The organism is Bacillus sp. FSL R9-9530, from assembly GCF_038008145.1.
Classification (GTDB): Bacteria; Bacillota; Bacilli; order Bacillales; family Bacillaceae_G; genus Bacillus_A; species Bacillus_A mycoides.
The window spans coordinates 57,672-111,540 of the sequence record NZ_JBBOYO010000003.1 but is presented as its reverse complement, the minus strand read 5'-3'; the positions used below and the strand labels follow the sequence as shown (position 1 = coordinate 111,540).

Here is a 53,869-nt window from a genome sequence, read left to right as displayed (position 1 = left end):
GGTGAACCTCCTTTCCACTGATTTTTTACAACAAAAAAAGGTGAGCAGTTATATCACTGCTCACCTAAATAAATAGACTTCCCGAATTGTATAAAAAGGTAGAAAAATCCATAATTAAATACGCTTATAGATGCACTTAAATAAGGGTTTCTATCTTTACAAATCTACTCTAATTAACTATACTAATAAGAGATATTTATATCTCAATAGCATAGTTAACTAGAACGGTTTGGGAAGTTTACTCACTGATACAGCAGTGACGTAAATCGAATACAAGATGTGTCCAGCAAATTGTATTCACCAAGAAGTAGAGATGTGTCCAAGCAAATCTACTTCCTCTGTCTGGTTGAGACGTCCAAATCTCAATTAGACAGCCGTTCTTTTTTTATTTGTTTTTTATGTTTTATGTGTCTTATATATTCTACAAATTCTTACGAATTTTTTATGTATATTATCAAATTGTGTTGAGAAACTTGTTGTCTATAACGTTACAACAAGTTTTTTTATTTGTAAATATCAAAAAAAGATACATATTAAGCATGTACCCCTAAAAAGAGAAAAGATACATGTATCTTTGTATCCTTGTATCCTTGTATCTTTGTATCTTTGTATCTTTGTATCCTTGTATCTTTGTATCCTTGTATTCTTGTATTCTTGAATAACTTATAAAACGTTGATTTAACAGCATTTATTATAAAACCATCTTTTGGTTTCCTATAAAAAAATAGTAAAATGTAAAAAAGGATACATTTATCCTTTTCATGTTCCCGCTCATATGTTATGATTGTTTTAGGATACAAAGATACATGTATCTTTTATTACAATTGTGTTACATTTAAAAAGGAGTGAATCTCTATGAAAAAAGGACACGTAATAATCAACGCCCAACAAAAAGGGGGCGTAGGAAAAACTACTGACTCTTGTATGGAATCTCTTGTAGCTTCTCTAGTATTTAATAAGAAAGTTTTATTTATTGATACAGACCTTCAAGGAAACGGAACTACATTCTTAGCAAAATCCTTCAAAATAGAAGAAATGCAAAAAACATTAATGAAATGTTTAGAAGATGGTAATCTATCAGATGGCATTATAAAGCTTCATGAAAACCTCGATATGATCCCATGCGGTTACGATATGAGAAAGTACACAGATTTTTTAATTGAAAATTTTAAGACTACTGAAGATCGAACTTTTTATTTTGCAAAGTTGCTAGATAAAATTAAATACGACTATGACTACATATTCATTGATATTCCACCTTCCACTGACCTTAAAGTGGATAATGCTATGGTAGCAAGTGACTTTGTTATAGTAGTACAAGAGACTCAACAATTTTCTTATGAGGGCAGTCAAAGGTTGATCTTTGATTATCTACAAACTTTAGTCGATGACTTTGGACATCTTGTTAAGATGAACGTAGTTGGAATTTTGCCTGTATTATTGCAAAAGAAGCGTTCATTACATAATGAGATCGTCAAAAATACTATTGAAACTTTTGGTGAGGAAAATGTCTTTAGCACAATAATAAATAATCATGCTCGCCTAGAATGGTATCCACGTATTGGGTTTCAATTCGAGGATCATCATGATAAGAGAATGTTAGCTCTATTCTGTGATGTATTCTGCGAGCTTGAAGAAAGAATTCATCTCTTTGAAACTAAAGGGGATATTGTAGACTATAAATATACTCCTAAATATTTCGTAGATAACAAACTTACTAAGTTAGGGAAAGGAATTGATATAGGTGAGTTTAATAAAGAGACAACAACCCAAAACTCCTAAGATTACTGAAGCTGCTGATGTCACAAGAGAAGTAAAAGATATTACACCCGCTTCTCAAACAATAGCGGAGGCAACAAACCAACATAAAAAACAAGTCGGTTCGCAAAATCGTAAAAATATAAAGGTTTCTCCTGATACATTTAGTTTGATTGAAAATATTTGTACTTTAAGAAGCTTAAAAAAATATGAAGTAATAGATGAACTACTTGAGAACTTCATAAAAAACGAATTAACCGAAAGAGAACAGAAGCTACTTCAAACTCTCAGTTCTAAAGAGGATATATAAAGATACGCATTATGCCGTATCTTTTTATTTTAAGATACAAAGATACATGTATCTTTGTATCTTTGTATCTTTGTATCTTTGTATCTTTGTATCTTTGTATCTTTGTATCTTTGTATCTTTGTATCTTTGTATCTTTGTATCTTTGTATCTTTGTATCTTTGTATCCTAAAATTAATTTACAAAAGGTGATGTGCCATGAGAACCCTTATTATTATTGCCTTAGTTGTCATAGGGTTAGTATTTTTTAACGTAATATCCTTACATACAATTGGAACATTAGCCCTCATAATCGGATTCATAATCGCAATTGCACTTGGTACTTATTTCTTATATCGGTTTGCTCTTGGATTTCTTGCACTATTTACAACTTTCATTGGCATTATTTTAGTGATTTGCTTAATTACATACGCTGCAACTAATTTAATTTAAAAGGAGAAGTGAATTATGAATGCCCTAAAAGAAAATAAAAGCCAAGTTTCTTTCTTTGAATTATTTTTCAAAAATCACCCGATCAAGAATGATGTGTTTGTTATAGAAGCAAATGAAAAATACTTCTTTTTCGAATACGAAACTGTCATAAGTATGATTGAAGATTTCTCTCCAAAACAACAAGAATATATAATGAGACAGCTGCGATTTTTCGATTACTTAAATCAGGATTTAACCGTTTGTTTGATACAAATTGCAGTTGATTATGTTAGAAGACTTATAGGAGAACATAAAAAAATAGAGTGCAGAATCCTACCTCTACACTCCATTTATAATCACAATTAAAGAATACGAAGATTCTTCAACGCAATATACCCAACTAAAATTATACTATATCTCAGCAGTACTTGTAACTAAAATGGAGTCCTTAATCGGACTCCATTTTTTACCTTTTACACCTCTATATTTCAAGATACAAAGATACATGTATCTTTGTATCTTTTATAAAAGAATCTATTATAAGGGTGTACTACCAGTAGTTTTACTCTCTTCTTCTACTAAAGTTCTTAATTCTTTAGCTAGTTCATATAGCTTCGTTCCATATTTATATAGCGGATCACTTTTTATAATATTATAATAGCTTGCTAAAAATGATATATTGTCCGAAAGTTTCATAATACTCCAATATAAGTTACCTTTCATTAAAATATTAAAATGCGAAGGCATTTGCTGACCAAATGTTTCAAAATCCATGTTTTCAATTAACCTTTGCGGATGAACCCAATTTGAAGGCTCATCATAACATTGATAATAACCTATCTCTTGAAGTTCAACACACAAACCTGTTAAAGTTTTCCCACTTGCTATCTCATACCACTGTTTATATTCTGGTCTTCTTACTTCTACGTCTTCTGATTTAATTTCTTTTAATGCAGCATCCTTGAGTTTAGAAAGTGTTTCGATTTCTTCAGGAGTAGCAATTTTTTTTATTTCTTCATTATCATTTTCGAAAAATTTATTCAACTTATTAGTAGTTTCGAAGTTGTATTTTTTATGAAAAAACTTAATATACTTCTTTTTATCTTCGTCCTCAGCACTTGTAAAAGCATCGAATGCTATTTGTAATTCAAACAATGTCCTTTGCAAAGGCAAGACTCCATCAGTAATATCATTCTCCAATAGATGAAAAATAGTATTTATTCTCAAATTGATATTTCCAACAAGGTAAAACATTAATATATCTACTTCGTCAATTTCTTTATGCCGTAAACAAGTTGTTTTCAGTGCTTTTAATCTTCTCTGAGTTGCTTCAAAAATTTCCGTATAGGTCGGTAATTTATTGTTCATATCTATAATATCTCCTATTCTTAAATAAGCTGACATTCCCTTTTCAAAATCACTCTATCAATTTAGGATACATGTATCTTTGTATCTTTGTATCTTTGTATCTTTGTATCTTTGTATCTTTGTATCTTTGTATCTTTGTATCTTTGTATCTTTGTATCTTTGTATCTTTGTATCTTTTTTATTATTTCTTAACTTCAGCCCACTTATAGTTGAATTCTCCACCGAAATCATTTGTCACAATACCTTTGACTGAAGCACGTTGCAAGTACGATCTACCTAGTTGGTAAAAAGGCGCTACCGCTCCATCTTCTAATAAGGTTTTTTCAGCCTGCTTCATCGCTTCCCAACGAGCTTTCTCATCATCAGCTAAGTTCGTTTTTACTTGATGAATTAGTTCATCATATTGTTTGTTTGAATACTTATCAAAGTTATATGTACTATCTGTCGTGAATAAATCTAAAAATGTAATAGGATCAGGAATATCAGGAGACCATACATCAACACCTAAATCATAATCACTGTTTAGAAGTAATTGGATTTGTTGTTTGCGTGGCTGCAGCTTAACATTGACCGTTAACCCTTCTAAATTCTTTTCTAGCTCACCTTTTAAGTACTCCGCATTTTTCTTAGCAAATACATTATCACTTGTTAGTAATTCTAGTGTTACTTGTTCTTTCCCAAGTTCTTGTTTTGCTTTCTTCCAGTCTCCCTTCGCTGCATCCACATCATCTTTTACTAATTCACCATTTTCTTTTCGGAAGTCTTTTCCGTCTGAACCTTTAGCAAAATCAGCTGGTATAAAACCATACGCAGGAAGAGAACCATTGTTTAACACTGTATCAACAAAGACTTTTTTATTCATTGCCTGACTAATCGCCAAACGAGCATTTTTATTTTTTAATACTTCATTCTTTTGATTCATACGCAGGAATTGCACCGTTACTTCAGAACGTTCCTTGAAGTCGGGATTCTTTCTATATTTATCTACAAACTCACCTGTTAGTCCTACACGTTCAATTTGACCTGATTCATATAGATTTATTTCTGTTGATTTATCTTTTACAATATCAAAGTTGATTTTGTCTAATTTAACTGTTTTAGCATCCCAATAATTCGGATTCTTTTTCAACTGAAAACCTTGTTCATGCTTCCAATTATCTAATGTGAATGCTCCGTTATAAACTAATTGATCTGCTTCTAAACCATACTGCTTCCCTTTTGATTCAAAATACTTCTCGTTTATTGGTAAGAACGTTGCAAACGTTGTCAAATCTATAAAGTAAGGAACAGGCTGTTCTAATTGTATTTCTAATGTTTTATCATCTATTGCTTTTACCCCTAGCTGATCTACAGGTAACTCTTTACTATTAATTTTCTCTGCATTCTTAATATCAAAGAATAAAAACGCATATTCTGCCGCTGTATCAGGGTTCACAGCTCTTTTCCAAGAAAATACGAAGTCTTCAGCTTTTACAGGTGTTCCATTTGACCATTTTGAATCCCTCAGATGGAATGTGTATGTTTTTTTATCTTCACTCACATCATACGATTTCGCTACTGCTGGTATCGGCTTATTTCCTTCCCCCAACGTATACAAACCCTCAAACACGTTTTTCATCACGTTCATAGATTCACCGTCAGTTGCCTTTGTAACATCCATCGTTGGGATTTCCGCTATATACGGTAAATGAATAGATTGGTTTGTTTTATTCTTGTCAGTTGCCTTTGCTGTATTTTCTTTCTTGTCACTGCTACAAGCTGTTAGTAAAAAGCTAGCTCCTAAAACAGCAGCCACAATAGGCGTTACTTTTTTTAACATGTTTCTTTTCTTCCTCTCTACGTACGGTCATAGCTTTAGATTATCTCGTTGTATATCGCCTAGAAGAAGAGGAATTCTTTACCCCCTAAGTAATAAACCTCACAAATCTGTCGCCAGTTAAAACGTAGCACCCAAAGATAGGCATGTCAATTGTACAAATTATAAATTTTAATATACAAATCACAAATTATAGAGATATTTACTATACATTCTTTTGTTTTGATATTTTTAAGTCCTCTTCTAAAAAACAGCTCTTTATTTTTGTTTTTAGCGATATTTACGACTACTATTAATGCAATACACCAAAAAGAGCAAAAATCACAAAATCGACTTAATAGATCCCTTAAATAAAATTCTCATAAAATCATTTTAAATCATTGTTTTCATCCTCTTTTTTAGTCTTGAATTACATTTACCTACCTTTACGGTATGTGAAATTATATATCAAATAAAATTACACCTATTAAAAGAGGAAAATCTCCCCTCCTTTACTTGTAACGTTGCTATCGGAGTTGGCATATGTGTAGCAATGGAACAAAATCACGCAACAAACGCTTTATCAAGACCTAATATAAAAAAACGTAAAAATAGGCTATTTAACTAATCTAATAAAAAATTGCTCTTTGGTTATTCCAAACGGAGCTTAAACATTTAACAAAATCCAACTATTATTTTATATGGGTTTTCAGTGCCTCATTCACTGCCCAACTTTGATGTTTGTGAAATAGTCTTTCTATCTCTTAAACTGGTTCAATCCATTTTAGAAAGTGATTTTTTTCTGTTGGTTCACTTAATTGCTTCCCAAAATCACAAAAATAGAAATAGCCCTCACTCAGATAGTATTTATATTCATTTGTAGAATAAAAATATCTTTGTGCACAGCCTATAAAATGTCCGATTTCAACTTCCATTCCCATTTCTTCAATAGCTTCAACCCTCGTGGGTTTCATTATTTTCTATACCTCCGCTTGGAAGAAAATACTTACCATCATTTGTCTGAATAAGAGTGATTTTTTCCCTTTCTGAATTAAATATCAAACCACAAACGGCAAGTCTTTAAATATATTCTTTATCTTTTTCTTTTTTCTCAAAAACAATCATTTGTGTATGTTCTCCTCTCTACCCACTTTTTCTTTCAGTCAGGAGTAGCGTCCCGAAAATGCGGATTTACAACGTTAAGATATTTGAGAAAAGTTATATGAGACGTTACGAAACCTTTATTCTCAATAATTTATTTTTATCTCAATAGGGTTACTCTATTGGAACGAACTAAGAACGTTGATATACAAGACTTCTTATCCTTAGCGTTATAAAAGCACAAAATCCTGACGCTATCTCATAAATATAACAAATCCGTCTGTTATACGAACAGACGGATTTGTTAACTATCCTTATGCTTTAAATCAATAAATACACTTGGAATTTATAAATTAATCAAAAACATTCATTACATTTTATTTCCATTGCGCTTAACAATAAACGTTCCAGTTGTATCATTAGCCATAGTTGCTCCTAATTGTTCACATAACTGCTCGATTCTTCCCATCAACTCATTTAAAGATAAATCTGTATTTAAAATCCCGCTTTTCTGCAAATTTAAAATAAGATCATTTCTTTTTTCATTTACCATATAGTTCACCTCCTTTTTATACTATGAAACGCATCTGTTCATTCAAACCTAATGGCATTTGACTCATTTCGACCAATGACCAAAGTACTTCAACAGTAAGACGTAATTTAATATGTTCTTCTTCTTCTGACTTACTACATAATCCCCATTCTCTTGCAAAAACACCAAAAGTTCCATCTGGTTCTTGTTGATCCAATAAATATGAATGAGAATCAGCCAATAATGAACTATCTAATTGAAGAATTGCAGCTATCCTTACCAACGCAGCAACAACAGGAACATCACCATGACGTGCATATGAAAGCGAAATCCCCCCAATAATCTGTGCCCACTCTTGCTTGCTAAACAGTTTAGACTCATATTTATACAAACTCATATTCATAGCTAACAATAAAATGTCATTCCGTTTCATTTGAAGCAATGAAAGCGGAAAATCTTCTGGATAATCATATAAAATTTCCGTACTCCTCAATGAATTCAACTTATCATTCTTCTCCATAAAAATTATTTCACAAAACATAAGTCCAATATCACGTAGATTCATCAATTCCGAGTCTGAACATTTAATATTTTGAAGCCATTGTTCAGCTTGTTTAGCTGCTTTTATTAATCGTGACATTTTCAGTTCCTCCTACAGATTGCATACGATTTAAAGCTGTTGCACAATAAAAAAGACCGACAAGAGTTGTATGATAGCAATTTTGAAACTCTTCTTCCCCATCCTTTTCATATTTAATATGTTGCAAAGTTTTCATACTAGGAAGTCCACCATTTTTTTGCCATACTTCATGGAAAGCATTTTTAGCACCTTCAAAAAGAAGACTATTTGTATGCCCTATAGTATTTAAATTAATTAGCAATTCTCCCACCAAATCCCAATGTCCAATTCTCCAAAAATGAAGTAAAAGCGACTCAACCAAATTAACTGATCTATCCAAATGAATTTTAGATATAGGAGCAGCACGATCTCCCATATCAGTCAGATAAAATATCGTATGTGTTATTGAATAAGCTGAATCTATATCTATACAAAATGAGCTGCGACAGCGCGCTAACACTGTTTCCATATATAATTTTTCCCAATCTGGTTCTTTATCAATCCAACCGGATTTCCAATATGTATAAACTAAATCAAACGCCCGATAAGGAACGACTTCAATAGAGTCAAAATATCCCCAACGTTCGATTATACGTAAAGTATCTTCATAATAATCATGACGATACCCACTAGACCGTAAATTAAGATAAGGAAATAAAAAAGGAAAAGAAGTTACTGGACGTTTCCGAGCCATTTGAGCAAATACTGGATTTTCTATATGAAAACGAAGAAATTTCTCCCACTTTGGCAATATATTTTTAAATAATGGATGTTTCCAGCGCTTTAAATAGGAATAAAGAAAACATAACTCAGAAAATGATTTAACATCCCACTCATCAAGATCACCACTTCTTACGGGAGAAAATCTATGCAAATTTTGATCAATCCAGTCCAAGCTACTAACCATTAAATTCGTAATAATTGCGTATTGCGGATTATCTAAGTACCCTTTCTCCATAAAATTCATCTATAAATCTCCTTTCAATAAAAAAAGGAGCAAGCTCCCTTTTTCCTCCATCATATTGCCTTATCTTTCGGGACGACTTATAATATCCTCTATTCGCGGCATACCTCTAAGAACAAAATCTCTAGTAACTAATTCCCATGCATCAACACCACCAGGATTAATAGCATGAATAGAAGAAGCTGCAATTACTTCTTCTAATGTTGCATTTGGATTTAAAATTCCACTCTCTCTAATTCGTGACAATATTTCATTATTATCAGGCATTAAATTGTCCTCCTTTTATTTATTGATAATGAAACTATTTTTAAGTTTTACATAATAATTAATTTAATACGTAAATTATTTTTAAAAATAATTTAGAATAATACAAAACAAAAAAGCTCACTTTTTTAAATAAACAAATGAACTTTTTTCTAATTTTCAAATCTTATTTTTTTAGTAAATAAACGTTTCCAAAATGATTTTCTCTGTTCTGACGTTGCTATTAGCGGATATTAGGAGCGTACTCTTTCCCAAAACTTCCACCAAAACTTTTTCTCTTTCGCCGCTGCCACTTCTTCCATTATTCGTTTCGCTTCTTGAATCTCCCTAATCATTCTCATAAGGTTTTCATCTCTATGATCTAATCTTTTTTCTATTCTTCCCTCACGTTCCTTACGCTCTCTCATATCTTCCTCGATTAATGTATTCCGTTGATCTATACGATTACTTAATCTCTTTTCCATTTCTAATAGATTTGCTTGCTGCACCCTATTAAGTTCCGCTACCATAGCGCTATATTGTTCGTGGAGCTGATATTGCACATGATACGGCATCGGATTTGCTTCTTCAGCTTCTTCTTTCTTATTAGCGATGCCATACTCCTTTACAATCAATTTAGCAGCCTTTTCTAAAGTCATCCCATTTTCTTTACTCTACTCTACTAGGTGCTGAAGAAGCACCACATCAAACTCTGTATATTCTCTTCTTCCCCGACTATTCTTTCGTACCTCATACCCTTCTCGTTCAAGAACATCCGAGTATTTTCTAAGGGTGCTGCCACTAACTCCTAGCCGACGATATACCTCATTTGCGGTGTACACTATTTCCATCCCTGCCATAGCGCTACCCCACCTCCTATAAGGAAAATTCAATACAAATTGCATAAAACCTTTAAGAATAAATCGACGAGACTCGTACTGTCTTTGCTGATTTTTGTCGGAATAGAGGGGGATAAATCACAGGAAAAACTTCCGTGAAATTATTTATTTCAAAAATATTATATATTTTTGAAAATCACACTTAGAATCTAGAAGAAGAATGATTATAATACGTTCTGTAAGAAATTCAGCTATTTTAAGGGAGGATATTATGACTATGAAAAAGACACAGGGAAGAAAGAAAAAATTAGATGTAGAGATTCGTTTTTGGGGATTCAAGCTTTTCGTTAAATACTCCGCTTAACAAAATATTTATATTCAAAATTTATTTGTAAAACTTCTTCATAAAAGAACGTGAGTTCGTGTATAATAAGAACAAACGTTCTTTTACTTTAGGAGGAATCACGATGTATGACTATTCAATCCTACCGAATAGAATCATCTTATGTGTTGATTTACGTAGCTTTTATGCTTCAGTGAGTTGCATCAAAATGGGACTCGATCCCATGCATACAAAGTTGGCTGTAGTCGGCGATGTAAATAGAAATGGTTCAATCGTTCTTGCTGCAACACCCCCATTAAAAGCGTTAGGCGTAAAGAAGATGGCAAGGCTCTACGAGATTCCTCGAAGAAAAGATATTCTTGTTGTGAATCCGATTATGAATACTTACATAAAATGCTCTAATTACATAACAAAGTTAGCTTTACAATACGTTCCTTATGAGGATTTTCACCAATATAGCATAGATGAATTTCTGTTGGACGTTACTGATAGCATTCATTTATTCGCTAACGATCCATATGAATTCGCATTGATATTCAAACGTGAAATATATAACCATACACGAATTGAAAGTACCATCGGAATTGCTTGTAACCCATTAATGAGTAAGGTCGCTTTAGATATTGAAGCAAAGAAGAACAAAGACGGGATTGCTTATTGGAAGTATGAAGATGTCCCTACGAAATTATGGAGCATACGACCACTAAATAAGTTTTGGGGCATTTCGCACAAAACAGAAGAAAAGTTGAATCGAAAAGGAATACATTCTATCGGGGATTTAGCAAATTACCCTCTTAAATATTTAAAACAGAGTTTTGGCAAGATCGGAGAGGAATTGCACTTACATAGCAACGGCATTGACTTCAGCCGTATTTCGGAGAAATACGTTCCTGCTACAACTTCAATCGGAAAAAGCCAAATTCTAATGCGTGACTATACAATAGAAGAATTCCCGATTGTTCTACTGGAACATATTGAAGAAGTCTGTTATCGCCTTAGAAGACAAAACAAACTTGCTCAAACCGTTCAATTTTCTGTTGGCTATAGCAAAAGTTATAACGGCGGGATTAGAAAAACACATACTTTAAGCCGTCCGACTAACCTAACAATGGATATTTATAAGATTTGTACATACTTTTTGCATCAACAATATACTGGAGAACCCATCCGCAGCATAAACATTTCTCTAACGAATCTAATTCGGGAAGGGGAGGAACAAATTTCTCTTTTCGATAATGTCACACAACGAGAAAAAGAAGTAAAACTAACAAAAGCAATGGATGAAATACGCACAAGGTTTGGGAAGAACAGCATTTTGCGGGGGATTTCCTACACGCATAGCGCCACAGCTAGATACCGAAACACACTGATAGGGGGGCATAAATCATGAACAACGCTAATATGCCAAAAGGAAGAGGAATGGTGAAATTCACACCGTTCGCAGCGTTAACACCTCAATTTGACGGAATACGTGAAATCATTAAGGAACAACACAAAGTAACCCGTCCAATCTTAACTACTGAAGAAAAAGAACGAATCGAAAACATGTTATTATGTTCCTTAGTATCTGAAGAAGAAATAATGGTTACATATTATGAAGATGGTTATTTACTCTCTAGTTATATGACTATTGTTGATATTGATCCGTCAAATAGCGCTGTCATATGTACAGATGCTTTTTATAACAAGTTAAAACTGCAATTCTCTAATATAATAGATGTTAAATAAAATAAATTGATATTATCAAGTTCAGATCATTTAAAGGGGTGTAAAAATGCAAGTGAATCAGATAAGAAAGAACGCAGCAGGAGCAGTTATTCATAATGATATTAATAACTATCCCTTTCTAAATATACCTATGATTATTAATGTGAAAAACGGAATGATTTACGAAGTTTTCAGCGCAGGTTTTCACGTTAATGATGCAGCAGCAATGATAACAACAGACGGTTTTGCTACAACTAGAGTAAATGCACCAATCGTATCCATATAAAACAATGGTTGATTATAAAAAAAGAAGCTATGTTGAAAAATATTCAACATGGCTTCTTTTTATTTCATTATTATCGACTAAATCTAAGAGCTGTTAGAGTATTTGGTCCTTGTACAAATAAATTAGGATTTCCTACAGTTACTCGAACTTGGTATCTAACATCAAAAAGTTGAGTTGTTGGAACATCTACATGTGAAAAAGGAGTTTGGATTTGATCATCATCACCCTCATTATCAATTTCAAATACTTGTGTATAAATGACCTGAGGTGTTCCTGATAATGGAGATGTTCTTGTAATGGTTAATGTAACTGTTGAAAATACATTGTTATTGTTATTTAGACTGATGATACCACTCAGCCATACACGGTCCCCTGTATTTATTTTATCAAAATCTACTGTTAAAATTGGAAGTGGTGCTGCTGGAGCAGGAGGAACGAGTATGGGAGCAGTAATTAATCTTTCATCATATTGAAATTCGATAGATTCTTTATTATGGCTATGGCAAGATGAACCTTTATAGTACTTGTCATCGCATTCACCACAAGATGAACTTTTATAATATTTGTATTTTCTATCATAATAGCTTCCTATTGTAACCACCCTTTCTAGATTAGAATATATAATTCTATATAATTTATTCATAAAGAAAAGAAAAGATTGTACTATATCCTATTGAATCTATAAAGGTTACAACATTTATAAAAAAGTTGCGATACTCTGTCACTTGCAATTAAAGACTTCTAAATGAGTTTTAATCAAACTTTATTTCAAATCAACATAAACAAGTAAATTTGGATTAAAGGAAAAAAGAGATAGCTTTATAAGCTTTCTCTTTTTATTTTGGTTATTAGTATCGAGTGATAATTCTTGTAGAACTGTTTGCGTGTTCTTTGCAATAATGAAAAGCTTTATCTAGTAAATCATTGAAATTTTGTATTCTTCTTTTTGAAAAAACTAATAGGTAATTTTCTTGATAATACTTATATACTTCTTGAATCTCTTCAATAGCATAGTAATAATGGTTTCCTTTGCTTACTCCATGAATTGGTTTTAAATTGAAGCGATTAAGCTTTAAAATTCGTAAGGCTTAACTTTTAGAAGATTCCTGGCACCGTACATATGAGTCGATTGCACGAATTGTTAAAATAACTGGATTTGCTTCTACGATCATAATGATTACCCTTCTCTTCCAGATGTTTACATCATTCAAAAAAACTTATTTTACAGATGAATATACATCCTATGATTGTTAATCAGTCATTATTAACTCCTCAATTACTTTAATATTATTAAGGGTCTCCTCATCAGTTAGTAAGAAACGAAGAACCATTTTATTATGATGATAAGTCTGTTTATAGTCTTTTAGCTGAAAGTAGCAAAATGCTAATTGTTTATGCGGTAACCAAGTTTTAAAGGGTTGTTGTTCAATGAAATGGGCAGAATTAGCTGAAGGTGCTTCTATAGCTTGATTATACCAATAGGCAGCTTGAGAAAACTGATTATTCTTAAGAAAGAATTCACCTAGGCAACAGCTAAATTCCGGTTGAGGAATATCGTATTCTAAAGACTGAAATGTGATTTCTATTTCTTTTTTAAAATTTCCGATTAGATGATAACAACTAGCTAATTTATGCATAACAAAAAGCCTGTGTTCTAATTGGATATCTTCGTAGTCTAAGAACTTGTTATAAAATTCAATGGCTTGTTTATATCTTTTATGTTTATGTAATTCTCTGGCATAATGAAATATATCGTGAGCTGTCATTTTACCTTTATTTTTTTTCAAAAATTGTTCATATAGTTTGAGATTTCGATTTGATTAATTATCGGCATAATTTTTTTTATGGGTGACTATGATGTCACTTTCGAGAGAATTATACTGATCATGAATACTTAGATCTTCATGAACAACGCCACGCCATTGAAAGTTTTTACTTCTTCTAACTAATCTATTGCGGCGAATGCTGGTTAAAACATTATTAAATTTATCAATTTCCGCATGATAAATCATGGAAACCGCATCAATTTTTTGAGTGAGTGATTGTTTTAAATTAAGTAGCTTTTTACGTTCTTCTGGTAAAAGTATATCATCAGCGTCTAACCATAAGATGTAATCCAATGAAGCTTGATGGAAAGAATAATTTCGAGCTGCTGAGAAATCATCTATCCATTTAAAATCTAAAATTTGTTTCGTCCATTTACTAGCTATTTGTTTCGTTTGATCTGTTGAGCCTGTATCTACAATAATAATCTCATCAGGGATGTCTTTAACTGATTCTAAACATCTATTAAGTGTTTCTACTTCATTTTTTACAATCATACATAAACTAATTGTAATCATCTAAGCACCTCTGTTATAAGATATCTTTATTTTATTTGAATTTAGATTTTTCACCTAAAACGTAATACCTAAACGAATCTCAATAGGTGGGGCTGTAAGTAGTTCACGTTGTAGTTCTCGAATTGATTTTATAGCTCGTGGTTCAACTATCATTTCAAGAACAATATTCCGGTACTTATTCACATCATCTAATATCTCTGCCCCAGTTTTCGAGAATGGTCCGGTCACAACCTAAATGTAGCTTTTTCTCTCCCATAAAATCACCTCATTTTAGTTTATTTTTATTTATGTTGTTCTTAAAAAATGCTAAATGTAATTTTTCACATGAGATATTAGCTTAATTTTTGGTACTTTATTTTTTATGGAATCGAAAATCCAACTGCATTAAACTCCATAAAATAAGAAGAATAAAAGAGAAATATGAGAATACATATACAATTGTGAGAAAAATGTGTTCTTTGTTTTTTGTTATGGATAAAAAGGGGGTATGTCTGATGAATATCATTCACATAGAAACAAAAAATCATTATAAAAGTGACAAAGAAAATGAAATGGAAACTATACCGATTATAAAACGGATATATTATGAAAATGGAGAGATTAAATTCGAAATATTAGAGGGAAAAAATGTTCCTACGACATGCTTGGATAAATAAGAAGAATGATCATTCTTTATGAGAAGGGATGATCCCTCTTTTTTTATTACCGCTAACGGAGTTTATGTGGACTAAATTTTAGAAAGAAGGCATTGAAAATGAATAAGATATGTTGTAATTGCGGTTCTAGAGAAATTAGACAAGGTTCATTAGATTCTCAAGTATATTTAAAATCTATTAATACAAATAATCTCTTTAATCAATTTTCTAGATTAATTATTGATGTTTGTACGGAGTGTTGTGCCGTTTTATCTATTAAATTAGAGCATTAGAAGTGTTTAAAAATAGAAAATAAACACCACTGATAAATATAAATTATGTGAAAGAAAAGTCCCTTCAGATCTTCCGAAAGGACTTTTTTTGAATTTTTTATATAGTTCGACTACTGATAAGTGGGGTATGGTAACTAAAATTATATAGGGTGAGTTTTTGTAAGTATTATTACCAGTAATGCGCCAAATTCCCATGAAAAAAAGTTTAAAAAGAAGCCCATATATGAAATCATATAGAAATTTTTAATAAGCTTTTTCTTTGTTGCAAAAAAGACAATCTACAGTTAGTTATTTTGAGAAATCAGCTCATTTTTTCTTTTTGAGGAACAATGAATTTCTTAGCTTGATGGGTAGGGGGCTCGCCAACTAATTGACATAAAACCCTCTTATCAGTAGCTAGTCTGCCTAAGTTCAAATGAGAATAAGCTCTTTTATTTTCTTTAAACATAGCATGTAAAAGAATATGAAATATTTATAAAAAGCAGGTGAAAACATGACATTAGATTCTCACCGTATATAGATTTCCCTGGAATGGGTATACCAGTTATCCATAATTTTTATTTTTAATACCTTTTATTATAATATATAATAAATAAGATAATATTAACCCTTGAATTACCCGTTAAAGTCATCCTATCTATTGTCATCTATTCACTTGTACCAACCTTCTTACTTAACATCACTTATTCATAGCAAACCAATAGGAACTAGAGCTATATCTTTTATTAATGTACATTTTAGTTAATTTAAAATAATAATAGAACTCATCATATTCTATGCTTAAAAACAGAAACAGCCTGTTTACTAATCTACATTCTGTTCATTGATTAGGATGATAAATTACTTTGAGTTTTGTTTCAAATTTATAATTACTAAAATCAATATTTAACAAACTGCATCTAATTATATAAGAAAGCTTATAGAACATCATAAAAAAAGGGCTGTAAGCCCCTCCTCTTACAATCCCTCATTAATCACCATTAAAAGGATAAAGAGTTCATCTAATACCATATACCCATATAAAATTATACTCTAACTCCACATTATTTATAACTAAAAAGAGTCGGATATCGACTCCTTTTTTACCTATTCCTTTTCTTCATCATATGTGAAATTTACCCACATACCTTTTAACTTTAGCCCATTTATAGTTAAATTCTCCACCAAAATCGTTGGTCACAATACCTTTGACAAAAGAACGTTATAAATATGATCTTCCTTGTTGGTAGATCAGCGCTACTGCTCCATCTTCTAATAATATTTTCTCAGCTTGTTTCATTGCTTCCCAACATGCCTTTTCATCATCAGCTAAATCGGTTTTCACTTTATAAATTAGTTCATCATATTGCTTATTTGAATACTTATCAAAGTTATATGTTGCATCTAAATAATAAACCTCTTATTAATTTACCATTAAAAAAGTAGCACTCTAGAGATTATTGTGTCAATCACAAAAAATTTTTTAATGCGGTATATGAAATTATAAACCGTAAAAAATCATTATTGTGATGTTCAGGTCTAAATACAAATTTATACTTTCTATCAATCCTCCATTTAAAATAATTATTCCTCCAACAAGATATTGACCCATACACAAAAAAACATTAAGAACATATAGGTAACTATAATGAAAAATTCAAACTCAGAAAAGAGGTTGTAAAATTATGTATTATAATCCTTATCCAACTCAACAGCCATACCAGTATCCATACAATCAACAATATCCATACAACCGACAACATCCATACAATCAACAATATCCCGATACATTTAGAACTAATTTCACCACTCTGATCGGTGATTTTTTTACTGTCCCCAACACAATACCTGATGTTGGTGGCGGAATATCAATATCTGGTGGAACTCGTGTATTCATTCATGACGTGTCCTCTAGTGGAGTTACCATAGTAGCTCCTAGCAAACAAGGTGCCACATGTAGAGCTATATCCGTTACTATTAGTCCTGAAACCTTAGATGGTGTGGCAAGTTTTAGATAAAATAAGAAGAAACCATTTTGTAAAAAAAATTAATCAAAGTGGTTTCTTCTTATTTGTAGTCATAATTCAAATTAAAATTCGGAGTACATCCATTGATGAATGTACTCATTTCCAAAACATCCACCAAGAATTTTTTTTTGACCTTGCTGCCGCTATTTCTTCCTGGGCTGATACAATAGTACGTTTAGCATCTTGAATCTCTCTGACCATCTTCATAAGATTATCATCTCTTAGCTCTAACCTTTTTTCTATCCTTTCTTCACGTTCCTTACGATCTTTCATATCTTCCTCTATCAATCTATTTCTTTCTTTTATATCCTCTTCTATCAATTTGTTCTTTTGATCTATACGATTATCTAGTCTCTTTTCCATTTCTAATAGGTTTGCTTGATGCACCTTATTAATTTCTTCTATCATAGCGCTATATTGTTGCTGGAATTGATACTGCATCTGATAAGGAACTGGATCTGTCCCCTGGGATTCCTCTTTCTTATTATCAATTCCAAACTGCTTCGCAATCATTTTCGCAGCTTTTTCTAAAGTCATACCATCTTGCTTACTCAACTCTACTAACTGTTCAATAAGCAAAACATCAAACTCTGTATATTCCCTTCTCCCTCGACTATTCTTTCTTACATCATACCCTTCACGTTCAAGAACATCCGAATACTTTCTAAGTGTACTTCCACTTACTCCCAAACGACTATAGACTTCATTGCTGGTATATACTATCTCCGCTTCTGACATAGCGCTACGTCACCTCCTATTAGAAAATTTCAATACATAATGGCTGATACCTTTAAGAATCTATCGACGAAGCTCGCACATTCTTTGCAATGTTTTGTCGGAATTATACACATCCACATAGCGCCATAGTCAAAGATGAAGCCCTTATAAATAAACCCATTACACAGCAAAAAAGAAAAACACCTCTTAACAAATCATGCAGCAGATTGGATTTAAATCTCACTTATCCTTAAAAAGGTGTTATATGCTATAAGAAAACCACAGTGAATACAGATTAGAAACCATCTCTTAATATGTAATTTACATATATATCTATAGCTTTACAATGAAAAAGAACGAAGAATCATATTATGTAACCTTTACGAACGCAAAATAAGCCCATAGAATTCAATGGGCTTATTTTTAAAGTAAGAAGGGAGTCGTATTTTAGATTCAACTGCATTTCAACTCCCAGATGTATTTTTATCGGTTTATCCAGGTATAAGCGGATACAGCCATACGGCTGGGGTAAAAATTCAACTTGAGTATAATTTGTTAAGGAGGCAGTTCCTACATATTCATACAGGTTCAGGTAAACAACGTAATCGTACGTACGGCTCTCTGTGTGTCTCAACTATGACAGCGAATGATTTATGTATCCAAGGCATGCAAATTAGCTGCGAATACATCGCCATACTATCTATCTCCTTAATCTAATCGGTCATATTCTTTTCTAGTAATCTGATTACATTGAACATGAAGAGAATTTTATTTAAGCCTATAAATTCACAGTATATTTCTTGATAGGTTCGGTAAATAATATAATGTGTATTTTTTCACAAAAAGGGATATGGAGGAGATATAATTGTCTAAAAAACTAAAATTAGCATTTTCTGGTGGTGGATTTAGAGCGTCTTTTTATGCATTAGGAGGATATAAGCGTTTAGTTGAGTGTAAGTTAGATCAATCTGTATCCAGTATTAGCTCTGTTTCTGGTGGAAGTATTACTGCTGCCGCTATCATGATTGCACTACATAAAGGTGGTTCCTTCCGAAATGTACATGATTTTGAAGAACGTGTAATTAACCCTTTAGTAAAATTAGGTCAAATCGACCTGCGAACAAAGTTACTTACAAATTCCTTTACAAAACAAGCATTATCTTTTAAATCCATTCGAGAAAAATGTAGTAATGCACTTCCAAATTTATTGGATGAGTATCTATGTGAGGGGATTCGAATGAAAGACTTGAAAAGTCTTCCTATAGACTGGTATTGCAATACAACATGCTTAGATACTATGAGGATGTTTTATTTTTCGACTGATCATATGTATGGAACTTATATTGGACAAACAACTAATATAGATGATATTACGGTTTCTTATGCTGCATCTACCTCAGCAGCTTTTCCAGTATTATTTTCCCCTATTTCTTTATCTCTAGAAGATAGGGTATTTAGTGATCCAGAAAACAGAATGCAAGGAAGTCCTTTATTACAATTTGGAAGAATTTGGTTTTCTGATGGAGGAGTATTCGATAACATCGGGACTGAACCATTAATCTTGCCAGATGGTGAGATTAAAACAAATAAATATCCGGCACTTGCAAAACATAGAAAAGAACCAATGAAATTTATTCCTAAAGCTAAAAATGAAATTTATATTGTTTTAGATGCCTCTGCATCTGAAAAAGTATGGAAAGAAAATGAGAAGCCTTCATATTTTGAATTGAATAAAAGGATTTTAGACACCTCTAATAGTCAAATTGTAGTATTAAGAAGGAAATTGTTACGTAATCTAGATCCCAAAATATACCCAGGATTACAACTCATTCTTAGTAAGCCTATCCAGACTTTATTAGATAAGAATAATAATCCTTTCTATACCGACCAAATCACTTTACCAGACTATCAATTGCCACCTCGCTCTACAGATAAAGAGGATATTGAGATGCTTTTAGCTGGGCTTCGTACAGATTTAGACGGATTCCATGACAGTGAAATTCATACCTTAATACGTGCAGGCGAAATCAGAATGGACATTGCATTAAGAATGTTACTACCAGAATATATGGAGGATATGACAGGAACCTCTAATCCTATATTTCCATCTGAAGATTTAGAACACCTTAAAGATATATTACATAAGGGAGGAAAGCATAGATTTACAGGTAGCTTTTTTCAGCACCTTCATGATACTGATAAGTATTAAAAACGCAAACAAAAAAATGTACATTTCCTCTGAAGATGTACATTTTTTTGTTTTGGATTGTATAACCATTTGTTGAAAGAATTTCTTCATAACTATTATGATACGTAAAATTTTTATTGGTTGAATTTGTTGGTGTCTATAATAATGTTATACATCCATATAGCTGTTGTATCTCTAAAAAATAAAATAATAGAACAACATCTAAATGGCTCAGAACCCCTAGAAAATGATAATAACTTACACTCAATTTCATATGAAATATTTGCTGAAGGATGTGAACCAGTTAAAGGCACCATTTCAGTTTCTCTAAAAGAAATCTTCAGTTTTTAAAACTGTGGCAAACTCATCATCTAAAGTTGCTAGTGATACATTATGTATTTGTCCAGACACAAAAATAGGCTGTAGAGAAGACTTTCTTCACAACCTGAGAAAACACTTCTCTTAAGATAGAGAAGTGTTTTCCCTTCATTATTGATTAGAGCTAGAAGATTGTGATTTTTTTGCAGCTGATTGTGCATTTTGTTTTTTCACTGCATGCACATCTGTTTCAGTTGCAAATTCTGTACCATAACTAGCATTTGCACTTTGTGCACCTGAAGCTTGGGCTTTCTGTGCCTCTGCTTTTGCATTCGCTTGTTTCACTGCATGCACATCTGTTTCAGTTGCAAATTCTGTACCATAACTAGCATTTGCACTTTGTGCACCTGAAGCTTGGGCTTTCTGTGCCTCTGCTTTTGCATTCGCTTGTTTTACTGCTTGTACATTTGTTTCAGTTGCGAATTCTGTACCATAGCTAGCATTTGTGCTTTGGATGCTAGCGCCAGAAGTTGCCTTATTGTAACCTTGTTGTTTTTTGTTCATCTTTCTCACCTCCACAATCAATAATATAACCACCCCATTTAAAAGCTATTCTTAATTATATTTTTTAAATTTCCGCATATTATTTCACTCTTCATTCAAACTACATATTATAGAGATGAAATTATGTATATAGGACGAGATATGGCTGAATTAACCATGCTTTTAAGAAATGAATGAAAGAAGAAGAAATATTAATTACATATTATAAAGATGGTTATTTACTATCTAGTTATATGACTGTTGTTGATATTGATCTCGATTCACTAAATACTGCTGTCATATGTACCGATGCTTTTTATAATAAGATGACTTTATAATCCTCTAACATAACAGACATAAAATAGAATAGATTTAAGTAGATTATTATAAAGGAGTGTATAAAATGCAAGGGAATCAGATAAGAAAGAATACAGCAAGAACTGTTATTCATAATGATGTAAATAACTATCCCTATTTAAGTATACCTATGATTATCAATGAGGAAGAAGAAAAGATATACGAAGTTTTGAGCGCCGGTTTTCATACTAATGATGCAGTAGCAATGATAAAAACGGACGGTTTTGCTACAACCAGGGCAAATACACCGATCGTAACAGTAAAAAACAATGATAGTAGCATTCAAGCATACCGCTTACCTTTAGAACTAGAATATTGGGTGCTTTCTTGTATGCGTGCTGCTTCAGCAGGAAAAAATCCGTTGCCATGTAAAGTTGCTTTCGGAATCATTGACACTAAATTTCATGTAGAATTTAAATAAAAAGAAGGGGCTACTCAATTTGGGCTCTTTCTTCAGTTATATAAACATCAATTCTCTATATTGTTTATAGGAACAAACACATTCATTGCTTCCACTGTTAGAATCTATTCTCCCCTTTGTTTATCTTCAGGTTTAGACATTTAGCGCACTCTAAGGGCAATATACGGCTTCATTCCCCAAGTGGTAGATACTGTATTACCACATAACATATTTCTACCAGAATATCTTATTGCCCCTGCTTTAAAGTCAAATGTATCAAATTGTTTGAAGGTTTCTAATGGACTTTTCCCTTGAATTGCTCGTCTAATAACATCTGCAGCTATTTCATTAGCTACTCTCCTCATCTCAGCCGTGAACTTGTGTTGTGCATCAGTTTGCAATGATGAAATAGTACGATTTACTAAGTTATTTATCCAGTACAAGAAGGCACTTGGATTAGCGCTAAATACAGATACTCCCTGTAATACATCTTTTTCTGCAATGTCATTTGCCCAAGCTGTAACCCAACCGCCATTTTCAATTTTGAGTTCTAAGTCAAACTTATTTGTCAGGTATCCAGTATGACCGTGACACACAGGAAGATGATGCACTGCATGATCTATTTCATGCCCTAAATGTTCTGATCCACTGCTCACCCAACTCATTCGTTCCGATTCAGAATTATGAATATCATGTATTGACGTTCCATTGTATTCATTATTCCATCCTCCATAATCCCAATTACCATAATAATTATAATGATACTCTGGATAATATAATGAATACAATGGAGTTAATCTAGATAAATATTGTGGAGAGTAATTACTAAATTGACCACATTGAATTATATATAAACCATATGGATTAATTAACATTATAATTCCTCCTATAATCCTTTATTTGAAAGCAATATATGGTAAATACGGTTTGTTAGGTACTTGTCTAAATTTAAATGGGTATAAATTGGAGGACTTACTAAAAGGAGAATTTGATAATAATGGAAAAAAATCGAATGTGAGACAGTTTTCTATTTTTTCACGTCAAAAATAGACTGGTTCATCCAGTTTCAGCATACACATTTCTCTAACGAATTTAATCCAGGAAGGGGAGGAACAAGTTTCTCTTTTGGATAACGTAACGCAGTAAGAACAAGAAATGAATTTAGGGATAGTAATGGATGGAATACGCAAAAAGTCTTGGAAAACCAGCATTTGACGAGGGATTTCCTACACGCATAGCGCCACAGCTAGATACAGAAACACGTTTATAGGAGTAGCATCAAGGGGAACTGAAACCGAAATATTTGCCTTTGATCAGAAATAAAAAACCAAAAATTATATATTAAACTTTTTGTTTTTTATTGAATAATTTAGGAACTAAACTGAAACTTTTGCATACTATGTAATTAGGAAAAACAGTTTTGGAAACAAAACGCCCTTTCCATCGGGGCAACCCGAAGGGAAGACCGATGTCTTCCCGCCCTACATAAGAAGATCACCTTAGTGTGGTCTTTTTGGTTTTGGCTCAAAAATCATTTAATAACATGCCTAACAGGTTAAGAATACAAATCACCCCATGCCCATTGACTTAAGAATTCCCACTACCCCCAAGTGTCTCCACATATTTGTATGTTGGAAGAAGATGGAGTTGTAAGTGCAGCTGCAAGAAAAACATTTACACCACCGGAAGTAGCGAAACTTTATAATTTTCCATCCTTAAATTGTAAAGATCAATGCATTGCAATCGTTGAGTTTGGGGGCGGGTACAAAACCAGTGATATGGTGCAATACTTTAATCGGCTAGGAGTTTCTCAGCCAGAACTAGTTGATGTACTTGTAGATGGAGCGCATAATCAAACAGGGGTGAGGGCAGATAGTGAAGTACAGTTAGACATTGAGGTAGCGGCGGCTGTCGCTCCTGGTGTACGAATTGCTATGTATTTTGCACCAAATACAGACGACGGATTTCTTCATGCTATTAACAAGGATATCCATGATCAAATTAACCAGCCTTCTATAATCTCTATAAGTCGGGGTCTTGCTGAGAATTTATGGTCAGACCAAACTAAACAAGTTTTAAATCGCTCCTTTCAAGATGCTGCAACATTAGGGATAACCATATGTTGTGGGATTGTCAGATTATGATCACAATGATCCATCCCATCCTGTACCAGACCAGTTACTTCATGCTGGCTTTCTAGCTTCTAGTCCTTTTGTTTTAGCATGTGGTGGAACACGGTTAGAAGGTATTGATCACACAATAACTAATGAGATTGTTTGGAACAGTAGTCCCAGACAGTTAATTGCTACTGGTGGTGGAGTGAGTACTACGTTCCCTCTTCCAAGCTGGCAGATCAATGCACATGTTCCGGATTCAGCTAATCCAGGGGACCAGGGGGGGACGTGGTACTCCAGACGTGACAGGTAATGCCGATCCAGAAACAGGTTATCAGATTGAAGTAAATGGTCAAAAACTGTTACAGGAGGGGACCAGTGCTATAGCACCTCTTTGGGCTGGTTTAATTGCAAATATCAATCAGTTCGATTTACCAAAAAACAACCAAGTATTGATCAATGATTATATAAAATGTTTTCCACTTTATTTTTAAGTATGAGATAAAAAATTAGATAAAACAAAAACTTCCTTCTTCTTCTTCGAAAGTAAACTTTTGAATAGAAATTCACTTTCCATTTCATCAATAAGAAAAACCACAGCAATTGCTGTGGTTTTTCTTATTGCTCTGGCTAAAACTATGTTGTAAATACTCATGGCATTGTATGTTGAATTTCAATTTTAAGTTCCAATATAAACTTTTAAATATTAGTTTACTTTCATTTACCTGAAGACATTGACTTCAATCCGATCCCCTTGATATCCTCGAAATCAGCAAGAAAAGTATACATTCAAAACACTATAAATAAAGAGGTCAAAAAACCATGAACAAAAAACCACATCTCATTGAGGCGTTCAGCCAAGATACGTGTAAAAATGGGTCATAGATTGCATTTTATCTACTAAATTTAAAACTCGAAGGTTAGATGTGAATATTATTACTATAAATGTAGACTACTAAACAAGCTATTTTTTCTTTTAAATATAAAATATGATGAATCCAATTGTTAAAAGGAGGGAATCATATTTATGGGATGTAATTGTCGTTTCGATAACTTTCGAGATTGTGGTAGATTTTGGGATGATTTAATGTTTGGAAGACGTAGACATAGAGATTTTAATGATTGTCGTTGTAGAAATCATCATGACCATCATCACGATCATAGAGATTGGTAAATTTATTTGAAAGAGTGCTTTGAATAAAAACACTCTTTTTCTCTTTATAGAAATATGGCATAGAATACATAACCATTAATTTATATATTCCCACTTATCGGTATTCAATGTATCTAAAAAAAACCCCTTCAGCAAGTAAACTGAAGGGGTTTCGTATTTACATAATTCCCGTTATCGGCAATCAAAAACATTCGAGTTCTATTATATTGCCTTCAGGATTTAGTTAATGACTTGTAACTTTCTTAAATAGAGGTAATACCAGTACACCCACATATAAGGGATGATATAGGAGAAAAATGTCCAAATAATATTCCAGCCGTTACCATATACGACTTTCCCACTTAAAACTAATGTCATTTCAAGAAGAGTAGTAAATAGCGATATGAAAAAGACCATCAAGTAAGGTCTTTTGGTTTTCTTTATAAAGAATATCAAGTAACTTGCCAAAATCGGATAAAGTCCTATATTAAATGGTAAGCCAGACAAAGTTTTTTGATCAAGAAAAGGAGAAATTCTCCAAAAACCACAATAAAAGCCGAATTCATTTACGACAAAAGCAACGACACAACAAAATGAGCCAATCAGAGGTATAATTCTTCTCTCTTTTTTGTAAAGGTGAAAAATCCCAACAGACCAAGGTAACACAAATGCAATTAGAATATTAAATAGCATTTGGACTCTACCTTCCTTTCCTTATACCCATCTTCACCTTACTCCTTATAATTTAAACTAAAAAAGTTTTCCAAACCAACGCAATATGATAATTACAATCAACTGAGTTATAATTAAATTATAAAACCGCTTAACTCTTATTTTATTTTCAAAAATATATCCCATATACAAATCTAATTTATATAACCAATCATTATCGATAGCAGACAAAAAAGCCCATCTCTTTTTTCATAAGGAATCAGCATTCAGAGCTACTAGCGCTACTAACCAAGCAGTTGCAGCAAATTCAACGATTCAAGTATTGTATCAGAATGAACAATTTGATTTAGCAAATGAATATAACACTACTACATCCAGATTTATTCCTAAAAAAGATGGAGTTTATAATATTATAGGATCTGTACATTTTCAACCAACTATACAGACCACTCCTTATCAAATAACTGTATCTATTTCAGTAAATGGTGTGTCTATAGGACCCGATAAGGAAAGCCATGGCGCAGTAAATGTAGTAGGCATTACAAGAGATAATATTGTGGAAACAGTTGATATCTTAAGATTAAACGCTAGGGATATAGTTGAAATAGTTGCTACACCTAGTTTAGCTGGTCAATTTTTAGCAGGTAACGGCACACGCTTTGCAGCATCTAGAATTCCATCTCCTGCCAACTAGTAAATACAGTAATTCAAATTGTGGAAGGCACCTTAGGGTGTCTTTTCTTTTTTTAAAAGGACCTGCTCAATTACTCTATAAAAACATAAGATAAAATGAACCCGTTAAGACACTTGAGTGAACCCTTGTTTTACCCTCTTACTAAAAGGAGGATCTATTATGGGATTTGGTGGTAGTTGTGGCGGCGGCTTTGCTGGTGGCTTTGCTTTATTAGTTGTATTATTTATTTTATTAATCATAGTTGGAGCTGCTTGCTTCTGCTAAAAAACTATCAGAAAAGACACTCTTATATGAGTGCCTTTTCTTTATATATAAAAATAAGACAGCTTAAAATAAGTGGATTCCTGATGTTATAGAATTAATCCTGTAGCCATTGTTTCCTTTTGTAAGTTCAAAATAATTATTATTGGAGAAATAACAAGTCGATATACCTGGACACTATACAAAAATAAAGAAGAAAAAACATATTTAGGTGGCAACATGCAATGTTAACAAATAGAGATAAACTTTCTATTCAATAATAGTCACCTTGTTATAAAACGAACTAGTAAAGTAAGTATCCTCTTAAATGATAGAATCTCTATAATTATTAGAAGAAGCAATAGTAAAAAAGACTATCCCTTTCTTTGTGTTATTTTGTGTATTCTAGTACAATCTAGTGTATTACAATGCAGTTTCATTTGCATAGAGATGATTGTATCGCATGAAAATATACCAATTTGTTGACTATTAGTCAACAAATTGGATATAATGAAGCCATAGTATTCGCACATAAATTTTTCAATTTGTTCATTGGAGGATATGAATACTGTGTATAAGTTTATAAGCTTTTTGCATAAAATAAAGAAGACAGAAGCTTGAGAAACTTCTGCCTTTCGCAACCTAAACTTGCTATTTGGGAAGATAGTAGGCGCGGTTGTTTTACAATTTAATTAACTTTGAGATCGAGAACCGTCCTTATTATCTTTTCCGAGTAGGGCGGTTTTCGCTTTTTTATATAAGAAAGGGATTGTAGTAATCGTTAAGGTCCCTAAACCTATTCCGATACCTTTAGCATATCCACTTGCTAATTCAATTAAAAATGCGATCATTCTATCACCTCCCTCCCTACTGGATGGAAGTGAGATGACCCGCCTACTATATATAGCAATTATTTTAAGTTACTCTTTAATTGTATTATGAGATGCAATAGGATACAAGTTATATCACTAAATTCGTTCTTTTTTAACTTGTTATTATTACCTAATCTTCTAATTTAGATAGGAGTACAATGCATATCATTAAAATTAAGATGAGTCAAGTCGGAGAAAGACACCTTAAAGTTTTATTCTTTTATAAAGAATAATCCTGATGCTCCCTCTATATAACTAAAAAAATTGTGTTATAATATCTCCTGAACATATGTATGGGAAAACGAATACTTACTGTTGGTAAGTAGCAATTTATCTAATGAAGAGATCGCTTGTTTCCAAGACAAGTGATCTTTTTATATACATTTCCTTACTATATTTAGGATCTCCAAAATAAACCAATTGAACATATCTGCAAAAGTCATTCTTACATTCTTTTTCCTTTTCATTTGTTTCTCCAAGTAAAGCGTCGTTATTTGGATATTTTCATGACCTCCTCATAGGATAAGTCAATCTTGTTCGTTTACATTTGTACGCTGCAGTTCTTCGTGAAGAGGTTTTTCTATATACCCAAATACATGTAGATACTAAAAAAAGAACGTATCAGCACTGTTTTCTTCGCGAGCGTTGACGCTAAGTCTGGAATTTCACTTTCCATTCTTCACGCTTTTTAACCAGTTACTATATTTACGTTTATGCCAAGGCCATAATATTTTCAATAAAGAAGCATAGCGCTATACGTCTTCCCTGTTCAATTCAAATTCTTCCACCTGTTGCGTCGTACATTGACAAAACGAAAGAATCTCCGTTTCATAACTCTTTTTATATCCTCTTTTCGCTTTTTCTTCTCATCCATATCTTTTTATAATTGTAGAAAAAACAACTCAACAATTTACTGATTACTTATTATACAAAGGAAGAACTTCATTATTTAGACAAAACTATACATGGTATTTATAATACTCCTAATCGAATTTATAAATCATTTGATTTACCAAGCCCTATAGAAAGTGTAATTCAAACCGAACAATCTGATCTGGCATTACGAGATAAGGACTTTATATCTAGTTAGGAGGAAAAACAAAGAAAGAAAAGATAATTAATTTAACTTCTACTTTTCATAAAATCGATTCGTATCCCCAGCACTAAAAAGTATCTAGTCATTCCCTTCTCGAAAAAGAAACAAACCCATTAGTAGGATTCATGCTTATCGACAACTGTAAAAAAACAGGGTTTTGGTCAACATAGAATCCATTGGTAGCCATGTTACAAGAAACAATCCGTCATAGTACACCGCAAATCAAACTGAAATATGTTGATTAATTAAAGAGGAGAAGATGGTATTATTAAACCAATTTTATATTTAAATGAAAAATCCACACTTAACTGGACTCATATACTCACACCATCCCTTCTAGACGAGCATAAAATGTACTAACGAACGAAAGGGGGTAATTATTATGGGTTTTGGTTTTGGTGGAGGTTGTGATTTCAATAGATGTGATGATCGGAGAGATCATCACAGAAAAGAAGAAAGAGAAGACAATAGAAGAGAACAGAATAACAATCCAGAGTTATTACAATTCTTAAGAACATTAACTCCTGGTACTTGTATTGTTATTCAATATGATTCTCAAAGACCTACAAGTGCAACATTCCAAGGTTTTCAAGGAAACAACGTAATTATTTTATCTGACTTTGATTGTTTCCCAGGATTAGCACGTATTGCGATTAACAGAATAAACGTAATCTCTATAAATTCACCTGATTGTAATCGTTTCTGTTGCAAGCGTAAGCATTGTAGAGAATGTGATGATCATAAACATGAGCATGATCATAAAGATGACTTTTAAAAATGATTGAATAGAAAAACCTTTCCTTTAATTTTATAAGCCAATTTGCAGAAAAAACACCTATTAAAAAATAGGTGTTTTTTCTTTCCTAAATTTACTGAACTGAACGTAAATAACAAACCATTTCATATAGCGGACATATACTATTGTAAGGTCGGCATCCAAATGACCCAAATAAATACCCATGCCAAGAAATAAAACTACAAAGTATTTCTTGGCACCTTTTACATAAAACAAATAAATTTATTAAAAATGTACAAGTTAATTACAGATTTCGCGATGTGGGAAAGCCCATATCGGACTTTAGGCATGGGATGAAAGTATCGCTTTTTCAAAAAACAGTTGTGTTTTGGTTATACTTGAACTATAGAAAAGCACAAGTCTTTAAAATGCCTATGTGTTCCTTGAAAACAAGATATCATATGGAGTTCGATAGCCGAATTCACGCTATCGGTAAAATGATATGTGTCGTCAGACGCTAAAACATATGAACACGCAACGGTCTGTCGTGAGAGTGGTGATAGCACACCGCAATCTTGCACGTCAGCGATACCAGAAATGGACTTCGCCTTTGGTAGCAAGAATCCCACTGACGTTAGTCAGCTTGCCCCTTTAGGGGTGGGAGTGTCAACAAGTTATTCATATTATATAATTAAGGATTAATAGATCCTATACCACCACTCCATAAAGTTACCTATATTTATTTAACTGTCTAAATGTGCAAACCTAATTGAAAATGGTTCGTTTTGAAACAATCAATTCGTGTGCTAATTCTCCCACAGTAAATTTTTTCATTCGATTAACCATCATAATCATTTCATTTAATCTTTTTGCTTTAGACATCGAATCTCCTACATAACTATGACATAATTTGGCATCGTTATAATATATAGTTATGGATATTTAAATGATAAAAATAGATACAAAAAACACATGGATAGCAATTTATCTGTGTTTTTTTGTTTTATCTAGATTTCTTTAAATTATTTCTAACCGCACTTCCCGAAAGAATTCTCCTTACTTAAGCGTGTGCAGGACGATAGCCCAACGGTAAGTGGAAAATGAATTTTGGTTGGCGTAAGCCAACATATTTGCTACCCTATACTTTTATACAGATCGCTCTTTGAAAACTGAAGATATAAGGTTGTTGTAGGAAATTCGTCTACAAGGTAAAATCTTCAACGTTCTATCGTCCTGCACTACTGAAATATGTGAAAACCAGGCGAAGAAAGTAGCGTATATGTGTCTAACGTACTCATACTATTTTTAGGGGGAGGGACTACCCTGTTAGATTGGTAAACATAAGTGACTAGTAAAAATCACTTACTTCCCACTTAGCTCCCACTTCAAGCGTCAGCTAAGTGGTGAGTAGTTCACTAACTTCACATTTCAATAGGAGAAACCCTATTGATACAAAGTTTTTTATCTTAACATTGTAAATCTGCAAAATCCTGACACCACTCCTAAAACTAGCAAACAAGTGTTAAATTAACGCTCTTTTATACTTTCTTTAATTACAGATTGTTTTTATCACTGTTTAAAATGTGTTATAAACCTGTTCGCAAGTTGCGGCTGTTGGTTGAAAAAAACAGTGCTTTTTAAAACGCCCGACAAAAGGCTGATTATACCATTGTTGAGGACAATCACCTGGTGGCCTAAAATACCATAAACTAAATTTCCCAGGCCAGTACCTCTCTCCATTGATTACTCGACGAGCTAAGCGTTTTTCACTTTCTCTTGCTCTTTGATAGAAATAACCGTGAGTAACAGCTTCAAATGCGTGTTCTTGGTAAATCATTTGTCTAATGGTACGAAGATTTTTAAAATCGGAACAATTGGCTCTTATTCGGTTAATTCCTACATTTCCGACGAGCAACATACCCTGAATTCCTTCTCCTTCGGCTTCTGCTCTCAGTAATCTTGCTAAAAGTGCAATATCTGCATCTGTAGCGTTAACAACCCCCATGATTTCACCTCCATTATATTTTCTTCTTATAGTATTGCTTATTAGTCAGGATAATGACTTTTTCACATAATATAGATCGTTATGTGAAAAAGTATGAAAGATAATTACTCTTGAACAGGAAGGATGATGGTACTTGAATATGGACTCTTTCATGGAAGGATTTGTATTGTCATTGGTATGGGTCTTAAAGATGGAACGACAGGTGAAGAAGAATTGCTAAATAAACTCATGAATAGAGGTATTTATAAGGATTATGTAGTTTCAATAGTTGGGGTTACTTATTTACATTTACTTTTGAGAAATATGATTCAAGTTAGTATTTTATCTTTTTCCGACATGCGTCTCCTCAAAATAAATAGAGAGACACTTGTCTCTCTTCAAAAAGTACTTTTGGGAATTTTAAATTGTCCCTCTTAGTATCAAACCTAGAACGGCCATAATTATCGTACTGATAATAATCCGTAAAATCCAAGAGGTATTCGTGCTGATTTTTTCTAATTGCTTATTAATTGTAGAAATGTCTTTCTCGTTAATTATTATTCGAGTTTCTAAATTACGAATATCACGCATGATCTCTTTTTGTTCTGATTTTAGACTGTCAATTTTCACATTTAAGTCTTCCATATACTCACGTCCTTCTAATATCTCAATAGAACAATCCCTATATGTTATGAGACAACCTTTTCCGGTGTGAATGTATACGAGTTATTTCCATGTTGAATCTTTCATTTTATACATCTTTCCCAATCGTATTTATCATTACTAAACTAGTACAAGCATTTGTTAATTGACCGATGGTTGTACTAATTAATCATATTCGGTTGTTTTGTTAGAACTTCAATCGAATCTCAACTACATTCTTCATATTTTACGTATTATCAATAAAGAGTTTAGAAAATCCATGAACAATAAAAAGAGAGCATCCAGGACAGTAGATGCTCTTAATGTGATAAGGAGTTTTAACTGAAAATCGGAATAAAGGTGGAGCGGTTAAGCTCGTCCTATACTTTAATATATGCTTGTTCTTCTCGAAAGGTGAAAAGTAAAAAGACACCTTAATTAGGTGTCTTTTTGATGTATAAGAGGTAGCTACCCTGGAAAAGACCTTTCTGTATCATTATATGATTATCAATTCTCGTTATGCTTAAAATGGCTTTTAAATACGTTTATTGTGTATTTTGATAGTAATTGATTTTGTCGCGAATAGCGGACGCAATAAATTCTTCAATAGTGCTGTTTGTTTCTTCGACTATTTTATGAATAGCTTGATATTCTTTACTGGATATCGTAACTGGTTTTGTCACGCTGCTGCTATCTAAATACACACTATTATTAACGCGTTTTACTAATCTTCCTTCTATTAAATATGGTGATAAACTTTCAATCCATTCCATTTGCATACCCATTGGTAATTCAATAAGAGATTGGCGTACATCAAAATACCAAAAGCCTGCTTCTTCTGAAATTTTCAAATTTCTTGGTGAGACATACTGTAGAATCAAGTCAACCAGCTGAAAAGAACTACTACGTAATTGATCAGACTTAGGTATACGAAACTTAACAAACCTTTGATGATGGCTACGAGGTTTATCAGATAACTCGTATGCAGGTTCATATCCCGATTTTTTTGCTTCTTTTAAGGTGAATTCACTTTCAAATTCATCAATTAGTGTAATATCTCCACGCTTAGGGATAGTAATGACTCTTGCTATTGTATTCCCCTGGATATATCTTTGGAAAAGTACAGTATGATACTTTTGAGAGAATGTATACATTGCATTGGATTGATCCAATCGATGTACAAGCTTGCCTAACTCTTCTTCTTGAAGGAATTTAGTCTCACGGTTACGATATTCCTGTATAGTAGCTGTCAATTCTCCATCTTCTAACCATTTTTCTAATTGATATGTACTTATATCGTATTTTTTACTAGCCTGGTATAAAGTAAGACCTTCTATCTCCCTTTCCTTTTTAATTGAGTCTACATCCTCTTTTCTAAAAAGGAAACTCCCATCTAATCGCCATGTATCTTTATTGATTGGAATTAATTGTCCCTGCTTCATAAGATTATTAACAACGAAACTACTAACGCTTAAATACTCCTTTACTTCCGTTGTATTCATATTGATTGGTTGATTCTCATTCATATTATTTCTCCTTTCACTTAATTTGTATTTTTTAAATAGATTATCCTATTTAAATTTAAAACTTAAGAAATATATAACTGTAATTTATTATATCACAGGTAATGTTCAAGTTATTTATAAAGATAATCAAAAGTTATTTATAATTTCCAATTAAATTAATTTATATATTTAAATAAAAAAATCACAGATAATTTATAGAAATAAAATTTATACAACCATAGAAAATGGGAGTTTTTCTATGGTTGTTTTACACTTTCATTTTTATAAAATTTAATTTTACTATGTAAATAATTTTGAATGTAATTCAGGTATAATAATAGATACAAAAGAAATTAATAAGGAGTTGAATAACAATGAAATTTGAATTGATTAAAATTCATAGTGAAACTTCTTTAGAAAATATAGAAAAACAAAAACAAAATTTTGCAAACATAATTTCATTATGGAATCGTGATTATATAAATGAAGCTGAATTTAAAAAGGAACATAACGAAAGAGAAGATACTTATACATACGAGGGATTTTCAGACGAAGAGATACTGTACTATTACTTGAACCGGCAAACACATTTTGACCAGGAGAAGCGTATAAAAGATGAATCAAGAACTCTATATGCTCGTGATCTAAGTCAGTTTTACTTCTTTATCAAACAAAGTACAGAATTTCTGCAGCAAGATGTAAAGGACTATAAAGTTGGCCAAGTCTGGAGGAATCTAAGGAAGCGCCATATCCGTAACTATCAAAAATGGTTATCCCAGGACGCCATATCCTATCAATCAAAAGAAAAATACAAGGCATCTACGATTAGTCGGAAACTTGGTGTAATCCGTTCTTATTTGAAATGGCTATACGAAATCCAATATATCCAGGAGCCTCTTCATGTAGAGATTCTAAGCACGGCAGTGAATAAACAACATAAACCGAAGCGTGAGTTATCATATGAGGAAGTGAAGCAGCTGCTTCATTACTATAAGGATAATGAAATTAATTATGCTTTATTATCGGTCCTGGCTACTACGGGATTACGTGTTGCAGAAGTCGCTCATGCCAAATGGGAAGATCTTGAGTATGACGCTATACGTGGACGTTACTATTTAATAGTTGATACAAAGGGAGATAATGAACGGATTGTTTCTATTAATAAAGAGATTTTTAATCGTATTGTTGCGTTTCGAATCCGGAGACGATTACCTGTGGACATTGGAAATAAAAATGGAAAGACTATATTTCAAACAAAGAATCATACTGCTTATAGAGAAAATTATTTATCACAATATATTTCTAAAATCATTAAGGATACAAAGTTATCCTTTACGGAGAATATACGAATCACTCCCCATTTCTTTAGACATTTTTATGTGCAGTACTTATACGACTACAAGGGACTAGCACCTCATGTCATAGCAGCTGCAGTAGGTCATAAAAATGACCGGACAACAAAAGAAAACTACCTAAAACAAAGATTAACGAAAGATAACGATGCTGGTAATCTAATTACGGAAGATGAATTCTAATTTCGTTCATATAAAGATTAATTGTGTAATTTATATATAACAAAGAAGAACCTGTCATGGATACTTTTTTATACGAACAAGATATAAAATTTAATTTAATTTAATTGGTGATGTATGCGTTGATATAAATTCTAGCGAAGAAATATTAGTAGGGTTAATCATTACATCATTGATACGAACTAGCTTGTTTTTTTGATTATTTCCCATATATTTAAATAGGACTCATTAATTGTTTGGGATGCATGTTAAATTTATACTCTTTCTCACTGTTCATAAACACTTTTACTCCACTCCTGAATTTTTATTTTTTTTGCACAATTCAATTCAAATTTACATATACTCTGTATGCACATGTATTCAAATCACATTTGGGCGTGTGATTTGAAACCTACTTTTCAAAAAGCGCTATATAAGCGCTTTTTTCATGTGTAAATAATCTCTATAAAATGAAATTTTTATTATATTCCCTTCCGAATAACATTTCCAATCCGATTTATACTATAACTGTGACTTTAAAATCATTAGCTTCACACCTTAAGGATGTTCCGTTCAAAAAACACTCCCTCATATCCTCAATTAATTCTTCAGCAGCTTCAATTCGTTCCATACCAATTACACACCTTTTTAGAGTAATAGTATCAGTATGTCCAAGTTTTATAGATTTTTTGCACCAGAACCAAAAATAATATTATTAAACAAATTTCATATTTACATAAAAAATCCACACTTAACTAGACTCATATACTCACACCATCCTTTCTAGACGAGCATAAGATGTACTAACGAACGAAAGGGGGTAATTATTATGGGTTTTGGTTTTGGTGGAGGTTGTGATTTCAATAGATGTGATGATCGGAGAGATGATCGGAGAGATCATCATAGAGATCATCACAGAAAAGATGAAAACAATAGACAGGTGAATAATAATCCAGAATTAGCACAATTCTTACACACATTAACTCCTGGTACTTGTATTGTTATTCAATATGATCATCAAAGACCTACAAGTGCAACATTCCAAGGTTTTCAAGGGAACAACGTAATTATTTTATCTGACTTTGATTGTTTCCCAGGATTAGCACGTATTGCGATTAACAGAATTAACGTAATCTCTATAAATTCACCTGATTGTAATCGTTTCTGTTGCAAGCGTAAGCATTGTAGAGAATGTGATGAGCATGAGCATGATCATAAAGATGACTTTTAAAAATGATTGAATAGAAAAACCTTTCCTTTAATTTTATAAGCCAATTTGCAGAAAAAACACCTATTAAAAAATAGGTGTTTTTTCTTTCCTAAATTTACTGAACTGAACGTAAATAACAAACCATTTCATATAGCGGACATATACTATTGTAAGGTCGGCATCCAAATGACCCAAATAAATACCCATGCCAAGAAATAAAACTACAAAGTATTTCTTGGCACCTTTTACATAAAATAAATAAATTTATTAAAAATGTACAAACCTAATTAAAAACCTACACATATAATGTATTCTACCTTTCTATTAATTTATTAAAGGGATTTATTTTATATAAATCCCTTCTTTTTTAAGTATTTAAATACTTAATTTAACCTACATAACATAATAATTCCTAAAAAATAAGATAAGAGCCCTTCGCTCTTATCCTATCTTTTCCTTATATTTATTTAAAGCGCTATTAACCTATGCGTCGAACACTAATAACATCTAGGCTTGTCACATTAATGTTTGCAGCAGCATCCACCCAAATAAGAAATCCATCCTCTATACGAATAAAGACTCCGTTTCCATCGATCTGATCTCCGCCTGAAAAAACGTTAATTCTGTCGCCTTCTCGTAAACCATCTAATCTTCTTCGTTCTCCAAAATTACCCAATTGTCTCACCTCCTCATAATCTCTTTTTTTTCGGTTTCTATTATGTTCAACACATTTACATTATTTAAAATGCTATTAAGCTACGCGTCGAACACTAATAACATCTAGGCTTGTCACATTAATATTAGCAGCAGCATCCACCCAAATAAGAAATCCATCCTCTATACGAACAAAGACTCCTCTTCCATCGATCTGATCTCCGCCTGAAAAAACGTTAATTTTGTCGCCTTCTCGTAAACCGTTTAATCTTCTTCGTCCTTCAAAATCCCCCAGTTCTCTTACTTCCTCACGTTCTCTTCTTCTTCTTCGGTTTCTATTACATTCATCACATTCACATCTTCTTCTTCTTCGATTTCTATTACATTCATCACATTCACATCTACGTTCAAAAGACATTTAATATACCCCCTTTTTCCTAAAAATTTTTATCTGCATTATATATTATGAAAGAAATAAATTAATTGATTAGACTTTCTTCCTCTATCAAACATCCAATTAACTAATTTATCAAAAAAAATCACTAATTTTAACAATTGTACAAGCCATTTTGTATTACTTACATACATTAACAATGAGATGATAATCATCTTACTATACTCCAAATCCCAAATTACCAGTTCGTTAACTATCTTTAAAAGATAGAAAAAAGGACAGTTGAAAACTGTCTTTTTTTCTTATTTACAAAGATATATATTTTGGGAATTAAACACCTCTTACTAATAAATGCATATATTATATAGTGCTCCAACACAATGCTAAACAAACTCCACAAACAAAGAAAGAACTTATTTTCTATCTGTCAAGAATTTAAGTTCTTTTTTATCTATTTTACATTCATTTATATTAATAAGAGGATTCCATTTCCTTTCCGTATAATCGATTCTACGCTTTTTATTCAGCATTTCCTTTACCATGAGAGTTCCTCTCACCCTCAAAGAAATTTTACAGTATGAAAGCTAGGCTTCTGGTGCAAAAACTATAAGATTTATGTAACTAATCTCTGAAACTTAGACATACTGATGTAAAAAGACAATAAAGTTATTTAATTTTAAAACCTAAAACAAGCATAACCCCGTTCTAAATTTAGGATGGGGTTAAAATATAGTCGTTTAATTTTCGACATAAGATACTTCACTGTACTTAAAAATATAACAATAAAGTCGTTTAAAAATCTAAGTTTTATTCAACAATAGCGCCCGATAATTGAACAAGATAAATTCCAAGGTTTCCCCCATTTATGTATAACAACTTTACTTCTATTATAAATTTAAAGCGTTATGAAGAATGAATACGAATCAACGCTTCCGCCTGATTAATGCTTTCTTTTAAATAAATTGGCGAATTGGGGTGATTTAATATTTCCTCAGTAGTTAACCATAATACTTCTTCAACCTCATCGGGACTTTTAGAAAATGCCTCCCCCGATTCATATTCGCAAAGAAAAACAATATCCACAACATTTTCACCTGTATCGGTTACGAATGACGTACTATGTACATAATTTAGCCTGTCTTTTACGCTCACACCGACTTCTTCTAATATTTCTCGCTTTACTGTTCTCTCTAATATGTCTGATGAATTCCCTTCTATATCTACCTTACCTCCCACAAGAGAAAGCCAACCACCAGCATGTTCCTCTTTTTTGCTTCTTTCAATAATAAGCCATTTATCATTTTTCCTTATAGCACCTTCAACATTTACGATAAACATTTTAAAGTACCTCCTATAAATTATCCTTATTAATTTCGGGTATTTCCTATGCTTTGTAGCTTGTTCAAAAGCATAACCAAGTGTTTTTTGCCCTTTTTTATTTTCATATATGTACTCCCTTTCGAAAGCAAACGTATTTCTATATATATTGCTTTTATTATACCGTCTATCGTAGTTTTTAGGATATCGCTCTTTTACGTTTACAATTAAACAGCTTTATTATCACTGCACAGCTTGAATATAAACTAATGCGTGAAACGGCAACACCGATATTACCACAAAAGGCAGAAAAAAATAGCCCTACTTTGGCAGTGGACTTGTTGTTTAGCTATATGCCAGGGGTATTGTATATATTGCATGTACTCAAATCATAATTTTAGATTGCAGCTGTTCCATTACAAAAAGTATTAAACTAACTAGCAAATATGCGATTGTTATATGGGAAATAAGGACAATTCTGAGACTGCATACTTAATAAAACAAGTATGTTTTTTTCTATAAATCTTTCAAAAGAAAAAAAGGCGTAATCCTTGATACATAAGGGATAAGCCTCTTTGCTTACCTCTTGCAATAGTATGTAATGGCAAATACCTATATATGATATCACAAATTAATGTTATATTTCCCCAATCAGGATGAATACCACTATCCAACCATCTGTACTTTCCATATAATTGAAATATTCTATGTGTCGAGGTGAAATCATGGATTCTTCTTCGTTTTACACTATTGTAATCATAATTGCTGCGTTAGTCATATGGCGTAGAACTTTGGCAATGTATCGCCCTATTAAAGGAAACGGAACCCGCATTCTCTTACCCATACTATTTTTGTTACTCCCCTGCATTCACATCATCTTAAATCCAAAAGCACATGCCGCTGGCTGGGTATGGATTTGTGCAGCTATCTTTGGATTTCTTTTGTCAATTCCACTTATTTGGACCACTCACTATGAACTCCGATTCGATCAGCATATTTATGCTGTAAAAAACAAGAGCTTTATTATTACCTTTCTCATCGTACTTATTATCCGTTTTTTACTTCGTGATTATTTAAAATGGCTAGGTCCAGAAACAGAAGCAGCACTATTTATGACTGTAGCACTGGGATATATCTTACCTTGGAGAATTATCTCTTTCATCAAATTTCGTCAACTATACAAAAGTCGAATCCAAACTAACAATAACATTGACTTACGATAACACTAATTATGTGAATGGAAAGTACTTTCAGAACTTCTGAGGGGACTTTCCAGGTTTTGCAATACATTGGTTTTATGCTAACAAAAGATGCTTATTTTTTTGAAGAACTATGTTAATTTTGAGGAACAAAGGGACAGATTTACTGCCCCCTATTGTTTACTTATTTTGATTTTTTTTGGGCTCTTAATGCGATTTTTTCAAGTCCATTTTCTCCCGCAAATTCCACATCTGCTTTTGGTACAGCGTTTTTATTGTTCTTCAATTGATTATTCTTATTTTTAGCCATTTTTTCACCACCCTTGTAGCTTGATTTAGTTATTCCTTCAAGGATGCCAACTATAATAAATACACTATATACAGATAGCGGAGTTGTGTTTTTTCGTCATCAGCACCCACGATTTTAGTTTGCTTTCTTTTTTGTAGCCTATGCGATTTGATTTACTTCTTTAAATAAACTGCCCCATTCGCTCAATAAGAAATTGAATACAAAGCGATTGCACCCAATGGTTTTAACAATTAATATTTTTTGTTCCTTCGTTGGATAGATACGAAATTTATATGCTTTGTTGTAGATTTTGAATAAAGTTTGATGATTTTTGTGATCCTTGCTCAATTAAGGCGCCCGAATATTGAAGTTCGGTTTTAGGCTAATCCACTTCACATATTTACTTAAGGGAGTGCTTTTTAATAGTGTGTTAGAGCACTATATAATATATGTATTTATTAGTAAGAGGGGTTTAATTTTCAAAATATATATCTTTGTAAATAATAAAAAAGGACAGTTGAAAACTGTCCTTTTTTCTATCTTTTAAAGATAGTTACCGAACAAGTAATTTAGGGTTTTGGGGTATAAGATGATTATCATCTCATTGTTAATGTATGTAAGTAATACAAAATGGCTTGTACAATTGTTGAAATTAGTAATTTTCATTTTAAATAAATTAGCTAATTGGGCAATTGGTAGAGGAAGAACATCTAATCCATTAATTTATTTCTTTCATAATATATAGTGCAAATAAGTTTTTTAGGAAAAAGGGGTTATGTTAAATGTCTTTTGAACGTAGATGTGAATGTGATGAATGTATTAGAAACCGAAGAAAAAGAGACCGTGAGGAAGTAAGGGAATTGGGGAATTTTGAAAGACGAAGAAGATTAAATGGTTTACGGGAAGGCGACAAAATTAGAGTTTTTTTAGGTGGAGATCCGATCGATGGAATAGGAGTCTTTATTCGTATAGAGGATGGATTTCTTATTTGGGTGGATGCTGCTGTGAATATTAATATGACAAGCCTAGATGCTATTAGTGTTCAACGAGTAATTTAATAGCGCTTTAAATAAAGATAAGGGGAAAGCTCTTATCTTATTTTGTTTTTAGGAATTATTATGTTATGTAGATTAAATTAAGTATTTAAATACTTAAAAAAGAAGGGATTTATATAAAATAAATCCCTTTAATAAATTAATAGAAAGGTAGAATACATTATATGTGTAGGTTTTTAATTAGGTTTGTACATTTTTAATAAATTTATTTATTTTATGTAAAAGGTGCCAAGAAATACTTTGTAGTTTTATTTCTTGGCATGGGTATTTATTTGGGTCATTTGGATGCCGACCTTACAATAGTATATGTCCGCTATATGAAATGGTTTGTTATTTATATTCAGTTAAGTATAATTTAGAAAAGAAAAACACCTATTTTTTAATAGGTGTTTTTCTTGCAAATTGGCTTATAAATTAAGGGAAAGATTTTTCTATTCATTCATTTTTAAAAATCATCTCTATGATCATGCTCATGTTCGTCATGTTCTTTACAATGTCTGCGACGTTTACAACAGAAACGATCACAATCAGGTGAATTTATAGAGATTACGTTAATTTTGTTAATCGCAATACGTGCTAATCCCGGGAAACAATCAAAGTCAGATAAAATGATTACGTTGTTTCCTTGAAAACCTTGGAATGTTGCACTTGTAGGTCTTTGAGAATCATATTGAATAACAATACAAGTACCAGGAGTTAATGTTCTTAAGAATTGTAATAATTCTGGATTATTATTCTCCTGTCTATGGTTTTCTTCTCTTCTGTGATGATCTCTGTGATGATCTCTCCGATCATCACATCTATTGAAATCACAACATCCACCAAAGCCAAAACCCATAAAATTACCCCCTTTCGTTCGTCAGTACATCTTATGCTCGTCTAGAAAGGATAGTGTGGGTATATGAGTCTAGTTAAGTGTGGATTTTTTATTTAATTATGAAATTTGTTTAATAAGGATCTTTTTATGTATTATCCCTTACAAATTATATCCTAATAATGCATTACTAAAAAATTTGCCAACTTGTCTATTTCAATTCTTATGCTCAAACATATTCTATTTTGATAACTAATAATAAGTTAATTTAATAGAATTACATTGTTAGGTGTCAAAATTAGAAGTAAAGGAAGGTGATAGAGAATGGATAATAATGAAATTCTAACTCTGTTGCAAGCATTTCAATTGGTTGGGGCGAGAGTTGTATTATTTTTACCATCATTTCACGTAGAAGGCCTTATTACACAGATTGGAGAAAATTTTGTTACTCTTCGTCGTGGTAATGGGGAAGGCGTTGAAGTAGAAAGTAATGCAAATGGTGGGGCTCTTGAAAATCCAAACCAAATTAGTGTTGCAATTAGTAGCATTTTAGCGGTAAGTGATGATCGAGGAGCATAATAACTTAAAAATGTACTGGGTATTATAAATACCCAGTACATTTTTATATAATGTGCTTACTATATAATACATACTTATTATTGGGGGGACATAGATGTGTCAGTTTTGTTTAAATTCTGATAATAATAAACGTAAATTTAGATTGTTTGAAATAAATCCGATTCCCCTTATCGCTCCATGTAAATCAAGAAGGAGTTTTGATACTTTATTAGAATCAGAAAAATCTTCTGATGTTTTATTAAAATCAAAAATGTCCCCTAACACCTCTTTAGAATTAAAGGGATCTTCTTATCATTCAGTAGTGAATAGTTCTAGCAATAATTCTGCAGAAGTAGCAAATGAGATTAGAGAACTTTTATATGCCTATCAGTTGCTTCATTTACGTACTGTATTGTTTTTAGAAGGAATTCATATCAAAGGCATTATAATGAATGTGAGTCAAAATTCAGTTACTGTTATTGGACCAAATGTAGAAGTAGCAAGTAATTCAACTGGTAATATTATAGGTTTTCCGAACAAAATTAATGTTAGACTTGAGTCTATTCAAGCAATTGGTGATGTAAAATAGTTTTCTCGTTAAAATGTTAAAAACAATAGGATAAAGAGTGATTTTTAATGTTGATTTATATTATATGGCAAAATTAAATCGAAAATGTATCAAGAATATTATCTTTTTCTTCTTTGTTAATTCCAATATATTTTAGATTGACACTCCTTGCCTCTTTAGGGATCGGAGTGTCAAATTCATGCATATTAAGTAATATCAAGCACATAATAGCAGCGACATCGGGAAATGTTAATCTGTACGTTAGAGTTACCCCTTATATTTTGAGAAGGCCCCGAATAAGGTTTCTTTTTGCTACACCTTTTGAGAAAGACAAGCATATACTAGAGTGTGGGGGAAACCACTTTATATATAAGAGCATCTAACAATTGTGGATGCTCTTTTTATTTGCACACAAAGAATTGTTAAAAATACTATATTGGAGGGTCTATCCTACAAACTCCTTTTTAGAAGGTCATGTATTCCCCAATAGAGCTGTGTCATGTAAAAGGGAAAAGCATTGCTATTTATTTCATTCACATAATCTTTCAAGGACACTTAAGTTTTTTGAATATACCTTTCATAATCAGGAATAGCTACTCTACCAAAAATAAAGTCGGCTTGTACATATTTTGTTTAGAAGTGTATCATAATTTGGAATTGAACAGTCCGTATAAGTTCTATGCCTCTATTAAATGATCCTCGTAACATAACTTTGCTGAGCTAAATGCCACTTAACCTCCTAACGGTTCTAATCGATTAAGCTATCTCTGTATAGTTAAGAGAGGGATAGCTCCGTTTCTTTAGTCCTGTGTTAACATCCCTATCGTTATGTGTACTGCAAGAAGGGCAATCACACTCACAAGGATTAAGATTTTCAACGTCTTTATTTTGGTAAATGCAATTCAAACATAGTTGACTAGAAATAAACGTTTTTGATATAACAACAATTTTCTTCCCGTACCATCTTCTTTTTTAATTGAGTAAGATCGTCAGAGAAAAAATGATACGTTAATCCTTTCCCCGCTTCTTTATAAGTATGATTCCACATAGCAAAAAACCGATTAAATTTAAAACAACCGTAACCAATGGTTCTCGTAATTAAAGCTTCTTATTCTTGATTCTAGTAAAAATGAAAAAACGTAGGCTTACGCCTACCGACATTCATCTCCCACCTAAAATTGGTATTCCACACCTTCACATTTTGAGGAGGGAGTCTTCTGTCGAAAAGAAATAACAGTAATCTTTGCCCCAGAACTGTTTGTATTGCGTATTAAAATTCCTCTATTAATATATTCAAAGCTTTTGACTTTATCCTTTCATATTCCATAGCTTCAGCAAGTTCGTTAGCAAGTAATGGTGATTTTCTGACGTATTTTTCACGAATCACATCATACAATTCGTATGGAAATAACATATCAATAAACATAATTTTCTTCTGCTCTGCTGTTAAAGGAGAAACTGACTCATATGCGTTAATCATAATTTGAAATTGATCTGCATTCCAAACACCAGTTGTATCTAGTAGGGGAATAATCATTTTACGCAAGTCTCGAATAGGGAGATCGTAAGAAACTGTATCTAAATCAATTACCCAAATTTGATTACTTGGATCTAATAAGGAATTTCCTGTTCCATAATCTTGATGACATAAATTGGGGAATGTTTGTAATTCATCAGTCCATTTTGTATATTCAGATTCCAATAGTCTTTGGTGTGTATGTTTTGCTTCTAAAATGAAAGCATCAATTTCAGTCAAATACAATTGTGAAAATGGGTCATCCGGCATAGTTGCGGATAAATTTTTCCAAATCTCCATCTGCTGAAATCTTTTAATGTAATGATTGGGCCAACGTCCCAGTTTTGTGAAGATAGGTATGCCTGGTGGCGGTTTGTAGCCAATAGAAGCTACATGAAAATCTGCTAACCCTTTCATAATCATTTCAAGGTCTTCTTGCATTGTTAGCTCAAACGGTCTTCCCTCAATCCATTCATAAACAACAAATAAAAATGGACCGTGTTTTGTATATAACTGATTCACTTTGCTTGGAATTATGCTCGGAACACGCATGCCTTTTTTGGCAAGATAATCTTGAGCGTGAATGGAAAATAAAGCCTTTTTTTCAGGTCGATGAATTCTCTTTAAGCAAAATGGTCCATCTGTAGTATGAATTTTCCATACTAGGGCTAGTTGTCCACCTTGTATCAATTCGATTGTAGTCGCTTGAATGTCCCAATGTTGAATCATTGTCTCTGCCAATGCTACTAATTTTTGCTCCTCTTCGGGCGATAATGTATACACCGCTTCTTCATTATGATTCTCCACATATACCACCATCCTTTTATACTCTCTTATTACTGTATGGTGCATGACCATTTTTGCTCTAGCCATTTGCCTTTAAGAAGAAAAAGTACTATTTACCAAATTTAATTATAAAAGATGAAAAAATGCTTGATAACTCACAAACATAAGGGTTTCTTCGTAACATATGAAGAAAGTTGTATTTTATGAAACAGGGAGGCGATTTAATGAAAATTGCGATAATATCCACTGAAAAGCTACCCGTACCAGCTGTACGAGGTGGAGCTATTCAAATTTATATAGATTCTGTTGCTTCCATTATTGCTTCAAATGGAAAAAATGTGACAGTTATTTCTATAACAGATCCTAATTTAAAATCAGAAGAAAAAAATCAAGGTGTAAGGTATATACGTTTTCCAGAAGAGGAGTATCTGCCTTATATTATTAAACATTTGAAACAGGAAAAATATGATGTGGTTCATCTATGTAATCGGCCCAATTGGATTACAATTTTACGTGAGGCGGCACCACAGACCAAATTCGTGTTAAGTGTGCATAATGAAATGTTTGCATACGAAAAAATAAGTGATAAAGAGGGCGAAGCATGTATTGCGGCTGTTTCCAAAATTGTAACAGTTAGTGATTATATAGGAAAAACAATTACCTCGCGCTTTCAAATTGCAAAAGCAAAGACAAGAACAGTATATTCTGGTGTAGATGTAAATGAATATTATCCTTCGTGGACCGTGAATGGTACAAAAGTTAAAAGTCATGTGCTAAAACAGTTGAATTTACAAAATAAAAAAATAGTTTTGTTTGTTGGACGCTTGAGCAAAGTAAAAGGTCCTCATATTTTGCTACAAGCTCTTCCTAAAATAATTGAGAAAAATCCAGACATTGTAATGGTTTTTATTGGTTCAAAATGGTTTGGAGATAACAATGTAAATAATTATGTAAAACATTTATATACCTTAGGTGCAATGTTTCCAGAACATGTAGTCTTTATTAAATTTGTTAAGCCAAAGGATATTTCAACACTTTATGCTATGTCAGATATTTTTGTTTGCTCTTCACAGTGGCAAGAGCCTCTTGCTAGGGTGCATTACGAAGCAATGGCAGCGGGGTTACCAATTATTACAAGTAATCGAGGCGGTAATCCTGAAGTTATTGAAGAAGGAAAAAATGGATATATTGTCAATGACTTTGAGAATCCTGATGCATATGCAGAAAAGATAATTAATCTTTTAAATAACGAAAATAAAAGAAAACAGATAGGGAAATATGGACGTGCGAAGGTCGAAAAAGAATTTAATTGGAACCGAGTTGCCACGGATTTAATGAAAGTGTATGAGGAAGTTTTATAAAATTTAAAAGGAGGATGATGAAAGTTGGAAGAAACAACTGGATTAGAGAGTGAACATTTAAAAAAGGTCCTTAGCTTTTATCCATTTGAGGTAAGTAATATCATTTTACAGTCAAGCAGAAGTGGGAGAACAATTTGGGAAGTTGAAACAGAAGAAGGATTAAAAATATTAAAACAAGCACATATGCACCCCAAAAGGATGCTTTTTATTGCTGGAGCACATTTACATCTCCTTCAAAATGGATTGCCAATTACAAAAATTCATAACACAAAAAGAGGGGGCTTTTGTATTGGATCTGGTGAGTATGCGTATGTACTATATGATAAGCATCAAGGGAAAGAAGTTATTTATTATAATAAAGAACAATTAGAGAAGGTACTAATATATGCAGGTAAATTTCATCAAGCATCCGAAGGATATATTCCGATACAAGAAAGTAAAATTCGGGGTCGATTAGGAAAATGGCATAAATTATACAGATGGAAATTACAAGAATTAGAAGGAAACAAAAGGATTGCACTCTCCTTTCCAGATGATGTATTTTCAACTATGTTTTTAGAGTACGTCGATAAAATGTTAGCACGTGGTCAGAGAGCATTACAAGAAATAAATGATCCATATTTTGACCAATGGACAAAAGAAGTTATTGCATCTAACAGTTTTTGTCAGCAAGATTTTACTTTAGCAAGATTTGCAGAAATAGATGATGCTATGTTTATGAAAGAGCTACATTCTATTACAAGTGATTTACCCGTGAGGGACCTACGTATCTTTTTAAATAAAGTGATGAAAAAAATGTCAGTTTGGGATACTAATTTAGCAATTCATATGTTGAGTGCATATGATTCAGAAAATTCCTTATCAGAAAAACAATTTCGTGTTCTTTGGACTGATTTATCGTTTCCTCACTTATTCTGTGCAATTGCACATAAATACTATTTAGGACAAAAGCGTTCTTGGTCTGATGAAAAGTATATTTGGGCATTACAAAATATCATTGCACTTGAAGACTCTAAAGAAGAATTCTTACAAAATTTCTCTGATATTTACCACGAAATCAAGAGCAATAGCGGAGGGAAATAAGATGAGTTCAGAACAAGAAGAGATAGTAATCCCTATTTTAGATTTAGAGAAATTTGTGTTTTCTCCACCAGGGCCAATGGGATGGGAATTGTCAGAGTATGAGCAGCAAAAAAATATTGTGCTAAATGAATCTTCTGTGCTAGAGAATTTAGCGATTATTAAGGAAATAGAATTAGAGGAGTTACCCAAAATCGGATTGCTAGATTTAGAAGAGCAATCCCTACAAAAAACTACAATAATTGATGAAGTAAAAGATAAAGAGATTCAAAATGCAATAGAACTAGAAGAGCAATCCCCACAAAAAACTACAATAATTGATGAAGTAAAAGATGAAGAGATTCAGAAGACGAGGACGAAAAAGAAGAAGAAGAAGAAGAAGACGAAGATGAAGAAGATGAAAAATACAATAGAACTAGAAGAGCAATCCCCACAAAAAACTACAATAATTGATGAAGTAAAAGATGAAGAGATTCAAAATGCAATAGAACTAAAAGAACAAAACCCGGAACAAAATGAGGTCGTTCCAACTCAAATAGAAAAGCCGAAAGTAAAAGTCAAAATTATTACTCCCGATCATCCATTAAAAAGCCCGTGGATAGCAAAATTAGTAAAGAACGCTAAGGAAAATGAATAATGAAATTTCCGCAAATATATTAATCTTTTCATATTCTTTCGACATAGTATATATAAATCTATATTGAAGGAGTTAGGTAAATGGCTGATGTGAAAAGAGCAAAAATAAAACTAGATGTTGAGAATGGCTTTAGTGTTAATTCAGATGATGATTTACAGGAAGTTCTAAAAGCTCTAGCTGAAATAATTCAATCTGGTACACATAATGGTATAGAGGTTGAAATTGAATATGCTGATGAAACAGAAGTTATCTTTACAGACGAGGAAGAAGAAGAAGAAGAAGACGATGATGAAGATGACGATGACGATGAAGATGAAGATGAAGATGAAGATGAAGATGAAGATGAAGACGAAGTAGACGAGGAAGAAGAAGAAGACGATGACGATGATGACGATGACGATGAAGACGACGACGATGATGATGATGACGATGACGATGATGATGAAGATGATGACGACGATGATGATGACGATGATGAGGATGAAGATGAAGAAGAAGAAGATGAAGATGAAGATGATGACGAAGACGAAGACGATGAAGATGATGAAGACGAAGACGAAGACGAGGACGAGGACGAAGAAGACGAAGACGAGGACGAAGAAGACGATGATGATGATGATGACGACGATGAAGATGAAGATGAAGACGAAGACGATGATGACGAAGACGATGATGACGAAGACGATGATGACGAAGACGATGATGACGATGACGATGACGACGAAGACGATGAAGACGAAGACGATGATGACGAAGACGATGATGACGAAGACGATGAAGACGAAGACGATGACGACGATGAAGATGAAGACGAAGACGATGATGACGACGATGAAGACGATGATGATGACGATGAAGACGATGAAGATGATGACGACGACGATGATGACGATGACGATGAAGACGACGATGATGATGAAGAAGATGAAGACGATGAAGATGAATACGAAGACGACGAAGACGATGATGACGATGATGACGATGGTGAAGAAGAAGACGCGTAAAATAATTAGCACTAAAATACGCTTGGTTCTCCAAGCGTTTTTTGTTCTTCAAAATATACATAATAGGCAGCCTTTATCATTTTCCGACAGAAGACTCCTTCCTCAATTTGCGTGAAGGTGCGATAGCACCAGCAAATAGGTAGGAGATGAATGTCGGTTGGCGTAAGACAAAATGTTTGTTACCATATACTTGTACAGATTGCTCTTTGAAAACTGAAGATATGAGATTGGTTGCAGAAAAATCGTTGCAACCGTAAAATTTTCAACGTTCAATCACCCCACGCTTGCCGAAGTTGCGAAAACCAAGCTAAAGTAGGAAGCGTGGTGAGTCAACGTGTAAGATACTTATGTTCTCACCGTAGGAACTGCAGACAGAGCCTGCTAAGATAACTGGTGAATACATCGGTGTTCGCAGGAATCTCCCACTTCAAACAGACTGCAGGGTCGTTAAGTGGGGATAGTTCAAACAATTAGAATTTTGAGAGGGCGTATTAGATTTCTAGCAGGTTGATTAGTAGATTCTGCTACTTGTTTATATACCTGATCTAGTTTTTTTGCTGTATGCTTAAATGTAAAGTTTTCTTCTACAATTTTTCTTCCGTTTTCAGCAATCCATTGTGTAAATTCTCGTTGAGATAACAAAGCATGGACAAGTCTGGCAAACTCCATTGGATTATTATATTGTTCTACTAGGCAGCCGTTATATTCATCTGTTATAACTTCAGCATTTCCCCCACGGTTTGTTGTAATAATTGGGATTCCAGCAGCCATTGCTTCATAATGAACACGTGCCAATGGTTCGTTCCATTGTGAGCTACATATAAATATATCCCCCATTAGAAATATATTATGAATTTGATCTGCAGGAATAAATTTAGTGAAAATTACGTGTTCTTTAATTGGTTTAGCTATTTTATATAATCCTCTAATATATTTATTTACTCGGTTATCACTAAACCATTTACCACCAACAATTACAAGCACCGTATCTTTATGTGTTTGAATAATTTTCTTCATAGCGTGAATGAGTAAGTCTGGACCTTTATTTTTGCATAATCGGCCAACAAATAGAATCACTTTTTTATCTTGGATAGCATATTTTGTACGAAATTCATTTCTTATCTTTTGTCCTGTTGGTGTCCAGATGGAAGGAGAGTGTTTTAAATTAACACCAGAATAGACAATGGAAATCTTATCTTCAGCTTGTGGAAATCTCTCAATCACAGTTTGTTTAATATAGTTACTAACAGTCACAATGGCGGTAACCATTTCAATAATAAGATTGCCTTCACAAATAGATAGTTTATGTTCAGCAAACATATCGTTATGAAGACCTAATACAAATTTACTGTGTGGAGAAGCTTGTTTATATAGAGGTATATTTTTAGGACGATTAAAGACATGTATAATATCAAAGGTATTGGTTTGGAGTGTTCTTATAACATGCTGCTCATATTCTTTTTGAGGAAAATACACGTAATTGACATTATCTTGTGTTTTTTGATTTGGAAGACTTGGATCTGAAATAGAGAAAATAGTAAGTTCATACTCTTGACTTATATAGGGGGACACCCCATCAATCATCATTTGAATTGCTCCACCTTTAATCGCTGGAGATGGTAATTTTTCTGTACATATATATGCAATTTTCATAAACTAATCCCCTTTGTATAGTTGTTTTATATAATGATATTCTGCTTCCAGTCCGTCGGATAGAGAAACTATTGGAGAATATTGCAGTAATGTACTAGCCTTAGATATATCTGCCCATGTTTGCTTCGGTTCCCCAGGAACTGATTTTAGAAAGTTTTTGGTTGCTGATTTACCTAATATTTTTTCTAACATAGAAATGATGTCCAAAATGGATGCTTGTTCTTTTCCACCGATATTGATAACTTCACCTATTATATTTTTTTTTGTTTCTAAAGCGGCCACCGTTCCTCTTATACAGTCATCAATATAGGTAAAATCACGTGTTTGTGTTCCGTCACCAAATATTGTAAGAGGTTTATCTTCTAGCATTTGTTTAATTAATCTATGAAATGCCATGTCAGGACGTTGCCTTGGCCCATACACTGTGAAATATCTTAAAATAACAATTGGTATGTGAAAATTTTTGTGATAAACATGACATAAGTGTTCACCACTTAATTTTGTAACACCATATGGGGATAGAGGGATAGGTAATAAATCTTCAGAAACTGCACCAGATTTTTCACCATATACAGAAGACGTTGATATATGAATAAATTTATCTAATTTTATGTGTTTACAGGCTTCAAGTAACTGCTGTGTAACCATTATATTGTTTGTAACATAAGGCTGAAAATCTTTTCCCCAGCTCGTTCTCACACCAGGTATAGCAGCCAGATGGTAAACAACATCTATATCTTGTAATAGTTTTGATAAATCTGTATTTAGAATGTCTTCTCGTATGAATTGAAAACGTGAATTCAATTCGAGAGATTGTATATTACCTGTCTTTAAAGTGGCTGGAGTAGGACCGATGAAATGATCAATTCCAACTACATGATATGCACTATTTTTAAGTAACGCTTGACACAAATGTGAGCCAATGAAACCAGCAGCTCCTGTTACAAGTATTTTCATGACCGACCCACTCCAATATATTGTAATCCGTATTTTTCTATTTCATCTTTTTCAATGCAATTGCGTCCATCCACGATTGTGCATCCCTTCATAACTTGTTTGACTTGTTTCCAATTAAGTGTTTTAAATTCATTCCATTCCGTGGCGATAATAATGCAATCAGAATTTGTAATTGAAGATTCTAGGTTATCATGCTGTGTAACTTGTCTTTTTAAATGTGGAGGAAGAAAAGCTTTGGGGTCATAAGCATGTAGATCATAGCCATGAGGGATTAACTTTTCAAGAAGTATTACGGCAAGGGAGCTACGAATATCATCAGTATTTGGCTTAAAAGCAATTCCTAAAACCGTTATTTTTTTTGAAGAGGGTTCTTTTATAGCTTTTTTAATTTTTTCAACATAGAGATCTATCTGTGTGGAGTTAATGGATTGTACAGCTTGTAAAATAGGAACTGCTACGTGCCTATCATTTGCTGTATAGATGAGTGAATGTAAATCTTTTGGGAAGCATGATCCACCATACCCCATTCCCGCCTGAAGAAAATGAGGGTTAATTCGAAAGTCATAGCCAATTCCTTTTGCCACTTCAACAATATCAATGTTATATGCATCACAAATTCGAGAAATTTCATTTATAAAAGATATTTTGGTAGCCAAAAATACATTAGATGTATATTTAATCATCTCAGCTTCATTTAAACCTGTACAAAGGAAAGGAGCACTAATCCCTTTATATATATCCTGCATAATTTTTAACGACTTTGTGTCACCTTTTTGGATACCTATAATAGTTCTATCTGGAATGAGCATATCGTGAACAGCAGAGCCTTCGCGAAGAAATTCAGGATTGGAAACAATATTGAATAAGGCCGATGAAACCCCACATTTAATGAGTGTTTCATATAATTGTTGATTTGTACCTGGTGGAACTGTGCTTTTCGTAATAATAGTTTTATACGATGTTATAGCTGGAACTAGTAGATCAATGACGGAGTAGATATATTTTAAATCCGTCTTTCCACTTGATGTAGAAGGGGTTCCTACAGCGATAAAAATAATGGGTGATTGTCGAATAGCATTATCGATATCACAACTGAATTGTAATCGGTTTCTATTTTTGTGAATAAGCTCCTTTAAATCCGGTTCATAAATGGGGCATTCCCCCTTTTGGAGAGAATGAATTTTTGCTTGATCTTTATCTACACATATAACATCATGACCTAAATCTGCTAATACTGCTGCTGATGTGATTCCCACATAACCAGAGCCTATAATACATATATCCATATGATAATCACCTCTCTGAACTTAGTACTATTGTACTAGTTGTTACAGTATATTGATGGACAAGATGGATTGGTGACAAATGAAAGGGCCTATTCATATAAGCAATGAAAGCAATCAGAAGGTAAAAGCCTCTTTTGGAATCGTCATGCGCGGGTAAGGGGGTTACTGAATATTAATATTGTAAACACTCGAGGGAGCGAGAGATTAGTGATTAAAAAAGCAATCATTCCAGCCGCTGGT

53 protein-coding genes and 12 pseudogenes (1 of these 65 running past the window's edge) are annotated in these 53,869 nt (G+C 32.8%); 33 read left to right on the top strand and 32 right to left on the bottom strand.

Going from position 1 to position 53,869, the window contains the following annotated elements; genetic code table 11:
- Positions 1-855 precede the first annotated feature (855 nt).
- From prgP to MKX66_RS30680, 4 genes are all read left to right on the top strand, one after another.
- Positions 856-1,782: a ParA superfamily DNA segregation protein PrgP gene (gene prgP, locus MKX66_RS30695; RefSeq protein ID WP_000715264.1), complete on the top strand. Its 927-nt coding sequence runs from the start codon at positions 856-858 to the stop codon at positions 1,780-1,782.
- A complete protein-coding gene (locus MKX66_RS30690) occupies positions 1,745-2,068 on the top strand; it encodes a hypothetical protein (protein WP_000052610.1) in 324 nt (107 codons plus the stop codon). The genes prgP and MKX66_RS30690 overlap by 38 nt, the downstream gene beginning before the upstream one ends.
- A 195-nt stretch (positions 2,069-2,263) precedes the next feature.
- On the top strand, positions 2,264-2,497 hold the full coding sequence (locus tag MKX66_RS30685; protein ID WP_016119546.1) for a hypothetical protein: 234 nt from the start codon (positions 2,264-2,266) through the stop codon (positions 2,495-2,497).
- A gap of 15 nt (positions 2,498-2,512) precedes the next feature.
- Positions 2,513-2,842: a hypothetical protein gene (locus MKX66_RS30680; protein ID WP_341088276.1), complete on the top strand. Its 330-nt coding sequence runs from the start codon at positions 2,513-2,515 to the stop codon at positions 2,840-2,842.
- Positions 2,843-3,013: 171 nt separating this feature from the next.
- On the opposite strand, the gene MKX66_RS30675 is transcribed toward MKX66_RS30680, so the two are convergent.
- The 8 genes and pseudogenes from MKX66_RS30675 to MKX66_RS30640 form a co-directional block, all read right to left on the bottom strand.
- A complete protein-coding gene (locus MKX66_RS30675) occupies positions 3,014-3,844 on the bottom strand; it encodes a DUF5677 domain-containing protein (RefSeq protein ID WP_016078775.1) in 831 nt (276 codons plus the stop codon).
- 181 nt (positions 3,845-4,025) lie between these two features.
- Positions 4,026-5,663, bottom strand: a complete 1,638-nt coding sequence (locus MKX66_RS30670; protein ID WP_341088273.1) for a peptide ABC transporter substrate-binding protein — start codon at positions 5,661-5,663, stop codon at positions 4,026-4,028.
- A 740-nt stretch (positions 5,664-6,403) separates the two neighbouring features.
- Positions 6,404-6,613: a hypothetical protein gene (locus MKX66_RS30665; protein WP_341088271.1), complete on the bottom strand. Its 210-nt coding sequence runs from the start codon at positions 6,611-6,613 to the stop codon at positions 6,404-6,406.
- A 497-nt stretch (positions 6,614-7,110) separates the two neighbouring features.
- On the bottom strand, positions 7,111-7,293 hold the full coding sequence (locus MKX66_RS30660) for a hypothetical protein (protein WP_341088269.1): 183 nt from the start codon (positions 7,291-7,293) through the stop codon (positions 7,111-7,113).
- 16 nt (positions 7,294-7,309) lie between these two features.
- Positions 7,310-7,912 (bottom strand): hypothetical protein, encoded by a 603-nt coding sequence (locus MKX66_RS30655; protein ID WP_341088267.1) that lies wholly within the window; start codon positions 7,910-7,912, stop codon positions 7,310-7,312.
- Entirely contained in the window at positions 7,887-8,858 is a 972-nt protein-coding gene (locus MKX66_RS30650) for a DUF6895 family protein (protein WP_341088265.1), read from the bottom strand. The genes MKX66_RS30655 and MKX66_RS30650 overlap by 26 nt, the downstream gene beginning before the upstream one ends.
- A 60-nt stretch (positions 8,859-8,918) precedes the next feature.
- On the bottom strand, positions 8,919-9,122 hold the full coding sequence (locus MKX66_RS30645; protein ID WP_341088262.1) for a hypothetical protein: 204 nt from the start codon (positions 9,120-9,122) through the stop codon (positions 8,919-8,921).
- A 230-nt stretch (positions 9,123-9,352) separates the two neighbouring features.
- A pseudogene (locus MKX66_RS30640) lies at positions 9,353-9,958 on the bottom strand (DUF3967 domain-containing protein).
- A 446-nt stretch (positions 9,959-10,404) separates the two neighbouring features.
- Here MKX66_RS30640 and MKX66_RS30635 point away from each other — a divergent pair.
- The 3 genes and pseudogenes from MKX66_RS30635 to MKX66_RS30625 form a co-directional block, all read left to right on the top strand.
- Positions 10,405-11,670: a Y-family DNA polymerase gene (locus tag MKX66_RS30635; protein ID WP_341088261.1), complete on the top strand. Its 1,266-nt coding sequence runs from the start codon at positions 10,405-10,407 to the stop codon at positions 11,668-11,670.
- Positions 11,667-12,008: a YolD-like family protein gene (locus MKX66_RS30630; RefSeq protein WP_341088260.1), complete on the top strand. Its 342-nt coding sequence runs from the start codon at positions 11,667-11,669 to the stop codon at positions 12,006-12,008. Before MKX66_RS30635 ends, MKX66_RS30630 begins: the two co-directional genes overlap by 4 nt.
- Positions 12,009-12,054: 46 nt before the next feature.
- Positions 12,055-12,270: pseudogene (locus tag MKX66_RS30625) on the top strand (hypothetical protein); the annotation flags it as partial.
- 73 nt (positions 12,271-12,343) lie between these two features.
- On the opposite strand, the gene MKX66_RS30620 reads toward MKX66_RS30625, so the two are convergent.
- The 3 genes and pseudogenes from MKX66_RS30620 to MKX66_RS30610 all read right to left on the bottom strand — a co-directional run bounded on the left by MKX66_RS30620 (position 12,344) and on the right by MKX66_RS30610 (position 14,843).
- Positions 12,344-12,916: a hypothetical protein gene (locus MKX66_RS30620; RefSeq protein ID WP_341088258.1), complete on the bottom strand. Its 573-nt coding sequence runs from the start codon at positions 12,914-12,916 to the stop codon at positions 12,344-12,346.
- A gap of 607 nt (positions 12,917-13,523) precedes the next feature.
- Positions 13,524-14,615: pseudogene (locus tag MKX66_RS30615) on the bottom strand (glycosyltransferase).
- 54 nt (positions 14,616-14,669) lie between these two features.
- The gene (locus MKX66_RS30610) at positions 14,670-14,843 is read right to left on the bottom strand and encodes a hypothetical protein (RefSeq protein WP_341088257.1); all 174 of its coding nucleotides are present in this window, start codon (positions 14,841-14,843) and stop codon (positions 14,670-14,672) included.
- Positions 14,844-15,109: 266 nt separating this feature from the next.
- Here MKX66_RS30610 and MKX66_RS30605 point away from each other — a divergent pair, with 266 nt between their 5' ends.
- Positions 15,110-15,271 carry a hypothetical protein gene (locus tag MKX66_RS30605; RefSeq protein ID WP_192797053.1) on the top strand — a complete coding sequence of 54 codons (162 nt, stop codon included), beginning with the start codon at positions 15,110-15,112 and terminating at the stop codon, positions 15,269-15,271.
- A gap of 1,374 nt (positions 15,272-16,645) precedes the next feature.
- On the opposite strand, the pseudogene MKX66_RS30595 reads toward MKX66_RS30605, so the two are convergent.
- A pseudogene (locus MKX66_RS30595) lies at positions 16,646-16,927 on the bottom strand (ABC transporter substrate-binding protein); the annotation flags it as partial.
- A gap of 718 nt (positions 16,928-17,645) precedes the next feature.
- A complete protein-coding gene (locus MKX66_RS30590) occupies positions 17,646-18,287 on the bottom strand; it encodes a DUF3967 domain-containing protein (RefSeq protein ID WP_341088254.1) in 642 nt (213 codons plus the stop codon).
- Positions 18,288-18,707: 420 nt separating this feature from the next.
- On the opposite strand from MKX66_RS30590, the pseudogene MKX66_RS30585 reads away from it, so the two are divergent.
- Both MKX66_RS30585 and MKX66_RS30580 read left to right on the top strand, forming a co-directional pair.
- Positions 18,708-18,935 (top strand): annotated as a pseudogene (locus MKX66_RS30585) (IS4 family transposase); the annotation flags it as partial.
- 196 nt (positions 18,936-19,131) lie between these two features.
- On the top strand, positions 19,132-20,475 hold the full coding sequence (locus tag MKX66_RS30580) for a patatin-like phospholipase family protein (RefSeq protein WP_341088253.1): 1,344 nt from the start codon (positions 19,132-19,134) through the stop codon (positions 20,473-20,475).
- A 468-nt stretch (positions 20,476-20,943) separates the two neighbouring features.
- Here MKX66_RS30580 and MKX66_RS30575 read toward each other — a convergent pair whose 3' ends face one another.
- Positions 20,944-21,351 (bottom strand): gamma-type small acid-soluble spore protein, encoded by a 408-nt coding sequence (locus MKX66_RS30575; RefSeq protein ID WP_215601509.1) that lies wholly within the window; start codon positions 21,349-21,351, stop codon positions 20,944-20,946.
- 158 nt (positions 21,352-21,509) lie between these two features.
- Here MKX66_RS30575 and MKX66_RS30570 point away from each other — a divergent pair.
- Positions 21,510-21,653, top strand: a pseudogene (locus tag MKX66_RS30570) (YolD-like family protein); the annotation flags it as partial.
- 65 nt (positions 21,654-21,718) lie between these two features.
- The gene (locus MKX66_RS30565) at positions 21,719-22,093 is read left to right on the top strand and encodes a hypothetical protein (protein WP_341088250.1); all 375 of its coding nucleotides are present in this window, start codon (positions 21,719-21,721) and stop codon (positions 22,091-22,093) included.
- A 140-nt stretch (positions 22,094-22,233) separates the two neighbouring features.
- Here the strand turns inward: MKX66_RS30565 and MKX66_RS30560 are convergent, their stop codons facing one another.
- On the bottom strand, positions 22,234-22,947 hold the full coding sequence (locus MKX66_RS30560) for a hypothetical protein (protein WP_341088249.1): 714 nt from the start codon (positions 22,945-22,947) through the stop codon (positions 22,234-22,236).
- Between the two features lie 193 nt (positions 22,948-23,140).
- Here MKX66_RS30560 and MKX66_RS30555 point away from each other — a divergent pair.
- The 4 genes and pseudogenes from MKX66_RS30555 to MKX66_RS30540 form a co-directional block, all read left to right on the top strand.
- A pseudogene (locus MKX66_RS30555) lies at positions 23,141-23,284 on the top strand (DNA repair protein); the annotation flags it as partial.
- A gap of 398 nt (positions 23,285-23,682) precedes the next feature.
- Complete coding sequence (locus MKX66_RS30550) at positions 23,683-24,216, top strand: hypothetical protein (protein WP_341088247.1); 534 nt, start codon at positions 23,683-23,685, stop codon at positions 24,214-24,216.
- Between the two features lie 272 nt (positions 24,217-24,488).
- Positions 24,489-24,680 carry a hypothetical protein gene (locus tag MKX66_RS30545; RefSeq protein ID WP_341088245.1) on the top strand — a complete coding sequence of 64 codons (192 nt, stop codon included), beginning with the start codon at positions 24,489-24,491 and terminating at the stop codon, positions 24,678-24,680.
- A 533-nt stretch (positions 24,681-25,213) separates the two neighbouring features.
- Positions 25,214-25,360 carry a hypothetical protein gene (locus tag MKX66_RS30540; protein WP_341088293.1) on the top strand — a complete coding sequence of 49 codons (147 nt, stop codon included), beginning with the start codon at positions 25,214-25,216 and terminating at the stop codon, positions 25,358-25,360.
- A 219-nt stretch (positions 25,361-25,579) separates the two neighbouring features.
- On the opposite strand, the gene MKX66_RS30535 is transcribed toward MKX66_RS30540, so the two are convergent.
- On the bottom strand, positions 25,580-26,032 hold the full coding sequence (locus MKX66_RS30535; RefSeq protein ID WP_341088243.1) for a CBO0543 family protein: 453 nt from the start codon (positions 26,030-26,032) through the stop codon (positions 25,580-25,582).
- A gap of 301 nt (positions 26,033-26,333) precedes the next feature.
- Here MKX66_RS30535 and MKX66_RS30530 point away from each other — a divergent pair, with 301 nt between their 5' ends.
- Both MKX66_RS30530 and MKX66_RS30525 read left to right on the top strand, forming a co-directional pair.
- Positions 26,334-26,705, top strand: coding sequence for an ABC transporter permease (locus MKX66_RS30530; RefSeq protein WP_341088242.1), 372 nt, complete (start codon positions 26,334-26,336; stop codon positions 26,703-26,705).
- Between the two features lie 159 nt (positions 26,706-26,864).
- A complete protein-coding gene (locus tag MKX66_RS30525) occupies positions 26,865-26,969 on the top strand; it encodes a YjcZ family sporulation protein (RefSeq protein WP_000505684.1) in 105 nt (34 codons plus the stop codon).
- Between the two features lie 668 nt (positions 26,970-27,637).
- Here MKX66_RS30525 and MKX66_RS30520 read toward each other — a convergent pair.
- Positions 27,638-27,796, bottom strand: a complete 159-nt coding sequence (locus MKX66_RS30520) for a hypothetical protein (protein ID WP_341088240.1) — start codon at positions 27,794-27,796, stop codon at positions 27,638-27,640.
- 520 nt (positions 27,797-28,316) lie between these two features.
- A pseudogene (locus tag MKX66_RS30515) lies at positions 28,317-28,697 on the bottom strand (tyrosine-type recombinase/integrase); the annotation flags it as partial.
- Between the two features lie 212 nt (positions 28,698-28,909).
- On the opposite strand from MKX66_RS30515, the pseudogene MKX66_RS30510 reads away from it, so the two are divergent.
- Both MKX66_RS30510 and MKX66_RS30505 read left to right on the top strand, forming a co-directional pair.
- Positions 28,910-29,202 (top strand): annotated as a pseudogene (locus MKX66_RS30510) (tyrosine-type recombinase/integrase); the annotation flags it as partial.
- Positions 29,203-29,295: 93 nt separating this feature from the next.
- Positions 29,296-29,688: a hypothetical protein gene (locus MKX66_RS30505; protein ID WP_341088238.1), complete on the top strand. Its 393-nt coding sequence runs from the start codon at positions 29,296-29,298 to the stop codon at positions 29,686-29,688.
- Positions 29,689-31,225: 1,537 nt separating this feature from the next.
- Here MKX66_RS30505 and MKX66_RS30495 read toward each other — a convergent pair.
- Positions 31,226-31,654, bottom strand: a complete 429-nt coding sequence (locus tag MKX66_RS30495) for a cell wall hydrolase (RefSeq protein WP_002144383.1) — start codon at positions 31,652-31,654, stop codon at positions 31,226-31,228.
- A 123-nt stretch (positions 31,655-31,777) separates the two neighbouring features.
- On the opposite strand from MKX66_RS30495, the gene MKX66_RS30490 reads away from it, so the two are divergent.
- Positions 31,778-32,071 (top strand): hypothetical protein, encoded by a 294-nt coding sequence (locus MKX66_RS30490; RefSeq protein WP_232299911.1) that lies wholly within the window; start codon positions 31,778-31,780, stop codon positions 32,069-32,071.
- On the opposite strand, the gene MKX66_RS30485 is transcribed toward MKX66_RS30490, so the two are convergent.
- Both MKX66_RS30485 and MKX66_RS30480 read right to left on the bottom strand, forming a co-directional pair.
- Positions 32,054-32,278 carry a hemolysin XhlA family protein gene (locus MKX66_RS30485; protein WP_002151817.1) on the bottom strand — a complete coding sequence of 75 codons (225 nt, stop codon included), beginning with the start codon at positions 32,276-32,278 and terminating at the stop codon, positions 32,054-32,056. The two genes, MKX66_RS30490 and MKX66_RS30485, sit on opposite strands and share 18 nt — an antisense overlap.
- A 542-nt stretch (positions 32,279-32,820) precedes the next feature.
- Complete coding sequence (locus MKX66_RS30480) at positions 32,821-33,801, bottom strand: DNA-binding protein (RefSeq protein ID WP_002144378.1); 981 nt, start codon at positions 33,799-33,801, stop codon at positions 32,821-32,823.
- Positions 33,802-34,154: 353 nt separating this feature from the next.
- On the opposite strand from MKX66_RS30480, the gene MKX66_RS30475 reads away from it, so the two are divergent.
- Both MKX66_RS30475 and MKX66_RS30470 read left to right on the top strand, forming a co-directional pair.
- Entirely contained in the window at positions 34,155-35,315 is a 1,161-nt protein-coding gene (locus MKX66_RS30475) for a tyrosine-type recombinase/integrase (protein WP_002144377.1), read from the top strand.
- An 805-nt stretch (positions 35,316-36,120) separates the two neighbouring features.
- The gene (locus tag MKX66_RS30470; protein WP_341088233.1) at positions 36,121-36,522 is read left to right on the top strand and encodes a hypothetical protein; all 402 of its coding nucleotides are present in this window, start codon (positions 36,121-36,123) and stop codon (positions 36,520-36,522) included.
- Between the two features lie 457 nt (positions 36,523-36,979).
- On the opposite strand, the pseudogene MKX66_RS30465 reads toward MKX66_RS30470, so the two are convergent.
- The 3 genes and pseudogenes from MKX66_RS30465 to MKX66_RS30455 all read right to left on the bottom strand — a co-directional run.
- Positions 36,980-37,237, bottom strand: a pseudogene (locus MKX66_RS30465) (hypothetical protein); the annotation flags it as partial.
- A gap of 15 nt (positions 37,238-37,252) precedes the next feature.
- Positions 37,253-37,573 (bottom strand): hypothetical protein, encoded by a 321-nt coding sequence (locus tag MKX66_RS30460; protein WP_012259982.1) that lies wholly within the window; start codon positions 37,571-37,573, stop codon positions 37,253-37,255.
- An 879-nt stretch (positions 37,574-38,452) separates the two neighbouring features.
- On the bottom strand, positions 38,453-38,887 hold the full coding sequence (locus MKX66_RS30455; RefSeq protein ID WP_341088229.1) for an NUDIX hydrolase: 435 nt from the start codon (positions 38,885-38,887) through the stop codon (positions 38,453-38,455).
- Between the two features lie 704 nt (positions 38,888-39,591).
- On the opposite strand from MKX66_RS30455, the gene MKX66_RS30450 reads away from it, so the two are divergent.
- Positions 39,592-40,089, top strand: a complete 498-nt coding sequence (locus tag MKX66_RS30450) for a CcdC protein domain-containing protein (RefSeq protein ID WP_328054480.1) — start codon at positions 39,592-39,594, stop codon at positions 40,087-40,089.
- Positions 40,090-40,249: 160 nt separating this feature from the next.
- Here the strand turns inward: MKX66_RS30450 and MKX66_RS30445 are convergent, their stop codons facing one another.
- Complete coding sequence (locus MKX66_RS30445) at positions 40,250-40,375, bottom strand: hypothetical protein (protein WP_001107285.1); 126 nt, start codon at positions 40,373-40,375, stop codon at positions 40,250-40,252.
- A gap of 147 nt (positions 40,376-40,522) precedes the next feature.
- Positions 40,523-40,663: pseudogene (locus tag MKX66_RS30440) on the bottom strand (helix-turn-helix domain-containing protein); the annotation flags it as partial.
- 280 nt (positions 40,664-40,943) lie between these two features.
- Between MKX66_RS30440 and MKX66_RS30435 the strand changes: the two are divergent.
- Together MKX66_RS30435 and MKX66_RS30430 are read left to right on the top strand one after the other, a co-directional pair.
- Positions 40,944-41,099, top strand: coding sequence for a hypothetical protein (locus tag MKX66_RS30435; RefSeq protein ID WP_164091251.1), 156 nt, complete (start codon positions 40,944-40,946; stop codon positions 41,097-41,099).
- A 37-nt stretch (positions 41,100-41,136) separates the two neighbouring features.
- Positions 41,137-41,412, top strand: coding sequence for a hypothetical protein (locus tag MKX66_RS30430; RefSeq protein ID WP_002144367.1), 276 nt, complete (start codon positions 41,137-41,139; stop codon positions 41,410-41,412).
- 442 nt (positions 41,413-41,854) lie between these two features.
- On the opposite strand, the gene MKX66_RS30425 is transcribed toward MKX66_RS30430, so the two are convergent.
- A complete protein-coding gene (locus MKX66_RS30425; protein ID WP_002144366.1) occupies positions 41,855-42,247 on the bottom strand; it encodes a hypothetical protein in 393 nt (130 codons plus the stop codon).
- A 300-nt stretch (positions 42,248-42,547) separates the two neighbouring features.
- Here MKX66_RS30425 and MKX66_RS30420 point away from each other — a divergent pair, with 300 nt between their 5' ends.
- Complete coding sequence (locus tag MKX66_RS30420) at positions 42,548-42,802, top strand: hypothetical protein (protein WP_002144365.1); 255 nt, start codon at positions 42,548-42,550, stop codon at positions 42,800-42,802.
- A gap of 94 nt (positions 42,803-42,896) precedes the next feature.
- Entirely contained in the window at positions 42,897-43,370 is a 474-nt protein-coding gene (locus MKX66_RS30415; RefSeq protein ID WP_328054421.1) for a hypothetical protein, read from the top strand.
- Between the two features lie 735 nt (positions 43,371-44,105).
- Here the strand turns inward: MKX66_RS30415 and MKX66_RS30410 are convergent.
- Positions 44,106-44,321 (bottom strand): annotated as a pseudogene (locus tag MKX66_RS30410) (zinc ribbon domain-containing protein); the annotation flags it as partial.
- A gap of 298 nt (positions 44,322-44,619) precedes the next feature.
- Complete coding sequence (locus tag MKX66_RS30405) at positions 44,620-45,723, bottom strand: CotS family spore coat protein (protein ID WP_341088288.1); 1,104 nt, start codon at positions 45,721-45,723, stop codon at positions 44,620-44,622.
- Positions 45,724-45,875: 152 nt separating this feature from the next.
- Here MKX66_RS30405 and MKX66_RS30400 point away from each other — a divergent pair, with 152 nt between their 5' ends.
- The 4 genes from MKX66_RS30400 (at position 45,876) to MKX66_RS30385 (ending at position 49,733) form a co-directional block, all read left to right on the top strand.
- On the top strand, positions 45,876-47,012 hold the full coding sequence (locus MKX66_RS30400; RefSeq protein ID WP_012260012.1) for a glycosyltransferase family 4 protein: 1,137 nt from the start codon (positions 45,876-45,878) through the stop codon (positions 47,010-47,012).
- 24 nt (positions 47,013-47,036) lie between these two features.
- On the top strand, positions 47,037-48,095 hold the full coding sequence (gene cotS, locus MKX66_RS30395; RefSeq protein ID WP_016103978.1) for a spore coat putative kinase CotS: 1,059 nt from the start codon (positions 47,037-47,039) through the stop codon (positions 48,093-48,095).
- 1 nt (position 48,096) lies between these two features.
- On the top strand, positions 48,097-48,729 hold the full coding sequence (locus MKX66_RS30390) for a hypothetical protein (protein ID WP_215601467.1): 633 nt from the start codon (positions 48,097-48,099) through the stop codon (positions 48,727-48,729).
- An 80-nt stretch (positions 48,730-48,809) separates the two neighbouring features.
- Positions 48,810-49,733, top strand: a complete 924-nt coding sequence (locus MKX66_RS30385; protein ID WP_341088225.1) for an ATPase — start codon at positions 48,810-48,812, stop codon at positions 49,731-49,733.
- A 462-nt stretch (positions 49,734-50,195) separates the two neighbouring features.
- On the opposite strand, the gene MKX66_RS30380 is transcribed toward MKX66_RS30385, so the two are convergent.
- Genes MKX66_RS30380 through MKX66_RS30370 form a run of 3 tightly spaced genes read right to left on the bottom strand, consistent with a single transcriptional unit; the run spans position 50,196 to position 53,629 of the window.
- Positions 50,196-51,386 (bottom strand): glycosyltransferase family 4 protein, encoded by a 1,191-nt coding sequence (locus MKX66_RS30380; RefSeq protein WP_012260008.1) that lies wholly within the window; start codon positions 51,384-51,386, stop codon positions 50,196-50,198.
- A 3-nt stretch (positions 51,387-51,389) separates the two neighbouring features.
- Positions 51,390-52,343, bottom strand: coding sequence for an NAD-dependent epimerase/dehydratase family protein (locus tag MKX66_RS30375; RefSeq protein ID WP_012260007.1), 954 nt, complete (start codon positions 52,341-52,343; stop codon positions 51,390-51,392).
- Entirely contained in the window at positions 52,340-53,629 is a 1,290-nt protein-coding gene (locus MKX66_RS30370) for a UDP-glucose dehydrogenase family protein (RefSeq protein WP_002144439.1), read from the bottom strand. Before MKX66_RS30370 ends, MKX66_RS30375 begins: the two co-directional genes overlap by 4 nt.
- A gap of 207 nt (positions 53,630-53,836) precedes the next feature.
- Between MKX66_RS30370 and MKX66_RS30365 the strand changes: the two genes are divergently transcribed.
- A protein-coding gene (locus MKX66_RS30365; protein ID WP_016093988.1) for a UTP--glucose-1-phosphate uridylyltransferase crosses the window boundary here: on the top strand, positions 53,837-53,869 show its beginning. 789 nt of this gene lie beyond the right edge of the window; only the first 33 of its 822 coding nucleotides appear in the window; its start codon is at positions 53,837-53,839; its stop codon lies beyond the right edge, outside the window.

What these genes read in the sequence shown, in the direction of transcription:
- MKX66_RS30425 (WP_002144366.1), bottom strand. Translation starts at nt 42,247, where the DNA reads ATGGGTTTTGGCTTTGGTGGATGTTGTGATTTCAATAGATGTGATGAT.
- MKX66_RS30680 (WP_341088276.1), top strand. Translation starts at nt 2,513, where the DNA reads ATGAATGCCCTAAAAGAAAATAAAAGCCAAGTTTCTTTCTTTGAATTA.
- MKX66_RS30390 (WP_215601467.1), top strand. Translation starts at nt 48,097, where the DNA reads ATGAGTTCAGAACAAGAAGAGATAGTAATCCCTATTTTAGATTTAGAG.
- MKX66_RS30380 (WP_012260008.1), bottom strand. Translation starts at nt 51,386, where the DNA reads ATGAAAATTGCATATATATGTACAGAAAAATTACCATCTCCAGCGATT.
- MKX66_RS30645 (WP_341088262.1), bottom strand. Translation starts at nt 9,122, where the DNA reads ATGCCTGATAATAATGAAATATTGTCACGAATTAGAGAGAGTGGAATT.
- MKX66_RS30470 (WP_341088233.1), top strand. Translation starts at nt 36,121, where the DNA reads ATGGGTTTTGGTTTTGGTGGAGGTTGTGATTTCAATAGATGTGATGAT.
- MKX66_RS30435 (WP_164091251.1), top strand. Translation starts at nt 40,944, where the DNA reads ATGATTATCATCTCATTGTTAATGTATGTAAGTAATACAAAATGGCTT.
- MKX66_RS30630 (WP_341088260.1), top strand. Translation starts at nt 11,667, where the DNA reads ATGAACAACGCTAATATGCCAAAAGGAAGAGGAATGGTGAAATTCACA.
- MKX66_RS30620 (WP_341088258.1), bottom strand. Translation starts at nt 12,916, where the DNA reads ATGAATAAATTATATAGAATTATATATTCTAATCTAGAAAGGGTGGTT.
- MKX66_RS30675 (WP_016078775.1), bottom strand. Translation starts at nt 3,844, where the DNA reads ATGAACAATAAATTACCGACCTATACGGAAATTTTTGAAGCAACTCAG.
- MKX66_RS30490 (WP_232299911.1), top strand. Translation starts at nt 31,778, where the DNA reads ATGATGGTACTTGAATATGGACTCTTTCATGGAAGGATTTGTATTGTC.
- MKX66_RS30565 (WP_341088250.1), top strand. Translation starts at nt 21,719, where the DNA reads ATGCAAGGGAATCAGATAAGAAAGAATACAGCAAGAACTGTTATTCAT.
- MKX66_RS30445 (WP_001107285.1), bottom strand. Translation starts at nt 40,375, where the DNA reads ATGGCTAAAAATAAGAATAATCAATTGAAGAACAATAAAAACGCTGTA.
- MKX66_RS30660 (WP_341088269.1), bottom strand. Translation starts at nt 7,293, where the DNA reads ATGGTAAATGAAAAAAGAAATGATCTTATTTTAAATTTGCAGAAAAGC.
- MKX66_RS30560 (WP_341088249.1), bottom strand. Translation starts at nt 22,947, where the DNA reads ATGTTAATTAATCCATATGGTTTATATATAATTCAATGTGGTCAATTT.
- prgP (WP_000715264.1), top strand. Translation starts at nt 856, where the DNA reads ATGAAAAAAGGACACGTAATAATCAACGCCCAACAAAAAGGGGGCGTA.
- MKX66_RS30605 (WP_192797053.1), top strand. Translation starts at nt 15,110, where the DNA reads ATGAATATCATTCACATAGAAACAAAAAATCATTATAAAAGTGACAAA.
- MKX66_RS30385 (WP_341088225.1), top strand. Translation starts at nt 48,810, where the DNA reads ATGGCTGATGTGAAAAGAGCAAAAATAAAACTAGATGTTGAGAATGGC.
- MKX66_RS30455 (WP_341088229.1), bottom strand. Translation starts at nt 38,887, where the DNA reads ATGTTTATCGTAAATGTTGAAGGTGCTATAAGGAAAAATGATAAATGG.
- MKX66_RS30525 (WP_000505684.1), top strand. Translation starts at nt 26,865, where the DNA reads ATGGGATTTGGTGGTAGTTGTGGCGGCGGCTTTGCTGGTGGCTTTGCT.
- MKX66_RS30420 (WP_002144365.1), top strand. Translation starts at nt 42,548, where the DNA reads ATGGATAATAATGAAATTCTAACTCTGTTGCAAGCATTTCAATTGGTT.
- MKX66_RS30590 (WP_341088254.1), bottom strand. Translation starts at nt 18,287, where the DNA reads ATGTCAGAAGCGGAGATAGTATATACCAGCAATGAAGTCTATAGTCGT.
- MKX66_RS30520 (WP_341088240.1), bottom strand. Translation starts at nt 27,796, where the DNA reads ATGATCGCATTTTTAATTGAATTAGCAAGTGGATATGCTAAAGGTATC.
- MKX66_RS30535 (WP_341088243.1), bottom strand. Translation starts at nt 26,032, where the DNA reads ATGCTATTTAATATTCTAATTGCATTTGTGTTACCTTGGTCTGTTGGG.
- MKX66_RS30650 (WP_341088265.1), bottom strand. Translation starts at nt 8,858, where the DNA reads ATGAATTTTATGGAGAAAGGGTACTTAGATAATCCGCAATACGCAATT.
- MKX66_RS30400 (WP_012260012.1), top strand. Translation starts at nt 45,876, where the DNA reads ATGAAAATTGCGATAATATCCACTGAAAAGCTACCCGTACCAGCTGTA.
- MKX66_RS30405 (WP_341088288.1), bottom strand. Translation starts at nt 45,723, where the DNA reads ATGGTCATGCACCATACAGTAATAAGAGAGTATAAAAGGATGGTGGTA.
- MKX66_RS30460 (WP_012259982.1), bottom strand. Translation starts at nt 37,573, where the DNA reads ATGTCTTTTGAACGTAGATGTGAATGTGATGAATGTAATAGAAATCGA.
- MKX66_RS30685 (WP_016119546.1), top strand. Translation starts at nt 2,264, where the DNA reads ATGAGAACCCTTATTATTATTGCCTTAGTTGTCATAGGGTTAGTATTT.
- MKX66_RS30635 (WP_341088261.1), top strand. Translation starts at nt 10,405, where the DNA reads ATGTATGACTATTCAATCCTACCGAATAGAATCATCTTATGTGTTGAT.
- MKX66_RS30450 (WP_328054480.1), top strand. Translation starts at nt 39,592, where the DNA reads ATGGATTCTTCTTCGTTTTACACTATTGTAATCATAATTGCTGCGTTA.
- MKX66_RS30480 (WP_002144378.1), bottom strand. Translation starts at nt 33,801, where the DNA reads ATGAATGAGAATCAACCAATCAATATGAATACAACGGAAGTAAAGGAG.
- MKX66_RS30430 (WP_002144367.1), top strand. Translation starts at nt 41,137, where the DNA reads ATGTCTTTTGAACGTAGATGTGAATGTGATGAATGTATTAGAAACCGA.
- MKX66_RS30670 (WP_341088273.1), bottom strand. Translation starts at nt 5,663, where the DNA reads ATGTTAAAAAAAGTAACGCCTATTGTGGCTGCTGTTTTAGGAGCTAGC.
- MKX66_RS30485 (WP_002151817.1), bottom strand. Translation starts at nt 32,278, where the DNA reads ATGGAAGACTTAAATGTGAAAATTGACAGTCTAAAATCAGAACAAAAA.
- MKX66_RS30415 (WP_328054421.1), top strand. Translation starts at nt 42,897, where the DNA reads ATGTGTCAGTTTTGTTTAAATTCTGATAATAATAAACGTAAATTTAGA.
- MKX66_RS30370 (WP_002144439.1), bottom strand. Translation starts at nt 53,629, where the DNA reads ATGGATATATGTATTATAGGCTCTGGTTATGTGGGAATCACATCAGCA.
- MKX66_RS30540 (WP_341088293.1), top strand. Translation starts at nt 25,214, where the DNA reads ATGGGATGTAATTGTCGTTTCGATAACTTTCGAGATTGTGGTAGATTT.
- MKX66_RS30665 (WP_341088271.1), bottom strand. Translation starts at nt 6,613, where the DNA reads ATGAAACCCACGAGGGTTGAAGCTATTGAAGAAATGGGAATGGAAGTT.
- MKX66_RS30655 (WP_341088267.1), bottom strand. Translation starts at nt 7,912, where the DNA reads ATGTCACGATTAATAAAAGCAGCTAAACAAGCTGAACAATGGCTTCAA.
- MKX66_RS30505 (WP_341088238.1), top strand. Translation starts at nt 29,296, where the DNA reads ATGGGTTTTGGTTTTGGTGGAGGTTGTGATTTCAATAGATGTGATGAT.
- MKX66_RS30495 (WP_002144383.1), bottom strand. Translation starts at nt 31,654, where the DNA reads ATGGGGGTTGTTAACGCTACAGATGCAGATATTGCACTTTTAGCAAGA.
- MKX66_RS30475 (WP_002144377.1), top strand. Translation starts at nt 34,155, where the DNA reads ATGAAATTTGAATTGATTAAAATTCATAGTGAAACTTCTTTAGAAAAT.
- MKX66_RS30375 (WP_012260007.1), bottom strand. Translation starts at nt 52,343, where the DNA reads ATGAAAATACTTGTAACAGGAGCTGCTGGTTTCATTGGCTCACATTTG.